The organism is Streptomyces sp. NPDC088923 (assembly GCF_044749745.1).
GTDB lineage: Bacteria > Actinomycetota > Actinomycetes > Streptomycetales > Streptomycetaceae > Streptomyces.
On record NZ_JBIVIO010000008.1, the window covers coordinates 171,204 to 227,420 of the forward strand.

Sequence of the window (56,217 nt, forward strand, 5' to 3'; positions counted from 1 at the left end):
GCGCGGGCAGTTGACCTTCCTGGCCGTGCCCCGGCTCAGCCGGACGCTGCACCACGTACCGGCGAAAGCCACCGTGGTCGTCGAACTGGACGGCTCGTTCATGGACCACGCCGCCTTCGAGACACTCCAGGACTGGCGGACCTCGCACACCGCGCAAGGGGGCGCGGTCAGCATGACGGGCCCCGTGGGCACCCATATCACCGAACCGGCAGGGGGATCGCACGGCCACTGCCGTCCCTGGGCGCCGTGGCGCAACCACAGCAGGCCCGCGACGATCGGTCCCGTGGCCGGGTCGACCGGCTCCGGCAGCGGGGCGCAGCGCCTCGTCTCCGGGATCAGCGCCTTCCAGCGCGACACGGCGCCCCACATGCGCGAGGAACTCGCCCGCCTCGCACGGGAGGGGCAGCGGCCCTCGCAGCTCTTCCTCACCTGCGCGGACTCCCGCCTCGTCACGAGCATGATCACGGCAAGCGGCCCGGGCGACCTCTTCACCGTCCGCAACGTGGGAAATCTCGTCCCCCCGCCCGGCGCGGACGACCACACGGAGAGGGGCGCGGACGACCGTGCGGAGAGCGGCACCGGCTCGGTGACCGGTGTCGGCGGGATGAGCGGGGACGACTCGGTGGGAGCCGCGATCGAGTACGCGGTCGACGTGCTGCGCGTCGAGTCGATCACCGTCTGCGGTCACTCCGGCTGCGGCGCGATGCAGGCGTTGTTGAGCGAGGACGAGCGGCGCACTGGGGCGGCGGGCGAGGAGAGGGCCGAGACGCCTTTGTCGCCGCTGTGGCGGTGGCTGCGGTACGGGGCGCCCAGCCTCGCGCGGCTGCGGGGGGACGCGAGCGCGCTTCCCGGTTTCGCGCGGCGCGCTCCCGCCGATGTCGCCGAGCAGCTCTGCCTGGTCAACATCGTGCAGCAGCTGGACCACTTGCGGGGGCATCCGGCGGTGGCCCGCAGGCTCGCGGAGGGCAGCCTGGCGCTGCACGGCATGTACTTCCATGTGGGCGAGGCCCAGGCGTACCTGCTGCGTGAGGACGTCGCCGGGGCCGTGCCGGTCTTCGAGGAGGTGAGCGCCGCCCAGGAGCCGGAGCGACCCGTGCCCGCCTGAGCCGGAAAGCCGCGGGAAACCGGCAGCCAGGAGGAGAGCTCCCCCGCGCGGAGGACACGGCCAGGCCCGACCGCTGGCCGAACCTCCGCCCGGGGACGTCCGACTTGAGGCGTCCGGCTTGAGGCGTCCGACCAGGGACGCCCGACTTAAGGCGTCCAACTTGAGGCGCCCGACTTGAGGCGTCCGCCCTCGTCCGTACGGCCGCAACCTCGCCGTACGGACGAGGGCGAAGCCGCGCGGCCACGCCGGACCGCGCCCCAAGCCTCTCAGCACCCCACCGTCCCGCCCTCACACCGCCCCGCCACCCTCACAGCCCCCCACCCTCACCACCCCGCCGCCCGGCGGAGACGTGCCGCCGAGCGGCGGGGAGTGGGGGGCGGAGCGGGTGGGCAGGAGCGGGGGAGGCAGAGCCGTTGGGGTGTCGTCGGCGGGCCGCCTCGCTGAAGCTCGCGGGGCGTTCGCGCACTTCGCGGGCGGGGCGGATGAACCTCCGACCTGGGACGTACGTGCCAGAGGCAGCGGGGCCGCGTGGATCACGCGTGCTCCGGCGGGTCCGCTTTGCGGGGGTTGACCTCGTGTCTCCGCAAGCGTTGAATCCCCATGGCAGGACAGAATTGGTCTACACCACGGGACGGTGGGTCAGTGAGCGAGCGTTCGTCAATCGCCAACATGCTCAAGGAAGAGCGCAAGTTCGCGCCGCCGGCGGAGCTGGCGGCGCACGCCAACGTGAAGGCGGACGCCTATGAGCGGGCGCGCGCGGACCGCCTCGGCTTCTGGGCCGAGCAGGCGCGTCGGCTGAGCTGGGAGACAGAGCCCACCGAAACCCTGGACTGGTCGAATCCGCCGTTCGCCAAGTGGTTCGCGGACGGCAAGCTGAACGTCGCGTACAACTGCGTGGACCGCCACGTCGAGGCGGGCAACGGCGACCGGGTCGCGATCCACTTCGAGGGCGAGCCGGGCGACAGCCGCAGCATCACGTACGCGCAGCTCAAGGACGAGGTCTCGCGCGCGGCGAACGGCCTGATCGAGCTCGGCGTCGGCAAGGGCGACCGGGTCGCGGTCTATCTGCCGATGATCCCCGAGGCCGTCATCGCGATGCTCGCCTGCGCGCGCATCGGCGCGATGCACTCCGTCGTCTTCGGCGGTTTCTCGGCCGACGCGATCGCCGCGCGGATCGCCGACGCGGACGCGAAGGTCGTCATCACGGCCGACGGCGGCTACCGGCGCGGCAAGCCGAGCGCGCTCAAGCCCGCCGTGGACGCGGCCGTCTCGCGCTTCGACACGGTCGAGCACGTCGTCGTCGTCCGCCGTACGGGCGAGGACACGGCGTGGACCGAGGGCCGCGACGTGTGGTGGCACGAGCTGACCGAGCGCCAGTCGGCCGAGCACACGCCCGAGGCCTTCGAGGCCGAGCAGCCGCTCTTCATCCTCTACACCTCGGGCACCACGGGTAAGCCGAAGGGCATCCTGCACACCTCGGGCGGCTACCTCACGCAGGCGAGCTTCACGCACCACGCGGTCTTCGATCTCAAGCCGGAGACGGACGTCTACTGGTGCACGGCCGACATCGGCTGGGTCACCGGGCACTCGTACATCGTCTACGGTCCGCTCTCCAACGGCGCGACGCAGGTGATGTACGAGGGCACGCCGGACACTCCGCACCAGGGACGATTCTGGGAAATCATCCAGAAGTACGGGGTGACGATCCTGTACGCGGCGCCGACGGCGATTCGCACGTTCATGAAGTGGGGCGACGACATCCCCGCGAAGTTCGACCTCTCCTCGCTGCGGGTGCTCGGTTCGGTCGGTGAGCCGATCAACCCCGAGGCATGGATGTGGTACCGCAAGAACATCGGCCACGACAAGGCCCCCATCGTCGACACGTGGTGGCAGACCGAGACCGGTTCGATGATGATCTCGCCGCTTCCGGGCGTCACCGCGACGAAGCCGGGTTCGGCGCAGACACCGCTGCCGGGTATCTCGGCGACGGTCGTGGACGACGAGGGCAACGAGGTCGGGAACGGGGGCGGCGGCTACCTCGTGCTCACCGAGCCGTGGCCCTCGATGCTCCGCACCATCTGGGGCGACGACCAGCGCTTCATCGACACGTACTGGTCGCGCTTCGAGGGCAAGTACTTCGCCGGTGACGGGGCGAAGAAGGACGAGGACGGCGACATCTGGCTGCTCGGCCGGGTCGACGACGTCATGCTCGTGTCGGGGCACAACATCTCCACGACCGAGGTCGAGTCGGCGCTCGTCTCGCATCCGGCGGTCGCGGAGGCGGCGGTCGTCGGTGCGGCGGACCAGACCACGGGTCAGGCCATCGTGGCCTTCGTGATCCTGCGGGGCACGGCGACGGAGTCGGAGGACCTGGTCGCGGACCTGCGCAACCACGTGGGCGCGACGCTGGGGCCGATCGCCAAGCCGAAGCGCATCATGGCGGTCGCCGAGCTGCCGAAGACGCGGTCCGGGAAGATCATGCGGAGGCTGCTGCGCGATGTGGCGGAGAACCGCGAGCTGGGGGACGTCACGACGTTGACGGACTCCTCGGTGATGGATCTCATCCAGTCGAAGCTGCCTGCCTCCGGCGGGAGCGACGACTGACGATCTGCGTCGGATGAGGGAGGGGCGGGTCCTTCGGGGCTCGCCCCTTCGTCGTACGGAGGCATCGGGTGTACACCCGTACTCCGGTGTACGGGTGTCCGTCAGTGTACGGATGTACTCCAGTGCACGACTGTCCTCCGGTGTACAGCTGTCCTCCGGTGTACGGGTGTACTCCAGCGCACGGAACGCACCCCGAGTACGGGTGTACACCGAACCTGCGCGGCACCGGCCCGCAACGCGAGCCCACAGCGCAGGCCCGCAACGCGAGCCCACAGCGCAGGCCCACAACGCGAGCCCACAGCGCAGGCCCACAACGCGAGCCCACGGCGCGAACCCGCGCACCGCGTCCCTATCGCGGACCAGCGCCCGGCGCGGAACTCGTGAGTAAGGTGGGTCCGTACGCCCTGCGTACCGACAAACGAAGAGGGGTGCCGGGAAGTCTGGTCGGCGTGTGATCACCCGACGCCGAACCGCGCCCCCACGGGCGCCGGACCTGGAGACCCCCGTGCCCAGCACCCGCCTGCCCACTCCCGGCCGCCGTTTCCTCGGCCGCCTCCCCCTGCCGGAGTACCGCTACCTCGCCGATGCCCTGCGCGCCGAGACGCTCGGCGGGGTGCTGCTCCTCGTCGCCGCCGTCCTCGCCCTCGTCTGGGCGAACACGCCCCTGTCGCACAGCTACGAGATCGTCCGCGACTTCCACTTCGGGCCCGCCTCGCTCGGGCTGCGCCTCTCCGTGGAGCACTGGGCGGCGGACGGGCTGCTCGCGGTGTTCTTCTTCGTCGCGGGCGCCGAGCTGAAGCGTGAGCTGGTCGCGGGAGATCTGCGCGATCCCAAGGCCGCGCTGCTTCCCGTGGTCGCCGCGGCGTGCGGGATGATCGCGCCCGCGCTCGTGTACACGCTCGTCAACACGGTCGGCGGCGGCGATATGGGCGGCTGGGCGGTGCCGACCGCGACGGACATCGCCTTCGCGCTCGCGGTGCTCGCCGTGCTCGGTACCGCACTGCCCTCGCCCCTGCGCGCCTTCCTCCTGACTCTCGCGGTCGTCGACGACCTCTTCGCGATCCTGATCATCGCGGTCTTCTTCACGAGCGACCTGAACTTTCTCGCGCTCGGCGGGGCCGTCGCCGGGCTCGCCGTCTTCTGGTTCCTGCTGCGCCGCCTGCGGGTGCGGGGCTGGTACGTGTACGTACCGCTCGCGCTGGTGATCTGGGGGCTCATGTACAACAGCGGCGTGCACGCGACGATCGCGGGCGTCGCGATGGGCCTCATGCTGCGCTGTCACCGTGAGGAGGGCGAGGAGGCGTCTCCCGGGGAGCGGGTCGAGCACCTGGTGCGCCCCTACTCGGCCGGGCTCGCGGTGCCGCTCTTCGCGCTTTTCTCCGCCGGGGTCGCGGTGGGCGGCGACGCGCTCGCCGACATCTTCACGCGCCCGGAGACGCTGGGAGTGGTCCTCGGGCTCGTCGTCGGCAAGGCGGTGGGGGTCTTCGGCGGTACGTGGCTGACGGCGCGTTTCACGCGGGCCTCGCTCAGCGACGAACTGGCCTGGTCCGATCTCTTCGCGGTCTCCGTGCTCGCCGGCATCGGCTTCACCGTGTCCCTCCTCATCGGCGAACTCGCCTTCACGGGCGATCCGCACCTCACCGACGAGGTCAAGGCGGCGGTACTCGTCGGCTCGCTTCTGGCGGTCCTGCTCGCCACCGTCCTGCTGCGGCTGCGCAACCGGGTGTACGTGCGGCTGCTCGCCGAGGAGGAACGCGACGAGGACCGCGACGGCGTCCCGGACGTCTACCAGCAGGACGACCCGGCACACCATCAGCGCCTCGCCGGCTCCTACGAGGAAAAGGCGGCCGAACACCGCGCCCGCGCCCGGGAGCGGGAGGGCCCCGGTGCGAGCGACGCCTGACCCGGAGTCGGATCGCCGCGATCTCCGCGTACGCCGCCGGACGCACCCCCACCACCCCACGGCACCCCCCCGCCGCCAGACGCACCCCCACCGCCCCACGACAAACCCCCACCACCGCACGACGCCCCCCACGCCGCGAGAGACCCGGCCTCTACCGCACCCAACAGGAGTCAGGCGGGCGGGGCGGGGGAAGCGGCAAGGGCAAGGGTCCGGCATGATCTGAACCCTGACCGTGTTTCGGGCGGGTGCGCCGCCGCCCGGACGAGGCGGGGGCCGCGAGCCGGGTCCCCGCGCAGACCGGCGAAAGAGAAGAGGGAGTACGCGATGAGCGCACCCGACAGCGCGAGCCACCGTCCCGGCGAGCCCGAGAAGGCGGCCGCGGCGTTGAGCGCGGACCGCAGCCTCGGCCAGCTCGTGTCCAACGCGGTCTCCGAACTGTCCGCGCTGGTGCACGACGAGATCGCGCTCGCCAAGGTGCAGATCATGAAGGACGTGAAGAAGGGGCTGGTCGGCAGCGCGGCGTTCATCGTCGCGCTGGTCCTGGCCCTCTTCTCGCTCCCGATGCTGAGCTTCGCGCTCGCCTACGGCATCCGGGCCTGGAGCGGCTGGCACATCTCCGTCTGCTTCCTGCTCTCCTTCGCCGCGAGCCTCGTCGTGGCCGGGCTCTTCGCCCTCATCGGCCTGGTCTTCTTCAAGAAGGCTCAGAAGGGCAGGGGCCCGCAGAAGGCCGCCGAGGCCGCGAAGACCGATGCCGCGGTCCTCTCCAACGCCAAGCCGCACCCGCGTCCCGAGACGCCGGAGCTGGAGCAGTTCCCGCCGCTTCAGCAGAAGGGCGGCGAGGAGGCGGAGGGAGCCTCCGCTGTGGCACGCTCCTCCTCATGACGGCTACCGACCCCCGTTCGGCGCAATCCGCCCCCACGATCCGGATCGACGGTCCCTGGACCCACCGGGACGTGGCGGCGAACGGCGCGCGCTTCCACATCGCGGAGGTGGGCGAGGGGCCGCTCGTCATGCTCGTGCACGGCTTCCCGCAGTTCTGGTGGACGTGGCGCGAGCAGCTCACCGCGCTCGCCGCCGCCGGGTACCGGGCGGTCGCGATGGACCTGCGCGGGGTCGGCGGCAGCGACCGCACGCCGCGCGGTTACGACCCGGCGAACCTCGCGCTCGACATCACCGGCGTGATCCGCTCGCTCGGCGAGCCGGACGCGGCGCTCGTCGGGCACGACCTCGGCGGCTATCTCGCCTGGACGGCGGCGGTGATGCGGCCCAAGCTGGTGCGCCGGCTCGTCGTCTCCTCCATGCCGCACCCGCGCCGCTGGCGCTCGGCGATGCTCAGGGACCCGAGGCAGTCCGCCGCCGGCTCGTACGTGTGGGGCTTCCAGCGCCCCTGGGTCCCGGAGCGGCAGCTCGTCGCCGGCGAGGGCGCGCTCGTCGGGGAGCTGCTGCGGGACTGGTCCGGGCCGAGCATCCCGGACGACAAGACGGTCGATGTCTACCGCAGGGCGATGTGCGTCCCCTCGACGGCGCACTGCGCGGTGGAGCCGTACCGCTGGCTCGTGCGCTCGCTCGCGCGGCCCGACGGTGTGCAGTTCTACCGGCGGATGAAGCGGCCCGTACGGGTCCCGACGCTGCACCTGCACGGGGCGCTCGACCCGGTGCTGCGCACCCGCTCGGCGGCCGGTTCGGGCGAGTACGTCGAGGCCCCGTACCGCTGGCGGCTCTACGACGGGCTCGGGCACTTCCCGCACGAGGAGGACCCGCTCGGCTTCAACCGCGAGCTGATCGACTGGCTGCGGGACCCGGAACCGGACCGCTGAGGCGAGTCCGGAAGCCGATCACCGGACGCGGGTCCGGGACCGGATCGCCGTCACAGGCCCGGAACGCGACCGCTGACGCGCGTCCCGGGGCGTGCGCCCCCCGCGCCGCCGTGTGCTCCCCTTCTCCGGTCCGTCGGGCCCCACCCGTACCGCTCAGCGGACGGGGCCGCCTGACGATCGAACAGGTGTTGCCAACCGCATAGGCCAATGAGGTGCCGGGAGTGCGATTAGCGACCATGGGAGCAGGGCAGGGACGGGGTATGGGCTGGACGCACGACTACAGTGACGCAGCACGCGACCGCCGCTCAGTCTCCGCGCTGAGCAGCCACGAGGGGGCGGGGCCGCTGGGTTCCGGCGCACCGCATCCCTCCCCGGACGGGGTCAACATCCCCCTCATCCTCCGCCGCCGGGCCCGCTGGGTCTCGGCCCGTCTGAGGCACACGCGCGACTGAACCGCCCCGGCGCCCACGCCAGGGCCCGGCCGGGGAGCACGGAGGCGCGGGGGCGCACACCCCGCGTACGGCAGCCGCAGGACGGTGCCGGTCTCCGCGTACGGTCGGCAGGACGCGCCGCCACCGCGAGCGCGCCTGCCCCGCTTCCCGGGCCGCATCTCCCGTACGTACGAGCGCACACGGCCCCGCCCCACGTGATCCGTGACGGCGGGGCCTGCGCCCGCCGTCAGAGCGCGCAGCTCTCCGTGTCGACGCGCTGGGTCGCCGTGCGGCCCTGGGTGATGTCGTCGCGTACCTCGTCGGCGGTGAGGGCGTAGCCGGTGTCGGGGTCGTCGAGCGATTTGGCGAAGACGACCCCGTAGACGCGGCCTTCCGTCGTGAGGAGCGGGCCGCCGGAGTTGCCCTGGCGGACGGTGGCGTAGAGCGAGTAGACGTCGCGGCTCACCGTGCCCCGGTGGTAGATGTCGGGGCCTGTCGGGGTGATGCGGCTGCGGACGCGGGCGGGGCGGACGTCGTAGTCGCCGTTCTCGGGGAACCCGGCGACGATCGCACCGTCGCCCGCTTTCGCGTCACCGTCCGTGAAGCGCAGCGAGGGCGCGGGCAGCCCGGGGACGTCGAGGACCGCGATATCGCGCTTCCAGTCGTAGAGCACGACCGTCGCGTCGTAGCGCCTGCCCTGGCCGCCGATCTGGACGGTCGGTTCGCCGACTCCGCCGACGACGTGCGCGTTGGTCATCACGCGGTCCTTGGCGAAGACGAAACCGGAGCCCTCCAGGACCTTGCCGCAGCCGGAGGCGGTGCCGACGACCTTGACGATCGACTGCTTCGCCGTCCGCGCGACCTGACTGTTCGCCAGGGCCGCGTCCGGTGGGTCGACGGGCTTGATCGGCTCGTTCGAGAAGGGGCTGAAGACCTGCGGGAAGCCGTTCTGCGCGAGGACCGAGCGGAAGTCGGAGAACCAGTTGTCCGCCTCCTGGGGCATGGCCTGCGAGACGCCGAGGAGGACCTTGGAGTTGCGGACCTGCTTGCCGAGCGTGGGCAGCGTCGTCTGCGCGAGGAGCGAGCCGAGGAGCCAGGCGACGAGGAGCATCGCGAGGACGTTGACGACGGCGCCGCCGGTCGCGTCGAGCGCGCGCGCGGGACTCCACGTGATGTGGGTGCGCAGTTTGTTGCCGAGGTGGGTGGTGAACGCCTGGCCCGTGGAGGCGCACACGATGACGACGATCACCCCGACCACGACGGCGGTCGTGCTCGCCTCCGAGTTGTCCGTCAGCGCGTCCCAGAGCACGGGCAGTACCCACACGGCGAGGAGCCCGCCACCGAGGAAGCCGATCACCGACAGGATGCCGACGACGAAACCCTGGCGGTAGCCCACGATCGCGAACCACACGGCGGCGGCCAGCAAGAAGAAGTCCAGCGCGTTCACCGGGACACCCTGTCATGCGTGCCGGTCGAGTGAGACCCGCTTCCCCCTGTCCCATGGTCGCTCCCAGCCCGCGAAGTGCAGCAGGCGGTCGATGACTCCGGCGGTGAAACCCCAGACCAGAGCGTTACGGACGAGGAAAGCGGGGCCTTCGTGGCCGCGTGGATGGACCGCGACGGCACGGTGCGCGGGGTCCGTGAGTTCGCTCACCGGCACCGAGAAGACGCGTGCGGTCTCCCCCGGGTCGACGGCCCGGACGGGGCTGGGCTCGCGCCACCAGCCGAGCACGGGGGCCACGACGAAGCGGGTCAGCGGGATGTAGAGGCGTGGCAGGACGCCGAAGAGCTGGACGCCCGCGGGGTCGAGCCCGGTCTCCTCCTCGGCCTCGCGGAGCGCGGCGCGCAACGGCCCGGTGGTGAGCGGGTCGCCGTCGGCCGGGTCGAGGGAGCCGCCGGGGAAGGAGGGCTGGCCCGCGTGGGCGCGCAGAGAGGAGGCTCGCTCGGTGAGCAGCAGCTCGGGGCCGTCCTCGCCCTCGCCGAGCAGGATGAGCACCGCCGACTGCCGGCCCCCGCCGTCCGCCGGTGGCAGGAAGGCGCTGAGCTGCTCGCCCCGTACCGTCCGCACCGCCGCCACGACCGGGTCGAGCCAACGGGGCAGGCCCTCGGTGGTCAGGACGGGGGCGGGGGACGCGGGTGGGCCGTGGAGGGGGGCGGGGGCCGGAGGTCGCTCGGGGAGGGGGCCCGGGCGGAGGGCCTCCGGTGCGAGGGGGCCGGGCGGGAGGGCGGCTTCGGAGTGCGCGGCTTCCGAGTGCGGGGCTTCGGCGTGCGGGGCGGGGGTCGCGTACGTACCGGTGCTGCCGTGGCCGTTCTCGTACGTGCCATTGGCCTGTCCGCCTTGGTGCCTGGGCTGCCCGCCTTCGTACGGCCCGCGCGCGTGCTCGTGCGTGCTCTTTCCCTCCTTTCGCGTGCCGCCGTTGTCGCCGGGGGCCGCCGGCTTGTCGGTGCGGAACTCGCTCTCGGTGCTCAGGGTCGATTCACCACCAGTTCTCCTTCCGGCGGGGCCGGTCGTCGTTTCGTCGTCTTCACCTGCTCCAACGTCTGTGCGAGCTCGCGGTGTTCCGGGGACAGGGGAGACGCGGGTGCACGGGGAGCGCGGGGGCGCGTACGAGCCCCTAGGGGGCGCCCCTGAGACGTATCAGGGCCGCCCCGGGGTCCGTCAGCCGCCCAGGGGTGGCGCGGGGGGACCCGGGAAGTCGGCGGGGGGCTTCAGGCGCTGGCCCGGCATGCCGCCCTTCTCGTACTTGAGGAGCTTCTCCGCCTTCTCCGGGTCGGTCTCGCCCTCGCCGTACGAGGGACAGAGCGGCGCCACCGGGCAGGCCCCGCAGGCGGGGCGGCGGGAGTGGCAGATGCGGCGGCCGTGGAAGATGACGCGGTGCGAGAGCATCGTCCACTCGCTCGGGTCGAAGATCGCGGCGACGTCGGACTCGACCTTCACCGGGTCCTCGGACGTCGTCCACTTCCAGCGGCGTGCGAGGCGGCCGAAGTGGGTGTCGACAGTGATCCCAGGTACCCCAAAAGCATTGCCAAGTACGACAAAAGCTGTCTTCCTGCCCACTCCGGGCAGCTTCACGAGCGCGTCGACGGTGGCCGGGACCTCGCCGTCGAAGTCGTCGCGGAGCGCGGCCGAGAGACCGAGCAGCGAGCGGGCCTTGGCCCGGAAGAAGCCGGTGGGCCGGATCAGCTCCTCCAGTTCCTCGGGGACCGCCGCCGCCATGTCCTCGGGGGTCGGGTACTTCGCGAAGAGCGCCGGAGTCGTCTGGTTGACCCGCAGGTCGGTGGTCTGCGCGGAGAGGACGGTGGCGACGAGGAGCTGGAAGGGGTCCTCGAAGTCCAGCTCGGGGTGCGCGTAGGGGTAGGTCTCGGCGAGCACCTCATTGATGGCGTGCGCGCGCTCGACCATGGCGGCACGGGACTCGCGCTTGGCGAAGCCGGGGGGCTTGGGGGCGGCCTTCTTGGCGGGGGCCTTCTTGGCGGGGGCCTTCTTGGCGGGGGTCTTCTTCGCCGCCGTCTTCTTGGCGGTCGCCTTCTTCGCGGGCGCCTTCTTGGCCGCCGTCTTCTTCGCGGTCGCCTTCTTGGCCGCCGTCTTCCTGACAGGGGCCGTCTCCCCCGCCGCCTTCTCCCCCGCCGCCTTCTCCGCTGCCGTCTTCTTCGTCGTCACCCGGCTGACCTCCGTGCCCTCCACCGACGTCGCGCGCCTGCTCGCGGCGATCGCCCGTCCCGTTCCGTACCGGCCCGATCCTGCTCGTACGACCACTGACGGCCCTATCCCCGTCGCGTTCGCTCTCAGCGGAACGTGCTGGTCGGAGCCGTATCGCGGGTGCCTCGGCCTGCCGCGTACAGCCAGGCCTCGCGGACACCCGCTCAGCCTACGGCCGGGTACTGACATCTGCCGCCGAGCACGGGGTACGCCACTCCCACGGCCCCCCTGACGCACAGGACCGAGCATCTGTGCGGCACACTTGTGACTGATCACACTGTTTGGCACGTCCGGCACAATGGGAGATGACCAGTCCCCCTGAGCAGCCGACAAGGAGAGAACTCGTGGATGACGTTCTGCGGCGCGCACCGCTGTTCGCGGCGCTCGATGACGAACAGGCGGCGGAGCTCCGCGCCTCCATGAGTGAGGTGACGCTGGCCCGCGGGGAGTCCCTCTTCCACGAGGGCGAGCCGGGCGACCGCCTCTATGTCGTGACGGAGGGCAAGGTCAAGCTGCACCGCACCTCGCCCGACGGCCGCGAGAACATGCTCGCGGTGCTCGGTCCCGGCGAGCTGATCGGCGAGCTGTCGCTCTTCGACCCCGGCCCGCGCACGGCGACGGCGTCCGCGCTGACCGAGGTGAAGCTGCTCGGCCTGGGGCACAACGACCTCCAGCCCTGGCTCAGCGGGCGTCCCGAGGTCGCCGCCGCCCTGCTGCGCGCGGTGGCGCGCCGGCTGCGCAAGACCAACGACCAGATGTCCGACCTGGTCTTCTCCGATGTGCCGGGCCGCGTCGCCCGCGCGCTCCTCGACCTGTCGCGCCGCTTCGGTGTGCAGTCGGAGGAGGGCATCCACGTCGTGCACGACCTGACGCAGGAGGAGCTGGCGCAGCTCGTCGGCGCCTCGCGCGAGACGGTCAACAAGGCGCTCGCGGACTTCGCCGGGCGCGGCTGGCTGCGGCTGGAGGCGCGCGCGGTGATCCTGCTGGACGTGGAACGGCTGGCGAAGCGGTCGCGCTGAGGCGGTGAGGTCTGTACGGGGCTTGATTTCGTACGTACGAGAGGCGGCCGTCCCCGGGTGGGGGCGGCCGCCTCTCGTGTGCGCGGGGCCTGTCTCCCGATGCCGGACGTATGTGCGGATGATCGGGGCGGTCGTTGTGATCATCGGCCCGGTTCCATGGCGCTTTTCGGCGTTCGTACGACTTCGGCTGTGGACAACTTGGCCCAAGTCGCGAAGGCGCTCACTCGCACGAGTGAGGCCGTGTGCGGGTTTCCCGGAGTTATCCACAGATGGGGGGAAGTGGCGGGGGTGGGGGTGCGGGGTGCGGAAGAATTGATGTCGGGGAGCCCCCCCTTTGGGTGGGTGGGGGCTGTCTTTTTACGGGGCCCCGCACACCCCCCTCACCCCACCCCCCGCCCCCGCAGGTACTCCAACTGCGCCCCCACCGACCACTCCGCCGCCGGCCACAGCGACCGGTCCACATCCGCGTACACCCGGGCCACCACCTGCGGCGCCGTCGTCAGCCCCGCCCGGACCGCTTCCTCGACCTGCGCCAGGCGGGCCGCGCGGTGCGCGAGGTAGTACTCGATCACCCCGCGCGCGTCGTCCAGGACCGGGCCGTGGCCCGGCAGGACGGTGTCCACGCCGTCGTCCGTCGCGAGCGTCCGCAGCCGCCGCAGCGAGTCGAGGTAGTCCCCGAGCCGCCCGTCCGGGTGCGCCACCACCGTCGTACCGCGCCCGAGCACCGTGTCCCCCGTGAGGACGGCACGGTCCGCCGGGAGGTGGAAGCAGAGCGAGTCGCCCGTATGGCCCGGGGTCGGGACGACGCGCAGTTCCAGGCCGCCCGTCGTGACGACGTCGCCCGCCGCGAGCCCCTCCTCGCCGAGCCGCAGCGCCGGGTCGAGCGCGCGCACCGGGCTCCCGGTGAGTTCCGCGAAGCGCGCCGCGCCCTCCGCGTGGTCGGGATGGCCGTGCGTGAGCAGCGTCAGCGCGACGCGCTGCCCGGCGCGTTCGGCCGTGGCCATGACGTTCGCCAGGTGGCCCTCGTCGAGCGGCCCCGGGTCGATGACGACCGCGAGGCCGGACCCGGGCTCGGCGACGATCCACGTGTTCGTGCCGTCGAGTGTCATCGCCGAGGGGTTCGGCGCGAGGACGTTGACCGCGCGCGCCGTCGCCGGTCCGCTCGTCACGGCCCCGCGCGGGCTCCCCGGCAGCGCGGGTACGGCGCTCACGCCTCCCCGCCCTCGCCGGCCGAACCCCCCTCGGCCGGTCCCCCGCCCGACGCCCTCGCGTCCGGCACCCGCCGCGTGAACTCCTCGTGCCCCGGCCACGTCAGGACCACCTCGTCCCCGTCGAGCCGCGCCTGTGCCAGTACGGGCTTGAGCGCGCGTCCCTCCAGGTCGGCCATGACCCCGGGCAGGGAGCCGTAGGGGACGAGGTCGCGCAGGGTCGCGACGGTGGGCGGCATCATCTGGAGCACGCCCTCCTCGTACCGGTGCAGGGCGTCCACCGGGCGCACCCACTCGGTGCGGTCGGCCTCCGTGGAGACCTCGCGGGTGCGCTGGCCCTCGGGGAGCGCGGCGACGAAGAACCACGTGTCGTAGCGCCGCGCCTCGAACTCGGGCGTGACCCAGCGCGCCCAGCCGCCGAGCAGATCGCTGCGCAGCACGAGCGCGTGCCGGTTGAGGAAGTCGGCGAACGAGGTCTCGTGCGCGACGAGCGCCGCGCGCTCCGCCTCCCACCCGGGCCCCGAGACGTCCGCGACGACCGTCTCCGCGTCCGGGCCCGCGAGCAGCACCCCGCACTCCTCGAAGGTCTCGCGCACCGCCGCGCACACCACGGCCCGCGCCGCGCCCTCCTCGTCGAGCCCGAGGCGCTCCGCCCAAGCGGCGGGCGAGGGACCCGCCCAGCCCACGGCCGTCTCGCTGTCGCGCGGGTCCACACCGCCGCCCGGGTACGCGTACGCACCGGCCGCGAACGCCATCGACGCGCGCCGCCGCAGCATGTGCACGAGGAGCCCGCCGGGGCCCTCGGGCGCCTCGCGCAGCAGCAGTACGGTGGCGGCGCGGCGCGGGGTCACGGGGACGAGGTCACCGCGCGCGTGGGCGCGGATACGGTCCGGCCAGTCGGCGGGGAACCACTGTGTGCCGGTGCTCTTGCCTGCACGTTCGCTCATGCTCGGAGGCTAACGCCTCTCGCGCGGGAGTTCGAAGGGCCGGCCGTCGCGCGGACACCCGCCCCGCCCCCGGCCGTCGCGCGGACACCCGCCCCGCCCCGGGAAGGCGCGCCGTACCGGGAGGCGCGCCGTACCGCCGGCCGGAAGCGCTACCCCTCCAGCTCCACGATCAGCTCGACCTCCACGGGCGCGTCCAGCGGCAGGACCGCGACGCCCACCGCGCTGCGCGCGTGCACGCCCTTCTCGCCGAAGACCTCGCCGAGCAGCTCGCTCGCCCCGTTGAGGACCCCCGGCTGTCCCGTGAAGTCCGGGGCCGAGGCCACGAAGCCGGTGACCTTCACCACGCGCGCGACGCGGTCGAGGTCCCCCGCCACCGAGCGCACCGCGGCGAGCGCGTTGAGCGCGCTGATCCGTGCGAGTGCCTTCGCCTCCTCGGCGGTGACCTCCGCACCGACCTTCCCGGTCGTCGGGAGCGTGCCCTCCACCATCGGCAGTTGCCCGGCGGTGTACACGTACACGCCGCTGCGCACGGCCGGCTGGTACGCGGCGAGCGGCGCCGCGACCTCCGGCAGCGTCAGGCCCAGCTCCGCGAGGCGTGCCTCGGCCGCGCTCACGCCTGCTTCTCGCGCTTCATGTAGGCCACGGGGTTCTCCCAGCCGTTGGGGCCGGGGATCACGGTGACCAGCTCCCAGCCGTCCAGGCCGAAGTTGTCGAGGATGGCCTTGGTGTTGTGCGAGAGGAGCGGCGCGGTGAGGTATTCCCAAGTCTTCATGCGGCGACTTTAACGGCCCGCACGTGAGCGGCGGAAACCCACGCGGCAGGCGACGCCCCCACCCCCGCGCGCCCCCTCCCCCGACCGCCCGCGCTCCCCCTTCGCGCCCCCCAGTTCGCGCCCGCCCGCCCGCCGCGCGCCGCGACGTTCTAGGCTCGCGCTGTGAGCAGGCTCCAGGTCGTCAGCGGGAAGGGCGGGACCGGCAAGACGACGGTCGCCGCCGCGCTCGCGCTCGCCCTCGCCACCGAGGGCAGGCGCACTCTCCTCGTCGAGGTCGAGGGCAGGCAGGGCATCGCGCAGGTCTTCGACACCGAGCCGCTGCCGTACGGGGAGCACAAGATCGCCGTCGCGCCCGGGGGCGGCGAGGTCTTCGCGCTCGCGATCGACCCCGAGCTGGCGCTCCTCGACTACCTCCAGATGTTCTACCGGCTCGGCAGCGCGGGCCGCGCCCTGAGGAAGATGGGCGCGATCGACTTCGCGACCACCGTCGCGCCCGGCGTCCGCGACGTCCTCCTCACCGGCAAGGCCGCCGAGGCCGTCCGCCGCAAGGACAAGCAGGGGCGGCACGTGTACGACCACGTCGTGATGGACGCCCCGCCCACCGGGCGGATCACGCGCTTCCTCGGCGTCAACGACGAGGTCGCCGGGCTCGCCAGGATCGGCCCCGTCCACCACCAGGCCCAGTCCGTCATGCACCTGCTCAAGTCCCCGAGCACCGCCGTGCACCTCGTGACGCTCCTGGAGGAGATGCCGGTGCAGGAGACGGCGGACGGGATCGCCGAGCTGCGCGGCGCGGGGCTCCCGGTGGGCCGGGTCCTCGTCAACATGGTCCGCCCGGCCCCGCTGTCCCCCGAGACCCTGGCCCGGGACGTCCCGCGCGCCGCGCTCGAAGCGGCCCTCACGGCCGCCGGGCTGCCGCGTGCCGAGACGCTCGCCGGGCCGCTGCTCGCGCTCGGTGCGGAGTACGGGGAGCGCCACGCCCTGGAGAGCGCCCAGCGCGCGCGCCTCACCGCGCTCGGCCGCCCCGTCCACGAACTGCCCCTCGCCCCGGACGGCATGGACCTCGCCGCCGTCTACCGGATGGCGAAGGACCTGCGCGGACAGGGCGTGACGGAGGAGATCCCGAGGAGGACCCCATGAGCCTCGACGCCGCCCCCGCTCTGGAGGTCGATCCGCTCATCGACGACCCCGCGACCCGCATCCTCGTGTGCTGCGGCTCCGGCGGCGTCGGCAAGACGACGACCGCGGCGGCGCTCGGGCTGCGCGCCGCCGAGCGGGGCCGCAAGGCCGTCGTCCTCACGATCGACCCGGCGCGCCGCCTCGCCCAGTCCATGGGCATCGACGCGCTCGACAACACCCCGCGCCGCGTCCCCGGCACGAAGGGCGACGGCGAACTCCACGCCATGATGCTCGACATGAAGCGCACCTTCGACGAGATCGTCGAGGCGCACGCCGAGCCCGCCCGCGCTCGCGCGATCCTGGAGAACCCCTTCTACCAGTCGCTCTCGGCCGGATTCGCCGGTACGCAGGAGTACATGGCGATGGAGAAGCTCGGCCAGCTCCGGGCCGGAGAGCAGTGGGACCTCATCGTCGTCGACACGCCGCCCTCGCGCTCCGCGCTCGACTTCCTCGACGCCCCGAAGAACCTCGGCTCCTTCCTCGACGGAAAGTTCCTCCGCGTCCTCATGGCCCCGGCGAAGGCGGGCGGGCGCGCGGGCATGAAGTTCCTCAACGCCGGGATGTCGCTCATGACGGGCACGCTCGGCAAGCTCCTCGGCGGCCAGTTCCTCGCCGACGTACAGACCTTCGTCGCCGCGATGGACACGATGTTCGGCGGTTTCCGCGCCCGCGCCGACGCCACCTACCAGCTCCTCCAAGCCCCCGGCACCGCCTTCCTCGTCGTCGCCGCGCCCGAGCGCGACGCGCTGCGCGAGGCCGCCTACTTCGTACGCAGGCTCGCCGACGACGGGATGCCGCTCGCCGGTCTCGTCCTCAACCGCGTCCACGGCGGCGGCCCCGCCGGGCTCACCGCGGAGCGCGCGCTGAGCGCCGCGGAAAATCTTGAAGAAGGCGGCATTGTGGATCAGTTGGGCGGGAAAGCTGGTCTGCGTAACACCCGGGACACCACCGGTGACGCCCTCAACTCCCCCGAGGGCCAAGCCGGTTCACCGGTCACAACCGAAGACTTGAGCCACGCGTCCGAAGCCGCTCAGCCCCCCGGCACCCCTGAGGCCGCCGCCCTCGCGGCCGGTCTGCTGCGCCTGCACGCCGAGCGCGCCCGCCGACGCGCGCGCGAGGCCCGCACCCGCGACCGCTTCACCGCGCTCCACCCCGAGGTCCCGGTCGCCGAGGTCCCCGCGCTCGCGGGCGACGTCCACGACCTCACGGGATTGCGCACGGTCGCAAAACGGCTGGCCGGAGAGGGCTGAACCCCTCGCGTCAGGCGGGAAACGCGCCCACGGACCGCGCCCTCCACGCCGCTCGCGCGAAGGCCGGTCCGCAGGTACGGGCCGGAAAGCGGCGGTACGAGGCGAAGGACCGTACCGGAAACACGCCCGGCGCCACCCGCACGCGACCACCGGGCGGCACCCGCACGCGTCCTTCCGGTTGTCCGGACGTACGTACAGCCCCCGCGACCTGTACGCGCGCTCGTCCCGCCCGCGCCACCGACGTCCCGGCGCTCGCGCCACCGGCGTCCTGGCGTCGCTTGCGCCACCGGTGCCGTGGCGCCCCGTCAGCCGACCGCCGCGTACCGCCGGTCCCCGGGGCCCGCCACGTAGCGCCGGTTCCCCGGGCTCGCCACGGCGGCTCCGGCGTCCTCGGCCTCCATCTCCTCGAAGTCCAGCTCGTCGGCGCCCGCGCCGAGCGGCCCGCAGGACCGCTCGTACTCGCTGCGCGCCGTCTCCAGCAAGCGGCGCCAGGAGGTGACCAGGGGGCGCCTGCGCAGCAGCGCACGCCTCTCCCGTTCGGTCATTCCTCCCCAGACGCCGAACTCGACGCGGTTGTCAAGCGCGTCGGCCAGGCACTCGGTGCGCACCGGGCATCCCGTGCACACCGCCTTGGCCCTGTTCTGCGCTGCCCCTTGTACGAACAGTTCATCCGGATCGGTAGTGCGGCAGGCTGCCTGCGCACTCCAGTCGGTAACCCAGCCCATGCCGGCGCCGTCCTCTCCCGAATCGAGGCTCCCCCACGGCGGCAGCGGCATATTCACCGCCGCCAGTGCAGGACGTTACGGAAGGTGGGCACAGCGCAACACCCCCTTCGGGCCCAATCTTGGATGGCCCGAACGGACTATGCGCATGCGGCAGATCACCCAACGGAGTGAGCGAACGACATACGTCCCTTTCAGTACCTACGGGACAGTTCGCTCCCCTCGGAAGGGGCAGAAGTGGACGTACGGGTCGAAATCCGGCAGGGCGTACGGCGGTACGGCGCGCGCACCCCGTCCACTCGGCCAGGAGAAGGGGCCGTCGTGACAGTCAGGAAGAGCTTAGGCCAAGGGATGTGCCGTTGTCCGGGGAATCAGAACGTAGGGTGCCCCCATGGCAAAGAAGCGCGCGGGCGGTGGGCTCTCCCCGGTTCAGCTGGCCGCCAGGTTCCTCGGAGTCAGTGTTCTCGCGGGCGGAGTGCTCGCGGGCATCGCCCTGCCGGGCGTGGGGGCGCTCGGACTCGCCACCAAGGGGACGGTGAAGGAGTTCGACGAGATCCCCGCCGATCTCAAGCGGCCGCCGCTCACCCAGCGCAGCAAGATCCTCGACGCCAAGGGCGGTGAGATCGCCACCGTCTTCTACCGCGACCGCACCGTCGTGGACCGCAAGGACATGTCGCCGTACGTGCAGAAGGCGCTCGTCGCGATCGAGGACTCGCGGTTCTACGAGCACGGCGCGATCGACCTCAAGGGTGTGCTGCGCGCCGTCAACCAGAACGCGCAGAGCGGCGGCGTCGCGCAGGGCGCCTCGACGCTGACCCAGCAGTACGTCAAGAACGTCTTCATCGAGGAGGCCGGCGACGACCCCGACAAGGTCGCCCAGGCCACCCAGCAGACGATGGGCCGCAAGATCCAGGAACTGAAGTACGCGATCCAGATCGAGAAGGAACTGGGCAAGAAGAAGATCCTGGAGAACTACCTCAACATCACGTTCTTCGGCCAGGGCGCGTACGGGGTCGAGGCCGCGTCCCAGCGCTACTTCTCCAAGCACGCCAAGGACCTCACCCTCGACCAGGGCGCGCTCCTCGCGGGCATCGTGCAGTCCCCGACCCGCTACGACCCGATCAACGACCCGCAGGAAGCGACCAAGCGCCGCAACACCGTGCTGCGCCGCATGGCGGAGACGCACGCCGTCACCGCCGCCGAGTCCAAGGCCGCCCAGGCCAAGCCGCTCGGCCTCAAGGTCACCCCGCAGCGCTCCGGCTGCATCACCGCCTCGCGCGGCGCGGGCTTCTTCTGCGACTACGTCGAGCACGTCTTCCTCACGGACCCGGCCTTCGGCAAGACGAAGGACGACCGGCTCGCGCTCTGGAAGCGCGGCGGCCTCACGATCAAGACCACGCTGGACCCGCAGGCGCAGAACTCGCTCCAGCAGTCCCTGAGCAAGCACGTCTACAAGACGGACAAGGTCACCGCCGCGGGCACCCTCATCGAGCCCGGTACGGGCAAGATCCTCGCGATGGGCCAGGCGACCCCGTACGGCACCGGCAAGAACCAGACGCTCATCAACTACAGCGTCGACCACTCCATGGGCGGCTCGAACTACGGCTTCCAGACCGGTTCGACCTTCAAGCCCTTCGTCGCCGCGGCCGCCATCGACAAGGGGATGCCGCCGACGAAGGAGTACCCGTCGCCGTACGAGATGCCTTACCCGAGCCCGGTGACGACGTGCCAGGGCACCTACACCAACCAGAAGGGCGAGCGAGTCCACAACGAGAACGAGTCCGAGAAGGGCCCGTACGTGATGAAGGAGGCGATGGCGAAGTCCATCAACACCTACTTCGTCTCGCTCATCTCCGAGGTCGGCATCTGCCCCGTCACGCAGATGACGGACAAGCTGCACGTCGTCATGGGCAACGGCCAGAAGCTGCCGCAGCAGCCCTCCATCTCGCTCGGCTCGGCGACGCTCTCCCCGCTCACGCTCTCCTCCGCGTACGCGGCCTTCGCCTCGCGCGGCACCTACTGCACCCCGGTCTCGATCAACTCCGTGACCGGCATGGACGGCAAGCCGGTGCCGGTGCCGAAGTCGCAGTGCCAGCGGGCGATGTCCGAGAAGACCGCCGACTCGATCTCCACGCTCCTCAACGGCGTGATCGACTCCGGTACGGGTAAGGAAGCCGGCCTCGGCGACCGCCCGAGCGCCGGTAAGACCGGTACGACGGACAAGCGGAAGAACGCCTGGTTCGCCGGCTACACGCCGAACCTCGCCGCGGCCGTCTGGGTCGGCAGCGCCTCGCAGGAGGTCGAGATGCACGACCTCACGATCGGCGGCGTCTACCAGGAGTACGTGTACGGCGGCCAGGTCCCCGGACCGATCTGGCGCGACGCGATGACCGGCGCCCTCGCGGGCAAGCCGACGCAGAACTTCCACCTCATCGACATTCCCGACGCGAAGAAGAAGGACAAGAAGAAGCCCGGGGACGGCGACAAGCACGACGGCGGCGACCAGGGCGACCAGGGCGACCAGGGCGACGACAAGCCGGACAACGGCGGCTTCATCTTCGGCAACCAGGACGGCGGACAGCCCGCGAACCCGGGGCAGGGCCAGGGCGGCCGGGGCAACGGCAACGGCAACGGGCAAGGGGGCGGCTGGGGCCACTGAGCGGTGACGCCGGGGCGCCCTGAGCGGTGACGCCGGGGCGCCCTGAGCGGTGACGCCGGGGCGCACGGGGCGGTGACGCCGGGGCGCACGGGGCGGCTGCTCCGATACGTACCCGAGCCGCCTTCCCGCGGCACGACGAAGGCCCCGCCCGGAACAACCGGGCGGGGCCTTTCCGCGTGCGTGGCACTCGGCGGGGCGGGGGGTGCGTGGCACCCTGCGGAGCGGGGCGTGCGTGGCACTCGGCGGGCGGCGCGTGCGTGGCACTCGGCCGGCGGCGCCCCGTACCGCTCTCCCCGTCTCTCAGCCCGCGGCGAGCGCCTTCTTGACCGCGGCGGCCACGCGACCGCCCTCGGCGAGGCCCTTCACCTTCGGGCCCACGAGCTTCATGACCTGACCCATCGCCTTGGGCCCCTCGGCCCCGGCGGCGCGCGCCTCGGCGACGGCCCCGGCGACGATCTCGTCCAGCTCGGCGTCGTCGAGCTGACGGGGCAGGTAGTGCGCGAGCACCTCGCCCTCGGCCTGCTCGCGCTCGGCCTGCTCGGTGCGGCCCGCCTGGGCGAAGGCGTCGGCGGCCTCGCGCCGCTTCTTCGCCTCCTTGGCGAGCACCTGGAGCACCTCCTCGTCGGAGAGCTCGCGGGCCTTCGTACCGGAGACCTCTTCCTTGCTGATCGCGGTGAGCGTCAGCCGGAGCGTCGCGGAACGCAGCTCGTCACGCGCCTTGATGGCGCTCTGGAGGTCGTCGCGCAGGGTGGACTTGAGGGTGGTCATGCGGCCAGTGTCTCAGGTGGCTACGGGGAAGCCCGCCGGATTTTTCACCGGCCCCGCGTCTGACACGATGAGGCCATGCGCGCGCGAGTGAAGGTACCCCTGGGCATCACGGCGGGAATCGGGGCGACGGCGGCGGCCGGCCTCGTCTACGCGGCGGGTTTCGAGGTGAGGTCGTTCCGGCTGCGCCGGGTCACGATCCCCTGCCTGCCCGAAGGGATGCGCCCGCTGCGCGTCCTCCAGGTCTCGGACATCCACATGGTCTGCGGCCAGAAGAAGAAGCGCCGCTGGCTCCAGTCGCTCGCCGGGCTCCGCCCCGATTTCGTGATCAACACGGGCGACAACCTGTCGGACCCGCAGGGCGTCCCGGAGGTCCTGGACGCGCTCGGGCCGCTCATGGAGTTCCCCGGGGCGTACGTGTTCGGCTCGAACGACTACTACGGGCCCCGGCTGCGCAACCCGGGCCGCTACCTCCTGGAGAAGGCGCGCGGCGCGCACGGCCTCAACGGCAACGCGCCCGCCGAGAACGTCGTGCACAACCCGTGGGAGGAGCTGCGGGACGGCTTCGACACGGCGGGCTGGCTCAACCTGACCAACACCCGCGACACCCTGAAGATCGACGGCTACCGCATCGGCCTGACGGGCATCGACGACCCGCACATCAAGCGGGACCGCTACGCGGAGGTCGCGGGCGGCCCCGACCCGGACGCGGACGTCTCCCTCGGCATCGTGCACGCCCCGTACCTGCGCGCCCTGGACGCCTTCACGGCGGACGGCTACCCCCTGATCCTGGCCGGTCACACCCACGGCGGCCAGCTCTGCATCCCCTTCTACGGAGCCCTGGTCACCAACTGCGACCTGGACACGGACCGCGTCAAGGGCCTCTCCACCCACACGACGGCCGGCCACACCGCCCACCTGCACGTCTCGGCCGGCTGCGGCACCAACCGCTACACCCCCGTCCGCTTCGCCTGCCCCCCGGAGGCCACCCTCCTCACCCTGACCCCGGCGGCCCGCTGACCGGATTTCGCACTGAGCCCCGAGTCCGCTAAAGTATCGGTTGTCGCCACGACAAAATCACCACCGAGTGACCAGTCAGTGCCGACACCGGGGTGTGGCGCAGCTTGGCAGCGCGCTTCGTTCGGGACGAAGAGGTCGTGGGTTCAAATCCCGCCACCCCGACAGCCGAAGTAGCAGGTCAGAGGGCCGGTACCGATTCTGGTACCGGCCCTTTGGCGTGGATGCGGGGCTGCCGTTAGGAAGGCGGTGGTGTCCGGGAGCTCTTCTCTGTCGCGTCGGCCATGACCGGCGATGTCGGGCAGGTCTGTACGCGGCGGGGGTTCTCCGAGCCGCCCCCGGACAGACCGGGGATGCAACCATTCCTTGCGGAGCTGGAACCCCCGGAAGCCGGCCGCGCGCAGACGATCCTGAGGACCGGCACTGACGACGGCCCAATGACTCCGCGCCGTCCCTGAGGGACAGGACGGCAATGGGCGCGCCCGGAGCGGAAGCGCGAGACGGGCGACCAGGGCATGGGGGGCGCGGGGCGCTCCCGTAGCCTCCCCGCATGACTTTTCCGCCGCCCCGTGCCCTCACCGCCGCCGAGAAGACCGTCGGGTCCCGGATTGCTCCGGCGGGGGGTGCCGCCGTGCGGGGGTCCTATGACACCGTCGCCGAGAGTTATGCGGAGTTGGTCGGGCAGGGGATGGAGACCGAAGCCCTCTGGGAGCGGGGGGTGTTGAGGGTCTTCGCGGAGTCGTTGGCGCCGGGCGCGGTCGTCGGGGATCTCGGGTGTGGGGCCGGGCGGGTCGCGGGGTACGTGCGGGGGCTCGGGGTGCGTGTGGTGGGAGTGGATCTTTCGCCGGGGATGCTGCGGGTCGCGGCGCGGGATCATCGGGGCGTCGCGTTCGTCGCGGGGGACATGACGCGGTTGCCGATCGCCACCGGTGTGCTCGGTGGGGCGCTTGCCTGGTACTCGACCGTTCACTCCTCCGATGAGCAAGTCGACTCCATGGCCGCCGAGTTCGCTCGTGTGCTGGCGCCCGGTGGGGTGCTGTGCGTCGCGTTCAAGGTGGGGCCGGACGGCTCGGAGCCCGCCAGTTGGCTGGTGCACGCGTACGGGCACTCCGTGCGGCTGCCCGTGTACCGGCGGCCGGTCGACGAGCTGTCCGCGCTCCTCGGCCGGTACGGGCTCACCGAGACGGCGCGCGTCGTGCGGCAGCCGGAGGACCGGGAGCCGACGCCGCAGGGGTTTCTTCTGCTCCGTCGCGCGGGCTAAGTGGCAGGATCGGGGGCATGAGCGATACGGAGCGGAAGCGGCCGGAACTGACCGTGGTGCGCGGGGACCTCACCCGCCAGGACGTGGACGCGCTGGTGAACGCCGCGAACTCCTCGTTGCAGGGCGGCGGGGGCGTGGACGGTGCCCTCCACCGGGCGGCGGGGCCCGAACTCGCCCGTGCCGGGCGGGACCTCGCGCCGTGCCGGCCCGGGGATGCCAAGGCGACGCCCGCCTTCCGTCTCTCGCCGCCGGTCCGCCACGTGATCCACACCGTGGGGCCCGTCTGGCACGGCGGCGGCGACGGCGAACGCGAGACGCTCGCCTCCTGCTACCGCCGCTGCCTGGAGGTCGCCGACGAACTGGGCGACGTCAGGAGCCTCGCCTTCCCCTCCATCTCGACGGGCATCTACGGCTTTCCGGCGGACGAGGCCGCCGCGATCGCGGTCCGTACGCTGCGCACGACACCGACGCGGGTCGCCGAGATCCGGCTCGTGGGGTTCGACGAGCGGGGGTTCGAGGTGCTGCGGGCGGCCGTGGCGGAGGGGTGAGGGCGGCCGCTTCGGCGGTCTGTCACCGCGTCGCCACGGGCGACGGACCCTCGTGCAGGACGTGGAGGCTCGTGACCGCGCGGGTCAGGGCGACGTAGAGGAGTTGGTCGCCGCGTGGGGTGCTCGCGCGGATCGCGGCGGGGTCGAGGAGGACGACGTGGTCGAACTCCAGGCCCTTGGCGAGGTGGGCGGGGACGACGGTCAGGCGGTCGGTCGGCGGCAGGTCGTGGGCGTCCAGCACCGTACGTACCGGAGCCTCGTTCGCGCACAACACCGCGACCGTTCCCGGGCGTTCGAGGGCGGTGCGGACCGCTGCGGCCAGTGCGGCCGCGTCCGTGGCGGGCGTCGTGGTGAGCGCGGCGGGGTCGGCGCGCAGCGAGCGGGGCGGGCGCAGGGTGGGGGCGATGCGCGCAAGGAGGCGGCTCGCGAGGTCGAGGACGGGGGCGGGGACGCGGTAGCCCGTGGCGAGTTCGGTGTACTCGGTGGCGGGGCGGCCGAGGTGGGCGAGGTGCGTGGGCCAGTCGCGGGCGGCCCAGGGCGTGGTGCCCTGGGCGAGGTCGCCGAGGACGGTGAGGGAGCCCGCCGCGCCGAGGCGGCGCGCGATCGCGCGGCACTCCATCGGGGAGAGGTCCTGCGCCTCGTCCACGACGATGTGCCCGAAAGCGGGCGGGTGCGCGAGCAGTCCGGCCGCCTCGTCGAGGAGCACGAGGTCGGCGGCCGTACGGGCCCTGCTCGTGGCCGGGCGGCGCAGCGCCTCGCACTCGTCGGCGTCGAGCAGCCCGCGCGCGTACGGGGCGGGGTCGGTGAGGACCGCGCGCAGGACGTCCTCGGGGCGGGCCTGCGGCCACAGCGTGTCGAGGAGCGTGCGGACGGGGCGGCCGTGCGCGACACGGCGCTCCCACGCGGCGGTACGGGGACCGGAGCGGCGTTCGGCGCGGGCGCGCACGAGCGCGAGGAGGCGCGCGCGGAAGCGCTCGCGGCCCGCGCGGTAGGGGAGGGTGCCGTCGCTGACGGCGGTACGGACGGGGGCGAGCGCCTCGCGGACGGACGCGGCGTCCACGCGCCACAGGGCGGAGCCGTCGGGCACGGTGAGGGAGGCGTCGGCGTCCTCGGGTGCGGCGGTGAGGGCGTGGAGGGCGCGGTGCACGAGGGTGGCGAGGCGGGGGTCGTGCTTGAGGCGGGCGGCGGCCTCGGGGTCCGTGGTGCGGGCGGGGCCGTGGTCGAGGAGCGCGGTGAGGGTGGACTGGCGGACGCCGGACTCGCCGAGGGCGGGCAGGACTTCGGAGATGTGGCGGAGGAAGGAGGGGTTCGGGCCGAGGACGAGGACGCCCGCGCGGCTCAGGCGGCGGGGGTGGGCGTAGAGGAGGTACGCGACGCGGTGCAGGCCCACCGCCGTCTTGCCCGTGCCCGGCGCGCCCTGCACGCAGACCGAGACGTCGAGCGGGGCCCGTACCAGCGTGTCCTGCTCGGGCTGGAGCGTCGCGGCGATATCGCGGAGCGGGCCGCTGCGGGGACGCTCGATCTCGGCGAGGAGGAGGGGGCTCGGGGGGCTGCCGACGGCTCCGGCGGCGTCCGGCACCTCGGTGGGGGCGGGAGCCTCGGTGGAAGCGGGAGCCTCGGTGGGGGCGGGAGCCTCCGTGGAGGCCGGGGCTTCAGCGGAGGCTTCGGCAGGGGTGGCGGCCGCGGTGGGCTCCGGGAACTCGTCCTCGAACGCGGTGAGTTCATCATCCGTACCGTCCGCTCCCTGGGCCCAGCCGAAGCGGCGGCGGCGGGCGAGGCCGTAGGGCTCGGTGGGGCTCGCGCGGTAGAAGGCGCGGGCGACGGGGGCGCGCCAGTCGACGACGAGCGGGGGGACGGTGGGGTCCTCAAAGACGCGGCGGCGGCCGAGGTGGTAGCGCTGCCCGGCGTGGTCGCCCGCCCGGGTGGGCTCCGGGGCGAAGTCGATGCGGGCGAAGAAGAGGGGGCCGGGCGGGAGTTGGTCCAGGTCACGCGCGTGACCGCGCAGGGCGCGGCCGAGGACCTCGGCGTCGGCACCCGAGGCGGAGACAGTGGCGCCGGTCAGCACGTGGTGGTGCGCGGCCTCGCGTTCGGCCGCGACGGCGGCACGGCAGCGGGCGTGGTGGGCGCGGGCGGCGCGGAGGGGGGCGGGGGGTTCGGGGGGAGCGGGCCGCGTGGGGTCAGCGGCGGCGGGCGTGGGCGAGATCGGCGAGGCGGGCGGGGTGGGCGAGGCGGGCGGGGTGGGCGAGGCGGGCGGGGTGGGCGAGGCGGGCGGGGTGGGCGAGGCGGGCGGGGTGGGCGTGGGTGAGGCGTCGGCGGAGGGCGGCTTCGGCGTCATGACTCCGGAGCCTAGGGCAACCTGGTTAAATTTGTAACTCGGTTACATTCTTGAGTGCGGCGGCTCAGCGTTCGCCCAGTGCCGCCGCGAGTGCCGCGAAGCCCTCCTCCGCCTCGTGGGCGGCGGTCGGGTGGAGGGCGTCGGCGGTGGCCCCGTCCGCGATGCGGCGCCAGTTCTCCATGGCGAGGACGCGGTGGACGGCGACGAGCTGGGCGGCGGCGAGGCGGTGCGGGAGGGGCGGGTGGTCCGCGTCGGGGGCGAGAGGGCCGCCGGGAGTGGAAGGCCCGGCCAGGGCGCGGGCGAGGGCGGTTTCGGAGCGGTGGGTGTGGGCGTGGAGGCGGGCCAGGAGGGCGGGGGTGCCGTAGAGGAGGCGGTGGTAGGCGAGGACGGCCGGGGCGTCGTTGAGGCCGGTGACCGGGTCGCGGCGGTCGAGCCCCGTACGGAAGTGCGCGGCCAGGGCGGCGACCGGGGCGCGGTGCTCGGCGCGCGCCTCGGTCACGACGCGGGCGGCCTCGTCCTCGTGGTCGGCGAAACGGTGGAGGGCGAGGTCCTCCTTGGTGGGGAAGTACCGGAAGAGGGTCGGCTTCGAGACGCCCGCGACGGCGGCGATCTCGGCGACGGGCACGGCGTCGAAGCCGCGTGCGAGGAAGAGGGCGATGGCCGTCTCGGAGACGTGCCGGTAGGTCTGGAGGCGCTTGCGCTCCCGCAGGCCGGGCAGCCGGCCCTCGCTCCCCGTACCGCCGCCACCCGCACCCCGGTCCGCCCCGCTCCTCGCTCGCACCTGGCCATCCTAGGCAGCGACCCGGGTGCGGCGTCGCCGTGCGGGGTGGGCCCGCGCGACCCCGCGCGGAGGGGACGGCGGCCCGGGCGCCGGAGGGGGACCCCTCGCCGGGGCGGGAGCCCGGCGGCCCGGGGCTGGTAGCCTCCCCTCTTCGCCGGGGCACCGGCCGGAGTCCGCGGGCAGGTCGCCATGACCCCTTACCGGCAGGCTCTCCTGAGCGCTCTCGACGCGCTCGACGCCGCCTTCGCCAAGGAACCCGCTTTCACCGTCGAGGGCTGCACGTACTGCTGGGGCGAGGAGGACTTCGCCCAGCTGTCCGGGCCGCTCGACGCGATCTCCGAGGCCACGATCCAGGGCGCCGCCATGGAGGTCCCCGACCACTGGAGGGACTTCCCGCGCCTGTACCGGCGGCTGACACCGCTCCTCGTGCGGCGCGCCGTACTGGGCGGCGGCGACGGCGTGCCGGCCGACGTCGTGGCGACCCGCTTGCGGGAGGCCGGGTGCCTGCAATGGGCGCCGGAGCCGGCGGGCGCGCTGCGCGCGGTGGGGAAGGCCTGGTGGCGGGCGGTGCTCCACGGCGAGGGCGGGGACCTGAGCGCGGATGAGGTGCTCAACGTGCTGACGGTCACGAGCGGGACGGTGCGCCCCTGGCTCGGCATATGGGCGGCGACCCGCACCCCGTACGCGGACGCCCTCCTCCGGGCCTACGTCGAGGAGTTCCCCTTCGTCATCGGCCAACTGGCCGACGGCTGGAGGGAAGAGCCACGTGACGACCCGCGTCGCGAGGTCGCTGCCTGGCTGTTGGGGGACGTACGGGACCGCCTGGGCGACCTCCCGCGCGACAGCCTCATGGCGCTCAACGAGGTGCGCTGCGCGTACTGAGGAGGTGGGCTCCGCGCGGGACCCCTCGGCGCTCAGAGCGCCGCGATACCGGTTCCGGGAGCCGTACTCCCCGCCCCGAGCGCCCCGCGCGCCCCGAGCGCCGCGAGGGAGGCGTGCGCCGAGGCCAGCGTGCGACCGTAACGACGCACCGCACGGCGGACGTTGGGGGCATCGAGGGCGGAGCCCGTGACGATGCGGTCCAGGTCCAGGTACGCGCTGCGGAGCCGTTCGAGGTGGGCGTAGACGGGGGCGTCGCGTTCCCAGCCCGCCGTGCGGTCCGGGGGGAGCACGCGGCTCCAGCGGTGCAGCATGCGGGCACGCAGCGAGGGGCGGGCCGGGGCGAGGTGGAGGTGGCGGACCAGCTCGTACAGAGGGTCACCCGTGAGTGCCAACTCCCAGTCGATCAGGGCGAGATCGTCGCCGGGGAGGCGAACGATGTTCCAGGGGTTGAGGTCGCCGTGGAGGAGGCCGGGGGTGCGGGGTGTGACGGTGAGCGGGGCGAGCAGCTCTTCGAGCGCCCCCGGGCCCGGCAGGCCGCTCGCGGTGGCGCGGGCGAGGACCGGGGCGGGCAGCGAGGCCACGAGGCGGACGAGTTCGGCGCGCAGCCAGGCGAAGAACTCCGGGCGCCCGGCGGCCGGTTCGAGGTGGGCGCAGTCCACGCGGGTGAGCGCGGCGAGCTGGTCGACGAGGGCATCGGCCTCGCGGACCCGCAGGCCGTTGATTGGGTGGCGGGGGGTGAGCCGGTCGTGCGTGACACGCGAAGGCGCGGGCAGCGGGCCCTCGTACGTGTGGAGGGAGAAGGAGCCGTCCGCGTCGCGGCCGAGCGCGAGAACGCGGGGAACACGGGGAGCGCGGGAAACACGCGGGTCGTCGGGCTCCTCGCCCTCGTACGTGGCGTGGATCGCCTCCAGGACGCTGTGCTCGCTGTAGAAGCCGCGCTCCCTGCGGGCGGCGACAGCGAGAGCGAACCTCCGCACGACGACGGCTCGTTGCCAGGCGGCCAGCCAGACCACGGCGTTGCGGTGCGCCGTGCCGCTCAGGACGCGGACACGCGCCGGGTCGGCGGTACGAGCCGCCGCGAGCGCCTCGGTGACGGCGGCGGCCGGGAACTCCGGGGCCAGGGGCACGCGTTCGTCCGGCGTCCAGCCGAACCGGCTTGTGGGGGACGGCGGTACGGCGTGGGAGCGACCGGGGCCGGAGGCATGGGCGCCCACCGTCTGCGCCCCGGCGGCGTGGGCGACTCCGCAGGCGATGGCGTGCAGGCGGGGAGCGGACGTGTGGTGCGCGGCGCGGTGACCGCGCGACTCGTAACTCCCGTGTGACGCACCGTGCGTGACGCCGTGCGCGGAATCGTGCCCGCCGCCTTCGCCGCCCCCTGGCTCCTTGCCCTGCCAACCGGACCTCACGGTGCGCACGTGCCACTCCCGAACCGGCCCCGCCCGCCGGGGCTCCGCTCGCTCACCGTAACGGAGCGGAAGAGGTGCCTCCGCTCGCGGGACCGAGAAGAAACGATTCAGCGGACGACAGTACGAGCCCCCGCACGGCGCGCCTCGTCTCGCCACCCGTCCGCCACCCCCGCACGCCAGCCCGCGCCACCCATCGCGCCAGGTCAGGGGTGGAGATGGAGGGCGTCCGGACGGGGGCGGGCGGACGGGACGAATCGGGTGCGGAGCGGGGGCGACGCGCGGTCGCCCAGGGGCTGCCGGGCGGGACCGTTCTTCGTACGGGACGTTGTGCGTCGGCGACGGGATGTGACCGGGGGCGGGTCCGGGGAAGAGGCCGCGGGGGCGCGGAGACGGGAGCGCGCGGGGCGGGCGGGCAGGAAGGCGGGCGAGGGTCGGGGAGGCCGGGTGGCGGCGGGCTCGTTCGTCACAGCGGGCGACGGGCGCGCCCGGAAGGTTCCGCCTGCACCGAGCACGTACCGCCGCCGCACCGAGCACGTACCGCCGTCGCGCCGAGCACGAACCACCACCCCGAGCGCGAACCGCCGCCGCACCGAGCACGTACCGCCGTCGCGCCGAGCACGAACCACCACCACCCCGAGCGCGAACCGCCGCCGCGCCGAGCACGTACCGTCGGCCTTCGACGGCGCCCCGCCGCACCCCCGGCCGCGCCCCACGCCGTACGACCGGCAGGAGGGGGCCGAGCGGGGCCCGTCCCACCATCCCGCCGCCCCGACCCCGGGCCCGCCCCCTACAACACCTCCGCGTAAGAAGCCACCACGTGCCTCGCACCCGCCGCGTGCAACGCCGCCCGGCGGGCCGGGCGTTCGGCGTAGCCCAGGAAGGGGATGCCGGCGGCTCGGGCGGCCTTCGCGTCGCCCGGCTCGTCGCCGATCATCAGCGTCGCGCGCGGGTCGGCGTCGAGGGACTTGACCGCCTCGGTCAGGCAGTACGGGTCGGGCTTGAGGCGGAGCGGGAGTCCGCGGCCGTGGTAGTGGTCGGCGAAGTAGCTGTCCAGCCGCTGGAGTTCGAGGTAACGGCGGGCGGCGAGCGGGGAGTTGTTGGTCGTCACGGCGAAGCGGCGGCCCGCCGCGTACCACGTGTGCAGGAGTTCGGTGAGGTGCGGGGTCGGGCGGGCGCTCTCGACCGCCCGCAACTCCTCCTGGGTCAGCAGGGATTCGAGGGCCCGGACGGTGCCGCCCTCCGTGTCCCGCGTGCCCACGGCCCGCAGGAGGGCCTGCGGGTTCTTGCTGAGCGCCGCGCCCGCCGCGAGCGCCCGGCCGCCGGGGCGGGCGTCGAGCCAGCTCGCCATGCGGCGGGCTATGCCGCGCGCGGGGTGCCCGGCGAAGAGGCGGCACACGGGTCCGTCGAAGTCGAAGAGCACCCAGCGGGTGCGGTCGATCAGTGCGGCGAGTGGTTCGGCGGGGGTCTCGGCGCGGAGGGCGGGCCCGGTCGGCCCGGGCTCCGGTTCGGTACCGCGTCGGGGTTGGGGTCCCGACTCCCTTGCGAAGCAGGCGTGTTCCGGTTCCGAGTGCGTCCTGGTTGTCGTCACCCGTCGAGTTTCAGCTCCTCGCTGATGGTCTGCCAGAGGCCCTCGAACCAGCGGGCGGACTGCGCGACGAACACCTCGTCGCGCGGGCCGTGCGTGACGTCGTACGGAAAGAGCTGGGCGCGCGGTCCCCAGGTGTCGATCATCTCGGGGACGTCCTCGCCGTTCTCGTCGGTCCGTCTCACGAGGTAGTACGCGAAGAGGGCTTCGCTCCCGTTGAGGACGTACAGCTTCACCGGCGGGGTGAAGGGGACCGTGCGGAAGGCGACGGACACCTTGGTCCCGTGGGACTGCCGCAGCCCGGTGAGCGTCCGGTTCAGGACTCTCACCTGCGAATCGCGCATCTCCAGCCAGCGGCGGTGCACGGCCGCCGCCTCGACCGGCTCGCCCGAGGCCGCGACGGGGAAGGCGAGGTCGATGCTGCGGCTGGGCAGCAGGATGCGCACGTCGACCGAGTCGGGCCGCAGGCTCCCGCTGTGCACCCCGATGACGGCCTCGCTGACGGCGGGGATGAGCGATTCGGCGGTGAGGCAGAGGGCGTCGATCCGCACCTCGGACGCGGCGAAGGCCCGTACGAGGCGGGGGCCGAGCGCGACGAGCGTGGGGCGCGGCGCCGGCGTGCCGCCCGCGCGCTCGCCGTCGTGGCCCGGCTGGGCGACGCGCGGCGGGACGCCCTTCGTGGAGTGGCTGAGCAGGCCCTCGGCGCGCAGCGCCTGGAGCGCCTGCCGCACCCGGCCGCGCTCGACGCCGAACTCCTGGGACAACTCCGCCTGGGTGGGGATGCGGTCGCCCGCCTTGAGGACGCCGCGCGCGATGCGGTCGCGGAGCGCCGCGGCGATGGCGGCGGGCGTGGGCGGGAGAGGGTCCGGCGGGGACGGGACGCCGGGGGGCGGGGCGGGGGCGGGGGCGGGCGCGGGGTCCTCCGGGGCGGAGGCGGGCGCCGGTACGGGTACGGGTGCGGGCCCGGTCGCCGGTGCGGGGGCCGGTAACGGGGTGGGTGCGGGCGCGTCGGAGGGGCCCGCGGCGGTCCGGCCGGGGCTCGGGGCCGGCCCCGGGGACTCGACGGGGTTTTCCTCGCTCACGTCATCACCGTACAACTTCATGCCACCTCAGGGGAGTTGTCGGCAGATGAGCGGAAAGTGCGGGCCAACAGCACGCAACCGGCCCGCAACCAGGACCTTCTCTCCGCCAACTCCGCCCCGCGCACGCGCTCCCCGCGATCCGCACCCCGCAACCCGCTCCCGCGCTCCCCGCGCCCGTGTCCCCGCGCCCTCTCCCGGCCGCCCCGCCCCCCCCGCCGCTCACGTGAGCCGCAAGGGCGCGCTGATCGTGTTCCACAGCCCGTCGAACCAGGCGGCGGACTGGCCGACGAAGGCGGCGTCGCGCGGCCCCGCGTCCTGGTCGAAGGCGAAGAGCACCGCCTCCGTCCCCTCGGCGTCGTAGGTCTCGACGTGGGCGGGACCGTAGTCGGCGCCGCGTCGCACGAGCGTGTAGTAAGCGAAAAGTGCCTCCTCCTCGTTGAGGAGGTAGAGCTTCACGGGCGGGGTGAAGGGGATGGCGCGGTACTCGACGTGGACGTCCATGCCGTGCGAGGAGCGCAGGGCGAGGAGGTTGTGCGCGAGGACCTTGCCCTGGGCGTTGCGCTGGGCGAGCCAGTGACGGTGCACGACGTCGCGGTCCCCCGCGGCGGTCCCCGCCGGTCCGCCGCCGCCCGGGTCCACCGCGGCCGGGAAGGCGAGACCTATGTCGCGGTCGGGCAGGAGGACGCGCAGGTCGATGCGGTCCGGTTTCAGTTCGCCCGCGTGTATCTGGCGCAGCGGCTCGCCCATGGCGAGGGTGAGCGAGACGGAGGTGAGGCACAGCGCGCGGATCTCGACGTGCGGCTGTTCGAAGGCGGCGGCGATACGGGGACCGAGCGCCGCGGTCGTGGAGCGCGGCAGCTCGCCGGGGCCGCCGCGCCCGCGCGCGGTGTGCTCGGCCACGGCCGGGGGCGCGCCCTTGGTGGCGTGGGTCAGGAGGCGCTCGGCGCGCAGGATGCGCAGGGCCTCGCGCACGGTGCCGCGCTCGACGCCGAACTCCGCGGCGAGCCGGGCCTGCGTGGGCATCCGGTCGCCAGGGCGCAGCGCCCCGGACCTGATCCGGGCGCGCAGTTCGTCGGCCACCTGGCGGTGACTCGGCCTCGGCCGGGCGCTCCGGTGCGGAGCGCTCGCGCCGAGGGCACGGTCCGTACTCACAAGCTCACCCTACAACTTCACGCCAAGTTGAGGGAGTTGCCGGTTCGCTGGCAGCGCAAGCGACCAAGCGGGGGCAAGTGGGCGGGCTTGGTCGCCAAGTGGCGGGTTGGTCCGGGGGCGGCGCGGGACGCGGGGGCGGGCGGGACGCGAGCACGGGCGGGACGCGAGCACGGGCGGGACGCGAGCACGGGGGCCGCCGGACGCGGGGGCGCGACGACGCAGGGGGCTGCCGGACGCAGGAGCGCCACCGGAGCACAGCGACAGCCACCCGACGACAACGACAGCCGCCCGGACACAGCGACCGCCGCCGCGCACGCCGCGGGGGGTGGCGGCGGCCCCGGGCCGCCCCGTACTCGTACGCTCCCAGCATGAGCAGCGAAGCGAACACCCCCACCGGGCCCGCCGCCCCCGTACCAGCGCGCCGGATCGACGTCTTCGACGCCCTCGACGAGGCCCAGGCCGCCGCCGTCGGCGAGCTGATCGCCGCGGGCGCGCGCGAGGACGGGCAGTACGCCGTCTCCGAGCAGGGCCGGCTGCACCTGCGCGGGGGCGAGCGTCCCGGCGTACGGCACGTGCTGCTGCGCCTGCCGGACGGCGCCCTCGCCGGGTACGCGCAGCTCGACGGCTCCGACCCCGTCGAGTCGCCGGCCGCCGAACTCCTCGTCGCGCCCGGGCTGCGCGCGCGGGGCCACGGCCGGGCGCTGGGCCAGGAGCTGCTGCGGCTCACGGGGCGACGGCTGCGGATCTGGGCGCACGGCGGGCACCCGGCGGCGCGGCACCTCGCGAAGGTGCTCGGGCTGCGCCTCTTCCGCGAACTGCGCCAGCTGCGCCGTCCGCTCACCGGCCTCGACCTGCCGGAGCCCGTGTGGCCCGAGGGGATCACGGTGCGCGCGTTCGTGCCGGGGCAGGACGAGGAGGCGTGGCTGGAGCTGAACGCCGCCGCGTTCGCGCACCACCCCGAACAGGGCGGCATGACGCTGCGCGACCTCGCCGACCGCGAGGCCGAGCCGTGGTTCGACCCGGAGGGCTTCTTCCTCGCGGTGCGCGAGGACGGCGGCGAGCTGGTCGGCTTCCACTGGACGAAGGTGCACGCGGCGGAGGAACTCGGCGAGGTCTACGTGGTCGGCGTCCGTCCCGGCGCCCAGGGCGGCGGCCTCGGTCGCGCCCTCACCACGACGGGCCTGCGCCACCTCGCCAGCCGTGGCCTGCCGACGGGAATGCTCTACGTGGACGCGGACAACGTCGCCGCGGTGACGGTCTACGAGCGCCTCGGCTTCACGACGTACGAGACGGACTTGATGTACCGGACGGAGAACTGAGGCGAAGGGCCGCGGGAATCCGTCCCGCGGCCCCCTGCCGCGGCCTCACCCTTCCCGCGTTGCCCCGCCCCGGTGCGCCGTCAGCGCCCAGATGACCCAGGCGTCGATCGCGATGGCGACGAGGGCCCAGACCGGGAAGTAGGGGAGCCACAGGAAGTGGGCGATGATGCTCAGCGAGGCGACGAAGACGCCGACCACCCGGGCCCACAGGGCGTCGCGGAAGAGGCCGAGGCCGACGAGGACCGCGACGATGCCGATGATCAGGAGCGCCCAGCCCCAGCCTGTCGCCGACCAGCGGAAGACGTAGTCGTTGACGCGGGTGTAGACGTCGTCCTTGGCGATGCCGCTGATGCCTCTGAGGATGTCGAGCACACCGTTGACGAGCAGCAGCACCGCGGCGAAGACCGTGCCGCCCACCGCCCAGCCGCTCTCGGCGGGCCGGCGGTGCGCGGCGTCGTCACCCGGCACGCCGCGGCCCGGCCCGTTGCCGCCGGGCACGTCGGCCCCCGGCCCCGGGGGCTGACCGGTGGCCGGGCCGGTGGTCCGGCCGGAGTCCCGGCCAGGTGTTTGATCGGGGTGCGACATGGCGGCCTCCTCCGTCCCCCGGTGCGTGAGTACCTCTGGAACCCACCATCCGCCCGCCTCCCGCGGCACGCCACTCGACGCCGTACAGGCGGGGCGGGCACCGGTGACGGCGGCGGCCGTACGGGACAGCGGCAGCCGTACGAGTAAGGGGCGCCGACCGCCCCCGCGCCCGCCCGCGCGGGTTACGGCCGCAGCACCAGCTTCCCCACGTGCCCCCGCCGCTCCAGCTCCTCCTGCGCCCGCGCCGCGTCCTCCAGCCCGTACGAGGCCGCGATCACGGGCCGCATCGCGCCCTCGCGCGCCAGGTCCATCAGCCGCGCGAAGTGCGTGCGCGTGTGCATCGCGGAGCCGATGACCTGCGCGTTGTGCAAGTACAGGCGGCGTACGTCGAGCGTGACGGCCCAGCCCGCGAGGGCGCCGGCGACGACCCAGCGACCGCCCTCGCGCAGCAGCGGCAGGCTGTCGCGGAGCTGTTCGCCCGCGACCACGTCGAGCGCCACGTCGATGCCCTCGGGCGCCGCTTCGCGCAGCAGCGCGGCCACGTCACCCGCGCGGTCCACGACCACGTCGGCCCCCGCCTCCCGTACCGCCGCGAGCTTCGACCCGCTGCTCAGCGCGATGACCTTCGCGCCCCGCCCCCGGGCGAGTTGCACCGCCGCGAGGCCGACGCCGCCCGAGGCGCCCGTGACGAGGACCGTCTCGCCCCCGGCGAGCCGTCCGCGCTCGATCATCCCGAGCGCCGTGCCGTACGCGGTCGGCAGGCTCGCGAGCTGTTCGTCGTCGAGCGGCGAATCCGTCACGTCGTGGACCTGGTCGGCCGGTGCCGTCACGTACTGGGCGTAGCCGCCGTCCCGCTCGCTCCCCATGAGCCCCACGGGGTGCGCGTCGGGCCCGTCCCCGTCGTAGAGCGCCGGGTCGACGACCACGCGCCGCCCGAGCAGCGCTTCGTCCACGCCCGCGCCGACCGCCGCGACCCGTCCCGCGACATCGGCGCCCTGGATACGGGGGAAGTCGAGCGGCCCGCGCCACCCCGAGAGCGCCTCGGGGTCCTCGGGCGTGCCGTAGGCGCCCTGCCGCGTCCACAGGTCGGTGTTGTTGAGCGCCACCGCGCTCACCTCCACGAGCACCTCGCCCGCGCCGGGCGCGGGGACGGGCACCTCAGCGAGCCGCATGACCTCCGGCCCGCCGTGCCCGGTGATCCGTACCGCGCGCATGGTCTTCGCCGCAGCCATTCGTGTCGCCCTCCTCGCGGGTATACTGATCTGTGTACCCGCCTCACCGTACACCGATCAGTGAAGGAGTGCGCGTGCCGGAGCACCCGCGACCCGCGTCACCCTCGGATACCCCCGCACCCCCGGCGGAAGCGGAACACCCTTCCGCGGAACGCCACGCCGCGGGTCGCCCTGCCGCGGAACGCCCCCTCTCCCCCGCGGGGCGCCGCATCATCGCGGCGGCCGAGGAGCTGTTCTACGCGCAGGGCATCACGGCCGTCGGCGTGGACCTCATAGCCGAGCACTCCGGTGTCACCAAGCGCACGCTGTACAACCAGTTCGGCTCGAAGGACCGGCTCGTCACCGCGTACCTCGCCGCCCGCGACGAGCGCTGGCGCACACTTGTGCACTCAAAAATCGAGGCGGCCGGGGACCCCGTGGACGCCGTTCTCGCGCCCTTCACGGCGCTGCCCGAGTGGGGCCCGTGGAACGCCGCTCGTGGCTGCGCCTTCATCAACGCGCTCGCCGAACTCCCCGACCCCGACCACCCCGCGCACCGCGTCGCCGCCGAGCAGAAGCTCTGGCTGCGCACGCTCTTCGAGGAACTCGCCACGACAGCCGGCTGCCGCACGCCCGCCGCCCTCGCGACCCGCCTCCTCGTCCTCCACGAAGGCGCCCTCGCGACCCAGCCCCTCCCCCTCGCCACCCTCCCGGAGACGACGGAACTGGCGAGGGAACTGGTGCGCAGGGCGGTGCGGGAGTCGGTGCGGGAGTCGGTGGCGGACTGAGAACGGTGATCGAGCCGCCCGGCCCACGCGTCGTCCCGAGGTCGAGCGAACTCCGACCGCGCCCGGGACCCCGGCCGCACGGCCCCCGTGCCCCCTTCCTCTCGCGCCCCGGCGGCCCCGTCACACCCCGCCCGTACGGTGCTCCCCATGCGCGAAGAGCACAGCGAACGACTGGACCGTTTCCGCACCATGGCCGCCGAGGAGGGCTTCAGCGCCGAGGAGGCGGAGGCGTGGATCGCCCTCACGCTCCCCGCCGCCCACCTCGCCGAAGGCATCCCGAAGGCCGCCCGCCCCGCCGAGGCCGCCCCACCCGCCGAGGGCGGGGCCGACTCCGTCCCCGCCCCGGTCGTCGCCCGCGTCGGCGGCGCGCCGCTCGCCCCGGCGGGCGCGGAGGTCCCGCGCGAGGCGTTCGTCGCCGCCGTGGACCTCTCGCTCCTTCCGCCGGACGCGACGAACCTCCCGCTCCCCGCGGACGGGCACCTCCTCCTCTTCGGCACAGCGGGGGAGGGGGCCGACGGCACGTACGACAGCCTCGTGCGCCACGTACCGGCCGAGACCCCGCTCGTGCGGCACCCGCGGCCGGTGGGCGGGGGACGGGAGGCGCCGAGCCCGTACAAGGAGGAGGAGTTGCGCAGCCCGTACCTTCTGCTGTCCGCGGACGAGGCGGGCTTCACCGACAAGCACCTCGCGCACCTCGGCCAGGACGCCTGGTTCCGCGCCAGCGAACTGGACGGCGTGTGGCAGGCGACGGGCGAGCCGCAGCCGCGCTTCCCGGTCCTGTGGCTCGGCGGCTACGCGGCGATACGCAACGTGGACCCCCTGGAGTCGCTGCGGCGCGACGAGCCGGACGCGGACTGGGTCCACCTCGCGACGTACCACTGCGGCGAGGAGGTCGAGTGGACCGAACACGCCGTCCTGCACTGGTCGATCCGGCGCACGGACCTCGCCGCACTGCGCTTCGACCACGTCGATCTGTGCGTGGACGGCGGCTGAGGACGCGGGAAGCGGACGGCGGACCGGGCGGGGTGGGCCGGGGCGGGGCCCCCACCGCCCGCCACCCCCACCCCCCGCCGCCCGTGCCGCCCGCCCCCCGCAAACTCCGCGCCACGTGCACGTAACCCCGCATTCAGCAAGCCTTGCGACGCTCGCCGAATGCAGCCGCCCGCCCCGGAGCCCGGCTCCTCCGGCACGCCCCCCACACCGCCCGCGCCCGCCGCCCCGGCCGAGAGCACCGAGGCCCGCGCGGCCGCCGACGGCTCCCACGGCGTCCCCGGCACCCACCGCGCGAACGGTCGCGACCCGCGCGCCACCGGTCGCGACGCGCGCCCCCTCCGCCCCGCGCCCGCGCCCGGCGCACCCTCTTCCCCCGGAACATCCCCGCTCAACGCGCCACAACCGCCTTTCAGGCGGAAGAATGACCCCATGACGCAGCCGAGCAGCAGCAGCCCCAGCGCCCCGGTCCCCGGCCGGCCCGGTTCCGCTCCTTCCTCCCCCGCCTCCGGCCGCGCCGAGACCGACCGCGGTGACACCCCCCGCGCCGACACCCGCCGCCCCACCGTCGCCTCGCTGCCCGGCCACCGCCCCGCCCCCTCCGACCAGCCGCCGAACGGCAGCACGCACGGCACCACGCACAGCAGCACGCACAGCGCCGCGCACAGCGCCGCCCACAGCGTCCCGGCCGACACCGGTTCCGCCCTCGAACCCGACCTCGACGCCGACTTGGACGCCTACGAGGACCCCGAGGGTGCCGAGCTTCCGGCGGGCCGCTTCCTGGATCGCGAGCGCTCCTGGCTCGCCTTCAACGAGCGCGTGCTCGAACTCGCCGAGGACCCGCGCACCCCGCTGCTCGAACGTGCCAACTTCCTGGCGATCTTCGCGAGCAATCTGGACGAGTTCTTCATGGTCCGGGTCGCGGGCCTCAAGCGACGTATCGCGACGGGGGTCGCGACCCGTTCGGCGTCCGGGCTGCTGCCGCGCGAGGTCCTGGAGCTGATCTGGACGCGCTCACGCGAACTGATGGCCCGCCACGCCGCCTGCTTCCAGCAGGACGTGCTGCCCGCGCTCGCCGACGAGGGCGTGCAGTTGGTGCGCTGGGCGGAGCTGAGCGAGACCGAGCAGGCGCGGCTCTTCACGCTCTTCCGGCAGCAGATCTTCCCCGTCCTCACCCCCCTCGCGGTGGACCCCGCGCACCCCTTCCCGTACATCTCCGGGCTGAGTCTCAACCTCGCGGTGGTGGTACGGAATCCGGTGAGCGGGCACCGCCACTTCGCGCGCGTCAAGGTCCCGCCGCTGCTCAGCCGCTTCCTGGAGGCCGCGCCCGACCGGTACGTCCCCATCGAGGACGTCATCGCGGCGCACCTGGAGGAGCTGTTCCCGGGCATGGAGGTGCTCGCGCACCACAGCTTCCGCCTGACCCGCAACGAGGACCTGGAGGTCGAGGAGGACGACGCGGAGAACCTGCTCCAGGCGTTGGAGAAGGAGCTGATGCGCCGCAGGTTCGGGCCGCCCGTCCGCCTTGAGGTGGAGGAGTCGATCGACCCGTACATCCTCGATCTGCTCGTGCGCGAGCTGAAGATCTCGGACGTCGAGGTGTATCCGCTCCCCGGCCCGCTCGACCTGACGGGCCTCTTCGGAATCGCCTCGCTCGACCGTCCCGAGCTGAAGTACCCGAAGTTCATCGCGGGCACGCACCGCGATCTCGCCGAGGTCGAGTCGGCGTCCGCGCCGGACATCTTCGCGGCGGTACGGGAGCGGGACGTGCTGCTGCACCACCCCTACGACTCCTTCTCGACCTCCGTGCAGGCCTTCCTCGAACAGGCCGCGGCCGACCCGGACGTGCTCGCCATCAAGCAGACGCTGTACCGGACTTCGGGCGACTCCCCGATAGTGGACGCGCTCATCGACGCGGCCGAGTCGGGCAAGCAGGTGCTCGTCCTCGTCGAGATCAAGGCGCGCTTCGACGAGCAGGCGAACATCAAGTGGGCGCGGAAGCTGGAGGAGGCCGGCTGCCACGTGGTCTATGGGCTCGTCGGCCTCAAGACCCACTGCAAGCTCTCGCTCGTCGTCCGTCAGGAGGGCGAGACACTGCGCCGCTACTCCCATGTGGGGACGGGAAACTACCACCCGAAGACGGCACGGCTCTACGAGGACCTCGGCCTCCTCACCGCCGACCCGCAGGTCGGCGCGGACCTCTCCGACCTCTTCAACCGGCTCTCGGGGTACTCGCGGCGCGAGACGTACCGCCGTCTCCTCGTCGCCCCGCGCTCGCTGCGCGACGGCCTGATCGAGCGCATCGAGAACGAGGTGCGCCACCACCGCGCGGGCCGCCCCGCGCACGTGCACTTCAAGGTCAACTCGATGGTGGACGAGGCGATCATCGACGCCTGCTACCGCGCCTCGATGGCGGGCGTCCCGGTCGATGTGTGGGTGCGGGGCATCTGCGCGATCCGCCCCGGGGTCCCCGGGCTCTCCGAGAACATCCGCGTCCGCTCGGTCCTCGGCCGCTTCCTGGAGCACTCGCGGGTCTTCGCCTTCGGCAACGGCGGTGAGCCCGAAGTGTGGTTCGGCAGCGCGGACATGATGCACCGCAACCTCGACCGCCGGATAGAGGCGCTGGTACGGGTCTCGGACCCCGCCCACCGCGCGGCGCTCGCCCGGGTCCTGGAGACCGGCATGTCGGACTCGACCGCCTCGTGGCACCTCGGCCCCGACGGCGAGTGGAACCGGCACTCGACCGATCCGGACGGACAGCAACTTCCCAACGTGCAGGAACTGTTGATCGACGCACGGAGGCGGAGGCGTGGCACCTCGACCCCCTGAGCAGGCCCGGACGCAGGGCACGCGGGTCCGCGCCCCGCTGCACTCCGGCCCCCCTGCCACCGGAGCCCCCGGCTCGCCAGGCGACCCCGTGACCGCCTACCTCCAGGAGCAGGCCGCCGCCTTCCTCCGCGCCCTGCGCGCCCGCCGCGAGTCGGGCACCTCGGCACCGGCGACGGAGGCGGCGGTCCACGCCCTGCGCGGCGCCGCGCACCGCGTGGAGGCGACGCTGCACACCTTCCGCCCGCTCCTGGAGGCGGACTGGGCGGAGCAGCTGCAAGCCGAACTCAGCTGGTTGTCGGTGGTGTTGGGCAACGAGTACGCGTGCGCGCACCGGCTGGGGCGGTTGCTCGGCGCGCTGCGGAGACTGCGGGACGAGGAGGGGGTACGGGCCGCCCCCGTGCCCGCGCAGGGGCACCCGGAGGGGCCGCTCCCCATGGGTGCGGCCCGCGCGGGAGCGCTCCTCGACCGGCAGTTGACGCTCGCCCGCAACCGCGCGCACTCGGCGGCGCTGGACGCGCTCGGCTCGGCGCGCTTCCACGCGGTCGCGGACGCGGTCGCGGTGCTGGCGAGCGAGGTCCCCTACCGTCGTGGCGCCTCCCCGCTCGACCCCGAAGTCGTCGGCGCCCTGGCCTCGTTGACCTCGCACCGGCTCGCCGAGGCGGTCGCCGCGCTGCCGCTCGACCGCGCGGGTGCCCCGTACAACGCGGACGCTTCGGCACTCGGCAGCGCGGCCCCCGGCGGGGAGCCGCAGGACGCGCCGTGGCACCGGGTGCGGGGCCTGCTGCGGGTGCGGGTGTACGCGGCGGAGGCCCTCGGCGCCGTGCCGGAGGCCCGTACGGCCCCGGGCGCGCGCGCCCTGGACCGGCACCGGGAGGCGGCGGACGCGGCGACGGCGGCAGCGGCGGCGGCGCGCACTCCGCGCATCGCCCCGCCGACCGCGTACGCGCTCGGCGTCCTGCACGCGGTCCAGCGCCAGGAGGTGGAGGCGGCACGCCACACCTTCCAGCGCGTGTGGCGGGAGGCGGTACGCGTATGAGCACCCCGGTCCGCGCGGCGGGCTGCGTCCTGTGGCGCCGCTCGCCCGCGCACGGCGTCGAGTTCTGCCTCGTACACCGCCCGAAGTGGCGGGACTGGTCCTGGCCGAAGGGGAAACTCAAGCACAGGGAAACGGAGTTGGCGGCCGCCCTGCGCGAGGTCGAGGAGGAGACCGGCCGCACGTGCCGCCCCACGACCCGCCTCCCGCGCGTCCACTACCGGACCCAGGACGGACGCCGGAAAACGGTCGACTACTGGCTCGCGGAGGAGACGGGCGGCACGTTCGCGCCGAACGCGGAGATCGACGAGATCCGCTGGCTGCCGACCGAGGCGGCGGCGGAGTTGCTCACGGAGGCGCGGGACCGGGCGCTCCTGGCCCAGGGGGTGCGGGAGTTGGCGCTGAGCGGGGGCTGAGCGGGCCCCCGTACGCTCGCCGGAGCGGCACCGCCTCAGGCGTCCAATCACCGAGGGAGTCCCCTCGACCACCCCGAGACCCCTGGACACAGGCGCCCGGGGCCTGAGGAGCCCGGAGGGCGTGCGCCGGGTGGTACCGGCACGGCAGACTGGCCGTGTACCACCCCGTGCTCCGTCCGTTCCCCAGGAGACCCATGCCCCCGCTGACGTACGACGAGATCAAGACGGCGCGCGACAGGATCGCGGGCCATGTACGCCCCGCCGTCGTGGCCCCCTTCGCGCCGGGGGTGTGGAACGCGCTGGAGTTCACGCAGCACACGGGGAGCTTCAAGGCGCGCGGGGCGTGGAACTTCGTGGCGGCGCACCGCGAGGCGGGCACGCTCCCGACAACCGGGGTGACGATCGCGTCGGGCGGGAACGCGGGGCTCGCGTGCGCGTGGGCGGCGCGCGAGGCGGGCGTACCGGCGACGGTGTTCCTGCCGCAGAACGCGCCGCGCGTGAAGGTGGACCGGCTCGCGGAGTACGGGGCGCGGGTGCGCCTGGTGGGCAGGGAGTACGCGGAGGCGGCGGCGTCCTGCGCGGAGTTCGCCGCCGACTCGGGCGCGCTGCTCTCGCACGCGTACGACGACGCGCTGATCGCGGCGGGCGCGGGCACGTTGCTCGACGAGGTCCTGGAGCGGGTTCCCGGCCTGGACACGGTCGTGGTGGCGGTCGGCGGGGGCGGCCTCTTCGCGGGTGTGGCGACGGCGGCCCACCAGCACGGTATCCGCGCGGTGGGAGTGGAACCGACGCACTGCGCGGCGCTGTCGGAGGCGGTGCGGGCGGGCGAAGTGGTGGACGTGGTCCCGGACTCGGTGGCGGCGGACTCCCTGGGCGCGCGCAGGGCGACGGAGTTGGCGTTGACAGCCGCCCAACACCCGCTGTCCACCCTCCTGACCGTCCCCGACGAAGCGATCATCCGCGCCCGCCGCGACCTCTGGGATCACCACCGCCTGGCAGTGGAGCACGCGGCGGCGACCGCCCTGTCCGCCCTGACGACCGCCGCCTACGCCCCCGCCCCGGACGAACGCGTAGCGGTCATCCTCTGCGGAGCCAACACCGACCCGGCCACCCTCTCGGACAACAGGTGACGCCGAACCTGCCCCCGAGGGGCCCCAGCCCCGTCACCCCACCGGCAACCGCGCGGGCACCTCGCACTCGGCGTCCTCGTGGGCCTGCCGGGCGAAGTCGACGGCGAGTTCCTCCAGCACCGAAGTAGCCTTGGTGTCACTGGCGTCGAGCGGCGTGTGCGCGGTCACCGACACCACCAAGCGGTTCATCTCCGGCTTCCTCGTGGTCTTCTTCCGACAGGTCATTCCGACGACGGCCATCCGCGGCCCTGCCCACGCCTGATGCCCAGCCTAGAACGGCGCCCGCCCTACGCCCCTCAGCGAGCGCCCCCTGTCACGCGACAACCCCGAAGCCGGCCCCCACGAGCGCGACCAAAACCCCGCCCCAAACCATCACCACGACCGACCGCCGCCGCCCTCTCACCAAATCATGCACAATGCCCGCCTCTCCCTCACGCCGCCGGCAACTGCGAAGGCACCTCACACCGCGCGTCGGCATGCATTTTTCGACCAAGGTTCACAGCAAGTTGGATGAGATCCTGCCGCGCCTTATCATCAGCCGCATCAAGCGGTTTGCGCGCTTTCACCACCGTGCTCATGTAGTACCGCGTTTTGTCCATTCGATCGGTGTAGTAGAAACAGGGATCTGCGACAGCGGCCACCCTGGAGTTGGCGACCGCGTACTTACCCGCCGGGAAAGGCGAAAGACTCTTCATGTACAGCGGGTCCACGGCATCAATCGCAGCGTATTCCCACTCCTTCCAGTCATTATCGACGCTCAGGGGAACAACATCCAGGGTCATCAGAAATTGCCCACCCTCCCCCTTCACGAAGCAGAAGTAATGGAACCTGGGATCAGCCCTCGGCCCCCCGGATTCTTCGAATGTATAGACGGATCCCTCAGGCAAAATCTCACGGAGCGTCTTCACCGCCTTATTGCGTTCCGGGACCTGCCTGCACACATCCTCGGCGGTTATCTCCCCACGCGAGGAAAAGACGCCCTGTGCCTGCGCCACCAACACCCCTGCCGCGACAACGACCACGCACACGACAAGGATGGCCACCGCTCGCCTCTTCCCCGTAAACCGCCCCATCTTCTCCCCATTCAATCCGTGCGACGACGGCATCAGAAGCTGCTGCCCACCAGGTCTCCAGCGTCTCTGATCCCTAGCACCGCCTGCGGCCCGACCTCAGCCGTGAGTGCCCCGTCCCCCGTCACTTCTTCCACCGAGTTCTGCACGGTGAGCGCCGCTGATCTCTCCGCGTCAGTCTCCGACAGCACGTTTTTGTAGACCTGCTCGGTTCTTTTTTTCTCGGAATCGCCGAAGCCATTGACGATCCCGTCGAATGTCTTGCCGGCCGCCGCACCAACGAGTCCACCCGCGACCACACCTCCCGGGCCGCTGAAGGACGCAGTGGCGATACCGGCGGCGCTGCCCACCACGGAGCCGCCCCAGGTGCTGGCATGCCCCTTCCATGCTTCCCCCTTCGCTTTGGCGTCCATGGCATCTGCATCCGCCTGAAAGCGTTGCGCGTCAGCGAGGACGCCCTGAAACAAACCTGTTTCGTAGGCAAGGGTCTTTATCGTGTTCGTGGCGTTCGGCTTGTACCTTCCCGGATGTGCCTGATGCTGCTCCATCAACGCGGTGGCATAGACGTGCTGGGAGATATTGAGTTTGTCGTACCCCTCGGGATTCCTGGCCACCAAGTGCAGGAACCGCACGGCGACTGCCTTCTGCTGGAGTTCGGCCGACGCTCCCACCGTTGGATAGAGAGAATCCCGGCCCTTTGGATCGCCGGTCAGAGACTGCTGGAGATCCGGAAGGTAGTCGACCGCCATATTCGCCATACTGTCCGAGAGGAATCCTCGCTTCAGCAGCGTATCGTTCTCGTGCGAGACGGATTCGACGATTTCCTTGAACAGCCCCGCCTGCGCCTTCGAGTGCTTCAGGTTCTCCGCCGTCGCCAGTTCTCCCGGCCGGTGTCCCGTCGTGGCGGCCTCCAGGGCGTGGCCCATGGAGTTGAGGCCGGTGACACTTTTCTTGCCGGGGGCGCTGTCGTCCGGCCACTTGCGCTTTTCGAAGAGGTACGTGAAGTTGGACTGCGTCTTGCCGTTCTCGTCCTTCCCCTTCGTCGTGAAGAACGTCGTGGCCGTGTCCGGGCTGTTCGCCACCGCCTTCATGTAGCCGGTGAAGGGGTCGTTGCCGAGGTCGTTGCCGAGGTGATTGACGAGATCGCCGGTGGCCCACACCGTCTGGTAAGGCTTGCCCTGGTTCTCCATGTGCCGTCTGTCGGCCTTCATCAGCGCGGTGCCGTAATCGGTGAGGAACTTGTCGTCGAAGTCCCCGCACCGCATCAGGTTGCTCATGACGATGAATCCGGCGGGCCCGGACGTGGTGGAAGGTTCGTGGCCGCGCACCTCGATCGGCTTGTCACCCAGCGCGATCATTTCCTTCTTCCACGCTCGCATGGCCGCGGTATCGGAGTTGGTGGCGGCCGCGAGCGTGAGACTCAGACTCTTCTGGAACTCGCCGAGCTTGTCACCCCGGGGAAACGCGCTCTTCTCCCCGTACCCCGCCGGGACATCCGCGTTCGCCATCGCGTCCCAGAACAACAGCGTCCCCTTCGCCCCCAGTGCCGCCGCGAACGTCTCGGCGAAGGGGTAGCGGTCGGAGTTGTCGGTGAGGAGGGTGTTCAGTTCGTCGAATTCGCTCGCGCTCAGGTCCTTCGGGTTCTTCTTCGCGAGTTCGGCGGCGCGCCGGCCGTCCTTCCGGGCCGTCTTGATTTCCGCGCGGCTCACGAGGGCTTCGTTGATCCGCACCATGCCCTCGTGCCCCGCGAATCCGGGCGCGCCCTCCGCGCGGGAGAGCTGACAGCGCCGCCTCAGCAGGGGGATCTCATCGCGCGCCCACGCGGCGCTCTTCGCGATCCCCGCCATTTCCTGCTGCCCGAGCCCGAAGGGGGCGAGTTCGCCCTTGAAGTGGTCGGCCCGGCTGCGGAGCTTCTCGTGCTCCTTCTCCAGCGAGCCGATCACCTTCTTGAGCCGGTCCGGGTCGATCCCGGAGAACACCTGGCCGCTTTCCACGCGGGCATCCGGGTCCATGAGTTTTCCCTCCCTCTCAGCGTCGGTTCACGGCCGCGTCACGGCATGCGCCGGTTGCGGGACATGGCCATCGCTTGTTCTGGAGTCACCTTGTCGGGCATGGAATTGATGCGACGGCCGACTTCTTCGAGTACGGCGTCGTAGCGCTCCCGCACCTTCGAGCGGTGCGACGCCATGTGGTCGTGCCACTGCTCGGCCTTGTGCCCGATCCAGGCCAGTTCGGCCGTCGCGCTCCCCCTGTCGATCTCCTTCTCGGCCAGCTGGAAGGTGGTGACGAAGTCGGTACGCTCGTTCACCAACTTCGTCTGCAACTCGACCAGTCGGGCCCGGTCCGGGTTGTCGACCTTCGGCCCCGCGTCTTCCTCGCCCAACTCTCCCCCTGAAACCCCGGTTCTCCACTACGCCTCCGAAGGCACGAAGGCGAAACTACTGCGAACCTCAATTCCCCACCAGTGGCCGTGGGCTGCGGGGACCACCGCAACAACAGCGTCGGGACAGCCAGTTGGAGCCCGAGCGAGCGCCCCACCGTGTCTCCTCTCGCGCGGACACACCGCCACCACCCCACCCGCACGGTCCCCTCCGTGATCAACTGTCCCCCCTCCCTCACCCCGTTCCCCACCACCCTCGGAGCCCCCCATGAGCAATCCGGCCGAGGACGCCACCCTCCTCGCCCGCCTGCACGGCGTGCTGACCCCTGGCTCGACGGGGTGAGCGAGCAACAGGGCCTCGACGAGGACGCGTTCAGCCTCATCGTCCATCGCGTCACCGCCTACGGCTGGAGCTCGACGGTGCTGACCGACGCGCCCAGCCCGTGCACGTACACCCGCCCGTACCGGCCGCTCGGCCCCCGGTATCCCGACCCACCGGATGCGATCCCCGGCAGCGGTCACCTGAACTGCGCGCGGGGCCCCTCACTCGCCGCCTCGAACCGGGCAGCCGCGCCGCGTCACGCCACGTCCTGGCCCTCACCGAGGCAGGCCGCGCCGTACTCCGCCACCGCAAGACGTCCGCCGGCCCTCAAATGCGCTCGCCTCCCGCCCCACCTCCCGTTATCGTTCGCCGGTGCCTGCCATCCGTGAGATCCAGATAACCGTCGACTGCTCCGACACCATCCGCCTCGCCGCCTTCTGGTGCGAGGTCCTGGGGTACGAACTCCCCCCGGTGCCTGACGGCTTCGCGAGCTGGGAGGAGTACGCCCGCTCCCTGCCCGTCGAGGAGCGGCCCGGCTACTTCGCGTGCTCCGACCCGACGGGGGCGGGTCCGCGCCTGCTCTTCCAGCGCGTGCCCGAGGGCAAGGTGGTCAAGAACCGCGTCCACATCGACGTACGGGCGGGGAAGGGCCTCGTCGGGGACGAGCGTCTCGCGACGCTCCAGGCGGAGCAGGCCCGGCTGGAGGCCCTCGGCGCGGTACACCTGTACACCCAACTCGCGGACGACGAGAACGAGTCGTGCGTCACGATGCAGGACATCGAGGGCAACGAGTTCTGCCTCGACTGAGCCCCGGCACCCGCCCGCTCACCACCTGTCGGCGGCAAAACCCCGCTCCGCCCGGCAGTCCCGGCACCGCCCGGGCCCGTCCCGCAAGGCCCGCTCGCAGACGTCGCAGCTGTGCCACCACTGGGAGGGCCGCACGTCGGGGAGGTTCGAGGGCTCGACGGGCGCGGAAGCGGCCCTGAAGGTGGACGGCAGCTTCGCGGGCCGCGCGGGGAGGTCGCTGACGAGCCGATGCGCGAGGAAGGCGGCGGGCCGGTGGATGTGCTGCGGCAGTTGCGCGAGCAGCGCGGCGCGCAGAGCGTCCCGGTCCACGTCCCGCTCCAGCCACGCGGCGGCGAGCGGCGTGAGCCGCGCGAGGTCCCTCTCGGGGAGGACGAGCCGGGGGTCCTCCCGGTGGAGGGTGGAGAGGACGTAGGCGGCGACGGCGTGCGTACGGGGCGGCGGGGCCGGAGCGGGAGCGGCGGGCGCGGAGTCGCCTACGGGCGCGGAGTCGCCTACGAGCGCGGGCGCGGCCTCCGGCGCGTCGAGCGCCTCCTCGCGTACGGGCCCGGGAGCCGCCTCCGGTACGGACGCGGAAGGCTCATCCGGTTCGGGTGCGCGGGCCTCCTCCCGTACCGGTACGGCGGGTTCCTCCGCGAGGGGCTCGACCCACACCGCCTCCGGCGCGTCGTCCCGCACCGGGACGGTGTGGATGAAGGTGCGCGTGACGATTCTGCCGGTGGGAAGCCGGGAGGTCTCGCGGCGCAGGAACCCGACCGCTTCGAGCCGCCGGAGGGCGCCGGAGATGGCGTGCTCGCCGTGGCGCGGGTCGCGTTCCGTCAACGCCTTGATCGAGACCTTCGTCCCTTCGGGGACGGAAAGCATGTACGTGGCGATGCCGATCGCGAGGTAGTCCAGGTTCTTGTGCTGGGCCAAGGCGTTGGAGACGACGCAGAACTCGCGGTGGAGGCGGGTCCGGACGTGCGTAACGCCCCGCAGAGCACGCCGACGGGGGATAAGCTTCGAGGCATCCATGGGGAAGGTCTCTTCTTCCTTGTGGTCATCCACGGGGAAGGTCTTCAGGCTTCCTTCGTGGTCGGCCCCCGCCTCGGGATCGTGACTCCCGACGGGGGCCATTTACATGGCCGTTGGCCGGAGCATATGCCCGCCAAACCCCAGTTCCCCCCGATATCCCGATCTATCACCCAACAGAGTGAAGCCCTCGCGCCCGCGCGACTCCTCGCGCCCACGCGCGCACGCGTACGCGGGTCCCGCACCCACAAGACGGCGGGCCGGAAGGCAGGTTGGTTCTTTCTGCCAGTCCTTTAAAAGAAGGCACGAGCCGACCGAGGTCTCGGTTTTCCCGGCCCCCCGGCCGCCCGAGGTCTCGGCATTCCCGGCCCGCCCGACCGTACGGGGTCCCGACTTTCACGGCTGGCCCCACCTGCGAAAACACCGAAGAGCCCGGTCCGTGAACATCCAGCGCGCAGGGGCGGGCGCGCTGCCGGAAGCCCCAGTGGCCCGCGTACCGCCGTCTACCGCGAACCCGCCCCAGGCCGCGAGGCGTAGAAGAACTCCTCCAAGTACGCGGCTTCGTGCGGCTGGTAGGGCTCCTGCACGTACGCGGCCTCGTCGTCGTCGAGTTCCACGTCCACCGCGGCGAGCGCGTCCGTCAGTTGGGCCGGCTTGGTGACCCCCACGACGGGCGAGGTCACCACCGGGTTGCGCATGACCCAGGCCAGGGCGACCTGGGCCGGGGACAGACCGCGCCTGCCCGCGATCTCGTGGACGCGATCGGCCACCGCCTGGTCCTCGTCGCGGTAGAGGATCTTGTCGCCCGCGTCGGTCCGGGCACGCGCCGTGGCGGTGCCCCGGGCCCGCGTCAGCCGGCCCCGCGCCAGCGGGCTCCACGGGATCACCCCGATGCCCTGGTCGGCGCAGAGCGGGAACATCTCCCGCTCCGCCTCCCGGTGGATGAGGTTGTAGTGGTCCTGCATCGACACGAACCGGGTCCAGCCGTTCAGGTCGGCCAGGTACAGGGCCTTGGCGAACTGCCAGGCGTACATGGAAGAGGCCCCGAGGTAGCGGACCTTCCCGGACCTGACCACGTCGTGCAGCGCTTCGAGGGTCTCCTCGATCGGGGTGTCGTAGTCCCAGCGGTGGATCTGGTACAGGTCGACGTAATCGGTCCCCAGCCGCTTCAGCGAGGCGTCGAGCTCCGCGAAGATCGCCTTGCGGGACAGCCCCGCGCCGTTCGGTCCGGGCCGCATCCGCATCCATACCTTCGTGGAGAGCACGACCTCTTCACGCCGCGCGAAGTCCTTGACCGCCTGGCCGACGATCTCCTCACTGCTTCCGGCGCTGTACCCGTTGGCCGTGTCGAGGAAGTTGACGCCGCTCTCAAGGGCTTGCTTGATGATGCCCCGGCTCGCGTCCACACCCAACGACCACGGCTCACCGCCCCGGCCCGGCTCGCCGAAGCTCATGCAGCCGAGGGCGATGGCGGAGACGTCCAGTCCGGTCTTCCCGAGCTTGATGTATCGCATGGGCCCGAAGCTAGGAGCTGGAGCGCGCTCCAACGCGACCGCCGAGGCGGTTCCCTCCGGGCGGCGCCCGCCCCGTCCCCTGAGACCGGACCCCGGCCACCCGCCGAGTCCTTCTCTCCTCCCACGGTACGGACCGAAGCCACGCCCACCGCAACTCTGCCCCGCCCGCAGCCCGGTCCAGCCGGCCGGTGGGGCGCGGGGGCCGAATGCAAAGCGAGGCGAGTGAACCGCGCGCATGCGGGTCGGCTGGTCAGAGCGCGTCGGCGGCGAGGGCGGCGCAGAAGTCGGCCCACTGCGGGGCGGAGTAGCGGAGCGGGGTGAGCGCGGTGTCTTTCGAGTCGCGGATGGCGATGGCATCGGGCAGTGGCGCCGCTTCGACGCAGTCACATACAAAGAAGTTTGCAAAAATAAATTCCGTCAATACGAATAACCGCGCCTGCGTTTGTTTTCTCCGGCGGAGGGAATCCATCGGATTCCCATCACCAACAAGAGAGGTGAGGCGCATGAACCGCCTCCTCAGGAACTCCCTTACCTCGCTCGCCGCCGGAGTTCTCGCCGTTGGCCTAGCAGCAAGCCCGGCCAGCGCCAAGACCCAAAAGCAGACGTGCAACACGGGAAACATGTGCCACCTCGTCAACTCGAAGTTTCCCGGCGGCACACTGCACTACACCTTCGACTGGCCGGGAGGGAAAAAGGGAGACGCTAAGGTCGGTTGGAACATTCAGATCAACGACAAGGTTGTCAAAAAAGGGATGACCCTGTATTCGGACCCGCCCGTGCGTGGGACCTTGAGGCACCTCAAGAAGGGAAAGCTACGGATGATCGGCATGCACTTCTGGGGCCACGAAACGAGGATCACCGCAAAATGGTGACTCAATGAATGACAGCGAATCTCCAGGATTGCCAACAACAAGCTTCCTAGAGGTTCGCTGCCCCATTTTGAAACCAGCTAGCAGCATTCTGCCACAGCCCAAAAATGAGCAGAATACCAGTCACGACAAGCAGCGCTCCGCCGAACCTCTTAATCTGACGTGAGTGCTTTTGCGTTTTCTTGAAGAATTTGATCGCGCCCTGAAATGCAACGCTCGCCACCATGAACGGAAATCCGATGCCGGCGCAGTATGCAGCAGAGAGGACCGCACCGCGCCCCGCGCTTCCCTCATTTAGTGCCAGCGAATTTACGGCCGCCAGGACTGGACCCGTGCATGGAATCCAGCCGAGCCCGAAAGTCAAGCCAAGCAGCGGAGCGCCAACGAAACCAAGCCGGGGACTGAGAGCGATCCGATATTCACGCTGCCGGATCGGAAGTAGTTCCGCATAGAAAACACCTGCTACGATCACAAAGAAGCCCATCAGGCGCGAAATTACGCCCTGATAGGCAAGCACTTCATTTCCCACATAGCCAAACGCCGCGCCCGTGGAAATAAAAACGGAGGAAAATCCGAGAATAAAAAGCGAAACACCTGCAACCGAATCAACTCTCTTAGGTGACGTTTGATGACTTCCGGCAACATAGCCCACGTACGCGGGAACGAGCGGAAGGATGCAGGGCGAGAAGAAAGAAACAAGCCCCCCCAGCAGAGAAACCAGAATAGCCATGGCAAGATTCCCATTAACTACATCTTGAGTCGCGGCTGAAAATGTTGCAGCGGCACTTGGATCAACGCTCATTTGAACCTCCTGAAACGGGCCCCCTCGGCGCATGGCGGTCGCTATGGAGTGCAACGAACAACTGCCCGTTTAGCAACTACCGCCGGGCTCTCACCTTCCGGGCCTCATGAAGCGGCCTGCCCGTGGCCCGGCCAGGAACTTACCCAGCCCGCCGCACCCCAACAGCGCACTTCTAGTTGCTAGTCGGGCGTCCCGGCTCGGCAGAGGCAGTGAGTGTTTTCAGAGGGGCGGCCGATCGGCTGGCGGTGGTGAGGCCGCGACGCACGAGGCACCCGTGTCGTTGAGGGAGATGTTCCAAGTCTCAGCTCATCCTGGCCCGGATCGCCTGGGCCTTCGGCATATCGGTTGGCACCGCCCACGCCTGCGCCGGCGCGGTCATCGACCTCCTGGCCGACCGGTCACCGGGTCGCTGAGAGTCCCGCGGGAGAGCCACCCGCAGTACGTGCTGCTCGACGGAACGCTCGCCGAGTGCGAACGCGTGGGCGACGGCCAAGCCGGCTGCCCGCACAAGCACCGCCGCCACGGCGTGAACGTCCAAGTCGTCACCGACCTCTTCGGCCGCATCCTGTGGATCTCTCCCACCTTGCCCGGCCGGTGCCACGACCTGACCTCGGCCCGCACCCACCGCATCATCCGGATCCGCGAACGCCACAGCGTCCTTGCCGACATGGCCTGCGTGGGCGCCGGCGACTGGGCCACCACAGCCAAGCGCCGCCCACCGCGCGGCACACTCACACCCACCGAACGAACCGAAACCGCACCCTGTTCGCTGCCCGAGCAGCCGTCGAACGCGGCATGGCGCGGCCGAAGTCCTGGCAGATCTCCCGCGGATCCCGCATCAGCCCCCACCGCATGACGTCAATCGCCAGCCATCCTCACCGTGGAGAGAGGCAACGCTGAGAACGCTCAATGGTTGGCGGCGTTGCTGTGCGAGGACCTGGACCAGGTGAGGCGCGAGTTGGTCATGCTGTTCACCTCGACATGAACGGGGCGTCCGCGCGGCGCCGTTGGGGCCACCCGTATCGCCATGACAGCCCCCGCATGGGCAATCGGCACCGGGTCCCGCATACGGGGGGCGGGAGTGGGGGAATGACATGACGGTGGGCCCTCCTCGCTTGATCCGAGGAGGGCCCACCGTCATGTGGTGCGGTGATCAGAGGGCGCCGGAGACGACCCCGTCGCAGAACGCGGTCCACTGGGCGGAGGTGTAGCGGAGGGGGGTGAGGGAGGTGTCCTTCGAGTCGCGGAGGGCGATCCCGTCGGTCAACACGGCAGCCTCGACGCAGTTCTCGGCCCCAGTGCTGTAGGAGGACTTGAACCAGTCAGTGTGCGAGAGATCGATCGAGCTCAGGCCAGTCAGGGGAGTTGTCACGTGTCCAGTCCGTTCATGATGTTTCTGATCTTCATGCGTGAAGCGTCCACAGACAGGGCTGCGGCGACCACGCGAGCGAAGGCGTCCTCGAACACCCTCACGTCCTCGGTTCCCTCGACGAAGTGGCTACCTCGCAGGTTCTCCAGGTTGACCACGGTCGGCCATGGAGCAGGGAAGTGCACGATCTCCATGAGGCCGATCATGCCCGGATGGGCCGTACCCCGGAGATCCAGCACCTGAATGGTGACATTCGGCAGGTCGGAGATATCGAGCAGGTGACGAAGCTGCTCGCGCATCATGTGCGGCTGCTCAACCGACGTCATGTGGAGAGCGGCTTCGTGGACGATCGCCCAGAGTTTGAGTGGCGCAAGTCCGCCAGGTCGCGTGGTCAGTATGGCTTGCCTGGCTCGGCGCAGCTCAGCGAGCGCGTGTACCTCCTCCGGCGTGCGAGTAAGGCCGGTGGCTCCAATGATTTCCCGCGCGTAGGCGCTGGTCTGGAGCAGGCCAGGGATAGCGGGCCCGGCAAACTGCTCAGCCTCCGCGTCGGCTTCGAGATCCAAGAGATCCCGATACGAGTCCGCCAGAACATCCCCGTACGGCCGCCACCACCCTCGCTTACCCGCGTCCTTGGCCAGGTTCGTCAGGGCGGTCACGACCTGCGGGTCCTCCGCGCCGAAGAGCTTGAGCAGTGACTCCACCTCCTGCGGAGTCACCCTCCCCTTCGCGTTCTCGACGCGCGAGTACTTGCTCTCGGCCCAGCCCATCGCCTCGGCGGCCGCGCGGCTCTCCAGGCCGGCAGCGGTGCGGCGCCTTCGCAGCTCATTGCCCAGTCGCCTGCGGCGCAGGGTGGGGACGGCCCTCTGGTTCGGCATGTGGTGCTGACACCTCCGGTGGGTGAGCGGGCACGGGTGAAGTCTGGCAGCTGCGGGGTGCGTTGACGAACCGATAGGTGGCTCCACATCCCCGCTGGTGCTGAATGTACCGCGCTGGGTGCCGCAATCGAGCAACCGAATATGTCATCGATTTTGAATTTAGGTGACTCACTTGCCGGTTACGGGTGCGGCACGTCACACTCTTCTTGCGGATTCCGTGACGGAGCGAGCGCGCTCAGTGAGGGATTTCCGTGCGTCTCGGCCTTCTCACCTGCAAGTCGAGGTCCTCACATGCATCTGAACCCCACCCCGAGCCCTCCGGCCGCCGGAGGCGGGCCCCCCGCCCGCCCACGCCCCTTCGTCCCGCTACCTCACCCGAACGGCGTACACCTCACCACCCGGGAGCGGAACGACGTGAACGAGTACGACGACCTCGCGCCCTGCGCGGACCGCGCGTCCGGCGCCTTCGCCTCGGGGGTCGGCGTGCCCGCGTACAACGAAGTGCTGCCCCGTATCGGCGAGTCGGCGGCTCCGGCGCGGCGGCTGGTCCGCCTGGCGCTTGCCGTGTGGGGGCTCGACGCGCTCGCGGACTCCGCCACGCTCGTCGTGTCGGAGCTCGTCGCGAACGCGGTCACGCACGCGCGGGGCGAGACGATCCGGGTCGTGGTGGCGCGACTTGACGGGAGAGGTGCGGAGATCGCGGTCTCGGACTCGTCGCGGGCGCGCCCCGTGCCGCACCGGGCGGGGCTCGAAGCCCTCGACGGACGCGG

51 protein-coding genes, 1 tRNA gene and 1 pseudogene (2 of these 53 running past the window's edge) are annotated in these 56,217 nt (G+C 72.1%); 26 read left to right on the forward strand and 27 right to left on the reverse strand.

The window, feature by feature from the left end; all coding sequences use genetic code 11:
• The 6 genes from ACIP4O_RS25965 to ACIP4O_RS25990 form a co-directional block, all read left to right on the forward strand.
• Window positions 1–1,105, forward strand: the 3' end of a protein-coding gene (locus tag ACIP4O_RS25965) for a SulP family inorganic anion transporter (RefSeq protein WP_401577987.1). It extends 1,517 nt beyond the left edge of the window; 1,105 of the gene's 2,622 nt are visible here — the last part of the coding sequence; its start codon lies beyond the left edge, outside the window; it ends in the stop codon at window positions 1,103–1,105.
• Window positions 1,106–1,774: 669 nt separating this feature from the next.
• Complete coding sequence (acs, locus tag ACIP4O_RS25970) at window positions 1,775–3,709, forward strand: acetate--CoA ligase (protein ID WP_401578172.1); 1,935 nt, start codon at window positions 1,775–1,777, stop codon at window positions 3,707–3,709.
• A 520-nt stretch (window positions 3,710–4,229) separates the two neighbouring features.
• Window positions 4,230–5,612 carry a Na+/H+ antiporter NhaA gene (nhaA, locus tag ACIP4O_RS25975; protein ID WP_401578173.1) on the forward strand — a complete coding sequence of 461 codons (1,383 nt, stop codon included), beginning with the start codon at window positions 4,230–4,232 and terminating at the stop codon, window positions 5,610–5,612.
• 324 nt (window positions 5,613–5,936) lie between these two features.
• The gene (locus ACIP4O_RS25980) at window positions 5,937–6,494 is read left to right on the forward strand and encodes a phage holin family protein (protein ID WP_361323787.1); all 558 of its coding nucleotides are present in this window, start codon (window positions 5,937–5,939) and stop codon (window positions 6,492–6,494) included.
• Window positions 6,491–7,429, forward strand: a complete 939-nt coding sequence (locus ACIP4O_RS25985) for an alpha/beta fold hydrolase (protein ID WP_401577990.1) — start codon at window positions 6,491–6,493, stop codon at window positions 7,427–7,429. Before ACIP4O_RS25980 ends, ACIP4O_RS25985 begins: the two co-directional genes overlap by 4 nt.
• Window positions 7,430–7,689: 260 nt before the next feature.
• Window positions 7,690–7,881, forward strand: a complete 192-nt coding sequence (locus ACIP4O_RS25990) for a hypothetical protein (RefSeq protein WP_093815638.1) — start codon at window positions 7,690–7,692, stop codon at window positions 7,879–7,881.
• Window positions 7,882–8,107: 226 nt separating this feature from the next.
• Here ACIP4O_RS25990 and ACIP4O_RS25995 read toward each other — a convergent pair whose 3' ends face one another.
• From ACIP4O_RS25995 to nth, 3 genes are all read right to left on the reverse strand, one after another.
• Entirely contained in the window at window positions 8,108–9,307 is a 1,200-nt protein-coding gene (locus ACIP4O_RS25995; protein ID WP_361323793.1) for a MarP family serine protease, read from the reverse strand.
• A gap of 12 nt (window positions 9,308–9,319) precedes the next feature.
• Window positions 9,320–9,976 (reverse strand): NUDIX hydrolase, encoded by a 657-nt coding sequence (locus tag ACIP4O_RS26000; protein ID WP_401578175.1) that lies wholly within the window; start codon window positions 9,974–9,976, stop codon window positions 9,320–9,322.
• A gap of 543 nt (window positions 9,977–10,519) precedes the next feature.
• Window positions 10,520–11,521 carry an endonuclease III gene (gene nth / locus ACIP4O_RS26005; protein WP_401577993.1) on the reverse strand — a complete coding sequence of 334 codons (1,002 nt, stop codon included), beginning with the start codon at window positions 11,519–11,521 and terminating at the stop codon, window positions 10,520–10,522.
• Window positions 11,522–11,904: 383 nt separating this feature from the next.
• Between nth and ACIP4O_RS26010 the strand changes: the two genes are divergently transcribed.
• Entirely contained in the window at window positions 11,905–12,579 is a 675-nt protein-coding gene (locus ACIP4O_RS26010; protein WP_007823925.1) for a Crp/Fnr family transcriptional regulator, read from the forward strand.
• Between the two features lie 380 nt (window positions 12,580–12,959).
• On the opposite strand, the gene ACIP4O_RS26015 is transcribed toward ACIP4O_RS26010, so the two are convergent.
• From ACIP4O_RS26015 to ACIP4O_RS26030, 4 genes are all read right to left on the reverse strand, one after another.
• Window positions 12,960–13,790: an MBL fold metallo-hydrolase gene (locus tag ACIP4O_RS26015; protein ID WP_401577995.1), complete on the reverse strand. Its 831-nt coding sequence runs from the start codon at window positions 13,788–13,790 to the stop codon at window positions 12,960–12,962.
• Window positions 13,787–14,734, reverse strand: a complete 948-nt coding sequence (locus ACIP4O_RS26020; RefSeq protein ID WP_401577997.1) for an NUDIX hydrolase — start codon at window positions 14,732–14,734, stop codon at window positions 13,787–13,789. The genes ACIP4O_RS26015 and ACIP4O_RS26020 overlap by 4 nt, the downstream gene beginning before the upstream one ends.
• Before the next feature lie 149 nt (window positions 14,735–14,883).
• Window positions 14,884–15,348: a RidA family protein gene (locus ACIP4O_RS26025; protein ID WP_401577999.1), complete on the reverse strand. Its 465-nt coding sequence runs from the start codon at window positions 15,346–15,348 to the stop codon at window positions 14,884–14,886.
• Window positions 15,345–15,506 (reverse strand): hypothetical protein, encoded by a 162-nt coding sequence (locus ACIP4O_RS26030; RefSeq protein WP_007823934.1) that lies wholly within the window; start codon window positions 15,504–15,506, stop codon window positions 15,345–15,347. Before ACIP4O_RS26030 ends, ACIP4O_RS26025 begins: the two co-directional genes overlap by 4 nt.
• Window positions 15,507–15,668: 162 nt before the next feature.
• Between ACIP4O_RS26030 and ACIP4O_RS26035 the strand changes: the two genes are divergently transcribed.
• A complete protein-coding gene (locus tag ACIP4O_RS26035; RefSeq protein WP_401578001.1) occupies window positions 15,669–16,646 on the forward strand; it encodes an ArsA family ATPase in 978 nt (325 codons plus the stop codon).
• Complete coding sequence (locus tag ACIP4O_RS26040; RefSeq protein ID WP_401578003.1) at window positions 16,643–17,935, forward strand: ArsA family ATPase; 1,293 nt, start codon at window positions 16,643–16,645, stop codon at window positions 17,933–17,935. The genes ACIP4O_RS26035 and ACIP4O_RS26040 overlap by 4 nt, the downstream gene beginning before the upstream one ends.
• 305 nt (window positions 17,936–18,240) lie before the next feature.
• Here ACIP4O_RS26040 and ACIP4O_RS26045 read toward each other — a convergent pair whose 3' ends face one another.
• Window positions 18,241–18,660, reverse strand: coding sequence for a WhiB family transcriptional regulator (locus ACIP4O_RS26045; RefSeq protein WP_401578005.1), 420 nt, complete (start codon window positions 18,658–18,660; stop codon window positions 18,241–18,243).
• Window positions 18,661–19,048: 388 nt separating this feature from the next.
• Here ACIP4O_RS26045 and ACIP4O_RS26050 point away from each other — a divergent pair, with 388 nt between their 5' ends.
• Window positions 19,049–21,316, forward strand: coding sequence for a transglycosylase domain-containing protein (locus ACIP4O_RS26050; RefSeq protein ID WP_401578007.1), 2,268 nt, complete (start codon window positions 19,049–19,051; stop codon window positions 21,314–21,316).
• 300 nt (window positions 21,317–21,616) lie between these two features.
• Here the strand turns inward: ACIP4O_RS26050 and ACIP4O_RS26055 are convergent, their stop codons facing one another.
• Window positions 21,617–22,084 carry a GatB/YqeY domain-containing protein gene (locus tag ACIP4O_RS26055; protein ID WP_401578009.1) on the reverse strand — a complete coding sequence of 156 codons (468 nt, stop codon included), beginning with the start codon at window positions 22,082–22,084 and terminating at the stop codon, window positions 21,617–21,619.
• 75 nt (window positions 22,085–22,159) lie between these two features.
• Between ACIP4O_RS26055 and ACIP4O_RS26060 the strand changes: the two genes are divergently transcribed.
• The 4 genes from ACIP4O_RS26060 (at window position 22,160) to ACIP4O_RS26075 (ending at window position 24,907) form a co-directional block, all read left to right on the forward strand.
• Window positions 22,160–23,101, forward strand: coding sequence for a metallophosphoesterase (locus ACIP4O_RS26060; protein ID WP_401578011.1), 942 nt, complete (start codon window positions 22,160–22,162; stop codon window positions 23,099–23,101).
• 88 nt (window positions 23,102–23,189) lie between these two features.
• Window positions 23,190–23,263, forward strand: a tRNA-Pro gene (locus ACIP4O_RS26065).
• A gap of 385 nt (window positions 23,264–23,648) precedes the next feature.
• Window positions 23,649–24,359 (forward strand): class I SAM-dependent methyltransferase, encoded by a 711-nt coding sequence (locus ACIP4O_RS26070; RefSeq protein WP_401578013.1) that lies wholly within the window; start codon window positions 23,649–23,651, stop codon window positions 24,357–24,359.
• Between the two features lie 17 nt (window positions 24,360–24,376).
• Window positions 24,377–24,907 (forward strand): O-acetyl-ADP-ribose deacetylase, encoded by a 531-nt coding sequence (locus tag ACIP4O_RS26075; protein ID WP_401578015.1) that lies wholly within the window; start codon window positions 24,377–24,379, stop codon window positions 24,905–24,907.
• 22 nt (window positions 24,908–24,929) lie between these two features.
• On the opposite strand, the gene ACIP4O_RS26080 is transcribed toward ACIP4O_RS26075, so the two are convergent.
• Together ACIP4O_RS26080 and ACIP4O_RS26085 are read right to left on the reverse strand one after the other, a co-directional pair.
• Window positions 24,930–27,242 (reverse strand): HelD family protein, encoded by a 2,313-nt coding sequence (locus ACIP4O_RS26080; RefSeq protein WP_401578017.1) that lies wholly within the window; start codon window positions 27,240–27,242, stop codon window positions 24,930–24,932.
• A 64-nt stretch (window positions 27,243–27,306) separates the two neighbouring features.
• The gene (locus ACIP4O_RS26085; RefSeq protein ID WP_401578019.1) at window positions 27,307–28,023 is read right to left on the reverse strand and encodes a TetR/AcrR family transcriptional regulator; all 717 of its coding nucleotides are present in this window, start codon (window positions 28,021–28,023) and stop codon (window positions 27,307–27,309) included.
• A gap of 189 nt (window positions 28,024–28,212) precedes the next feature.
• On the opposite strand from ACIP4O_RS26085, the gene ACIP4O_RS26090 reads away from it, so the two are divergent.
• The gene (locus ACIP4O_RS26090) at window positions 28,213–28,905 is read left to right on the forward strand and encodes a hypothetical protein (RefSeq protein WP_401578021.1); all 693 of its coding nucleotides are present in this window, start codon (window positions 28,213–28,215) and stop codon (window positions 28,903–28,905) included.
• Window positions 28,906–28,937: 32 nt separating this feature from the next.
• On the opposite strand, the gene ACIP4O_RS26095 is transcribed toward ACIP4O_RS26090, so the two are convergent.
• The 4 genes from ACIP4O_RS26095 to ACIP4O_RS26110 form a co-directional block, all read right to left on the reverse strand.
• A complete protein-coding gene (locus tag ACIP4O_RS26095) occupies window positions 28,938–30,320 on the reverse strand; it encodes a phosphotransferase family protein (protein WP_401578023.1) in 1,383 nt (460 codons plus the stop codon).
• 778 nt (window positions 30,321–31,098) lie between these two features.
• Window positions 31,099–31,899: an HAD family hydrolase gene (locus ACIP4O_RS26100; protein WP_401578025.1), complete on the reverse strand. Its 801-nt coding sequence runs from the start codon at window positions 31,897–31,899 to the stop codon at window positions 31,099–31,101.
• A complete protein-coding gene (locus ACIP4O_RS26105; protein WP_401578027.1) occupies window positions 31,896–32,978 on the reverse strand; it encodes a GntR family transcriptional regulator in 1,083 nt (360 codons plus the stop codon). The genes ACIP4O_RS26100 and ACIP4O_RS26105 overlap by 4 nt, the downstream gene beginning before the upstream one ends.
• 219 nt (window positions 32,979–33,197) lie before the next feature.
• Entirely contained in the window at window positions 33,198–34,058 is an 861-nt protein-coding gene (locus ACIP4O_RS26110) for a GntR family transcriptional regulator (RefSeq protein ID WP_361323859.1), read from the reverse strand.
• A 440-nt stretch (window positions 34,059–34,498) separates the two neighbouring features.
• Between ACIP4O_RS26110 and mshD the strand changes: the two genes are divergently transcribed.
• Window positions 34,499–35,449: a mycothiol synthase gene (gene mshD / locus ACIP4O_RS26115; RefSeq protein WP_401578029.1), complete on the forward strand. Its 951-nt coding sequence runs from the start codon at window positions 34,499–34,501 to the stop codon at window positions 35,447–35,449.
• A gap of 45 nt (window positions 35,450–35,494) precedes the next feature.
• Here mshD and ACIP4O_RS26120 read toward each other — a convergent pair whose 3' ends face one another.
• Window positions 35,495–36,034 carry a hypothetical protein gene (locus tag ACIP4O_RS26120; protein WP_401578031.1) on the reverse strand — a complete coding sequence of 180 codons (540 nt, stop codon included), beginning with the start codon at window positions 36,032–36,034 and terminating at the stop codon, window positions 35,495–35,497.
• Between the two features lie 182 nt (window positions 36,035–36,216).
• A complete protein-coding gene (locus tag ACIP4O_RS26125; protein ID WP_401578033.1) occupies window positions 36,217–37,266 on the reverse strand; it encodes a zinc-binding dehydrogenase in 1,050 nt (349 codons plus the stop codon).
• 209 nt (window positions 37,267–37,475) lie between these two features.
• Here ACIP4O_RS26125 and ACIP4O_RS26130 point away from each other — a divergent pair, with 209 nt between their 5' ends.
• The 6 genes from ACIP4O_RS26130 (at window position 37,476) to ACIP4O_RS26155 (ending at window position 44,431) form a co-directional block, all read left to right on the forward strand.
• Complete coding sequence (locus ACIP4O_RS26130) at window positions 37,476–38,033, forward strand: TetR/AcrR family transcriptional regulator (protein ID WP_401578178.1); 558 nt, start codon at window positions 37,476–37,478, stop codon at window positions 38,031–38,033.
• A 147-nt stretch (window positions 38,034–38,180) separates the two neighbouring features.
• Entirely contained in the window at window positions 38,181–39,026 is an 846-nt protein-coding gene (locus ACIP4O_RS26135) for a DUF1963 domain-containing protein (protein WP_401578035.1), read from the forward strand.
• A 429-nt stretch (window positions 39,027–39,455) separates the two neighbouring features.
• Window positions 39,456–41,852: an RNA degradosome polyphosphate kinase gene (locus ACIP4O_RS26140; RefSeq protein WP_401578037.1), complete on the forward strand. Its 2,397-nt coding sequence runs from the start codon at window positions 39,456–39,458 to the stop codon at window positions 41,850–41,852.
• Window positions 41,833–42,888 (forward strand): CHAD domain-containing protein, encoded by a 1,056-nt coding sequence (locus tag ACIP4O_RS26145; RefSeq protein WP_401578039.1) that lies wholly within the window; start codon window positions 41,833–41,835, stop codon window positions 42,886–42,888. Before ACIP4O_RS26140 ends, ACIP4O_RS26145 begins: the two co-directional genes overlap by 20 nt.
• Window positions 42,885–43,301: an NUDIX hydrolase gene (locus ACIP4O_RS26150; RefSeq protein WP_401578041.1), complete on the forward strand. Its 417-nt coding sequence runs from the start codon at window positions 42,885–42,887 to the stop codon at window positions 43,299–43,301. Before ACIP4O_RS26145 ends, ACIP4O_RS26150 begins: the two co-directional genes overlap by 4 nt.
• A gap of 194 nt (window positions 43,302–43,495) precedes the next feature.
• Window positions 43,496–44,431 carry a serine/threonine dehydratase gene (locus ACIP4O_RS26155; protein WP_401578043.1) on the forward strand — a complete coding sequence of 312 codons (936 nt, stop codon included), beginning with the start codon at window positions 43,496–43,498 and terminating at the stop codon, window positions 44,429–44,431.
• A 33-nt stretch (window positions 44,432–44,464) separates the two neighbouring features.
• Here the strand turns inward: ACIP4O_RS26155 and ACIP4O_RS26160 are convergent, their stop codons facing one another.
• The 4 genes from ACIP4O_RS26160 to ACIP4O_RS26175 form a co-directional block, all read right to left on the reverse strand.
• A complete protein-coding gene (locus ACIP4O_RS26160) occupies window positions 44,465–44,620 on the reverse strand; it encodes a hypothetical protein (RefSeq protein ID WP_401578045.1) in 156 nt (51 codons plus the stop codon).
• Window positions 44,621–44,862: 242 nt separating this feature from the next.
• Window positions 44,863–45,474 carry a hypothetical protein gene (locus ACIP4O_RS26165; protein ID WP_401578047.1) on the reverse strand — a complete coding sequence of 204 codons (612 nt, stop codon included), beginning with the start codon at window positions 45,472–45,474 and terminating at the stop codon, window positions 44,863–44,865.
• A 62-nt stretch (window positions 45,475–45,536) separates the two neighbouring features.
• Window positions 45,537–47,513: a hypothetical protein gene (locus tag ACIP4O_RS26170; protein WP_401578048.1), complete on the reverse strand. Its 1,977-nt coding sequence runs from the start codon at window positions 47,511–47,513 to the stop codon at window positions 45,537–45,539.
• Window positions 47,514–47,551: 38 nt separating this feature from the next.
• Window positions 47,552–47,809 carry a hypothetical protein gene (locus ACIP4O_RS26175; protein ID WP_401578050.1) on the reverse strand — a complete coding sequence of 86 codons (258 nt, stop codon included), beginning with the start codon at window positions 47,807–47,809 and terminating at the stop codon, window positions 47,552–47,554.
• A 766-nt stretch (window positions 47,810–48,575) separates the two neighbouring features.
• On the opposite strand from ACIP4O_RS26175, the gene ACIP4O_RS26180 reads away from it, so the two are divergent.
• Window positions 48,576–49,010 (forward strand): VOC family protein, encoded by a 435-nt coding sequence (locus tag ACIP4O_RS26180; protein ID WP_401578052.1) that lies wholly within the window; start codon window positions 48,576–48,578, stop codon window positions 49,008–49,010.
• 18 nt (window positions 49,011–49,028) lie between these two features.
• On the opposite strand, the gene ACIP4O_RS26185 is transcribed toward ACIP4O_RS26180, so the two are convergent.
• The 3 genes from ACIP4O_RS26185 to ACIP4O_RS26195 all read right to left on the reverse strand — a co-directional run bounded on the left by ACIP4O_RS26185 (window position 49,029) and on the right by ACIP4O_RS26195 (window position 52,037).
• Window positions 49,029–50,021 (reverse strand): hypothetical protein, encoded by a 993-nt coding sequence (locus ACIP4O_RS26185; RefSeq protein WP_401578054.1) that lies wholly within the window; start codon window positions 50,019–50,021, stop codon window positions 49,029–49,031.
• 500 nt (window positions 50,022–50,521) lie between these two features.
• A complete protein-coding gene (locus ACIP4O_RS26190; RefSeq protein ID WP_401578056.1) occupies window positions 50,522–51,532 on the reverse strand; it encodes an aldo/keto reductase in 1,011 nt (336 codons plus the stop codon).
• A 250-nt stretch (window positions 51,533–51,782) separates the two neighbouring features.
• Window positions 51,783–52,037, reverse strand: coding sequence for a DUF397 domain-containing protein (locus ACIP4O_RS26195; protein ID WP_401578058.1), 255 nt, complete (start codon window positions 52,035–52,037; stop codon window positions 51,783–51,785).
• Here ACIP4O_RS26195 and ACIP4O_RS26200 point away from each other — a divergent pair.
• On the forward strand, window positions 52,036–52,404 hold the full coding sequence (locus tag ACIP4O_RS26200) for a hypothetical protein (protein ID WP_401578060.1): 369 nt from the start codon (window positions 52,036–52,038) through the stop codon (window positions 52,402–52,404). The two genes, ACIP4O_RS26195 and ACIP4O_RS26200, sit on opposite strands and share 2 nt — an antisense overlap.
• A gap of 46 nt (window positions 52,405–52,450) precedes the next feature.
• On the opposite strand, the gene ACIP4O_RS26205 is transcribed toward ACIP4O_RS26200, so the two are convergent.
• Window positions 52,451–53,203, reverse strand: coding sequence for a cytochrome c biogenesis CcdA family protein (locus ACIP4O_RS26205; RefSeq protein ID WP_401578062.1), 753 nt, complete (start codon window positions 53,201–53,203; stop codon window positions 52,451–52,453).
• 311 nt (window positions 53,204–53,514) lie between these two features.
• Here ACIP4O_RS26205 and ACIP4O_RS26210 point away from each other — a divergent pair.
• Window positions 53,515–54,103 (forward strand): annotated as a pseudogene (locus ACIP4O_RS26210) (transposase family protein); the annotation flags it as partial.
• 253 nt (window positions 54,104–54,356) lie between these two features.
• Here the strand turns inward: ACIP4O_RS26210 and ACIP4O_RS26215 are convergent.
• A complete protein-coding gene (locus ACIP4O_RS26215) occupies window positions 54,357–54,575 on the reverse strand; it encodes a DUF397 domain-containing protein (protein ID WP_401578064.1) in 219 nt (72 codons plus the stop codon).
• Window positions 54,572–55,447, reverse strand: coding sequence for a helix-turn-helix domain-containing protein (locus ACIP4O_RS26220; RefSeq protein ID WP_401578066.1), 876 nt, complete (start codon window positions 55,445–55,447; stop codon window positions 54,572–54,574). Before ACIP4O_RS26220 ends, ACIP4O_RS26215 begins: the two co-directional genes overlap by 4 nt.
• A gap of 414 nt (window positions 55,448–55,861) precedes the next feature.
• Between ACIP4O_RS26220 and ACIP4O_RS26225 the strand changes: the two genes are divergently transcribed.
• Window positions 55,862–56,217: the 5' portion of an ATP-binding protein gene (locus ACIP4O_RS26225; protein WP_401578068.1), read on the forward strand. The gene runs 88 nt beyond the window's last position; the window shows 356 of its 444 coding nt (coding positions 1–356); its start codon is at window positions 55,862–55,864; its stop codon lies off the right edge, out of view.

Coding starts and splice junctions, on each gene's coding strand:
- ACIP4O_RS26140 (WP_401578037.1), top strand. CDS start 39,456: ATGACGCAGCCGAGCAGCAGCAGCCCCAGCGCCCCGGTCCCCGGCCGG.
- ACIP4O_RS26195 (WP_401578058.1), bottom strand. CDS start 52,037: ATGCGCCTCACCTCTCTTGTTGGTGATGGGAATCCGATGGATTCCCTC.
- ACIP4O_RS26205 (WP_401578062.1), bottom strand. CDS start 53,203: ATGAGCGTTGATCCAAGTGCCGCTGCAACATTTTCAGCCGCGACTCAA.
- ACIP4O_RS26090 (WP_401578021.1), top strand. CDS start 28,213: ATGACCCCTTACCGGCAGGCTCTCCTGAGCGCTCTCGACGCGCTCGAC.
- ACIP4O_RS26050 (WP_401578007.1), top strand. CDS start 19,049: ATGGCAAAGAAGCGCGCGGGCGGTGGGCTCTCCCCGGTTCAGCTGGCC.
- ACIP4O_RS26080 (WP_401578017.1), bottom strand. CDS start 27,242: ATGACGCCGAAGCCGCCCTCCGCCGACGCCTCACCCACGCCCACCCCG.
- ACIP4O_RS26055 (WP_401578009.1), bottom strand. CDS start 22,084: ATGACCACCCTCAAGTCCACCCTGCGCGACGACCTCCAGAGCGCCATC.
- ACIP4O_RS26220 (WP_401578066.1), bottom strand. CDS start 55,447: ATGCCGAACCAGAGGGCCGTCCCCACCCTGCGCCGCAGGCGACTGGGC.
- ACIP4O_RS26045 (WP_401578005.1), bottom strand. CDS start 18,660: ATGGGCTGGGTTACCGACTGGAGTGCGCAGGCAGCCTGCCGCACTACC.
- ACIP4O_RS26020 (WP_401577997.1), bottom strand. CDS start 14,734: ATGAGCGAACGTGCAGGCAAGAGCACCGGCACACAGTGGTTCCCCGCC.
- ACIP4O_RS25990 (WP_093815638.1), top strand. CDS start 7,690: ATGGGCTGGACGCACGACTACAGTGACGCAGCACGCGACCGCCGCTCA.
- ACIP4O_RS25980 (WP_361323787.1), top strand. CDS start 5,937: ATGAGCGCACCCGACAGCGCGAGCCACCGTCCCGGCGAGCCCGAGAAG.
- ACIP4O_RS26190 (WP_401578056.1), bottom strand. CDS start 51,532: ATGCGATACATCAAGCTCGGGAAGACCGGACTGGACGTCTCCGCCATC.
- ACIP4O_RS25985 (WP_401577990.1), top strand. CDS start 6,491: ATGACGGCTACCGACCCCCGTTCGGCGCAATCCGCCCCCACGATCCGG.
- ACIP4O_RS26120 (WP_401578031.1), bottom strand. CDS start 36,034: ATGTCGCACCCCGATCAAACACCTGGCCGGGACTCCGGCCGGACCACC.
- ACIP4O_RS26185 (WP_401578054.1), bottom strand. CDS start 50,021: ATGGATGCCTCGAAGCTTATCCCCCGTCGGCGTGCTCTGCGGGGCGTT.
- ACIP4O_RS26060 (WP_401578011.1), top strand. CDS start 22,160: ATGCGCGCGCGAGTGAAGGTACCCCTGGGCATCACGGCGGGAATCGGG.
- ACIP4O_RS26030 (WP_007823934.1), bottom strand. CDS start 15,506: ATGAAGACTTGGGAATACCTCACCGCGCCGCTCCTCTCGCACAACACC.
- ACIP4O_RS26075 (WP_401578015.1), top strand. CDS start 24,377: ATGAGCGATACGGAGCGGAAGCGGCCGGAACTGACCGTGGTGCGCGGG.
- ACIP4O_RS26150 (WP_401578041.1), top strand. CDS start 42,885: ATGAGCACCCCGGTCCGCGCGGCGGGCTGCGTCCTGTGGCGCCGCTCG.
- ACIP4O_RS26160 (WP_401578045.1), bottom strand. CDS start 44,620: ATGAACCGCTTGGTGGTGTCGGTGACCGCGCACACGCCGCTCGACGCC.
- ACIP4O_RS26135 (WP_401578035.1), top strand. CDS start 38,181: ATGCGCGAAGAGCACAGCGAACGACTGGACCGTTTCCGCACCATGGCC.
- acs (WP_401578172.1), top strand. CDS start 1,775: ATGCTCAAGGAAGAGCGCAAGTTCGCGCCGCCGGCGGAGCTGGCGGCG.
- ACIP4O_RS26200 (WP_401578060.1), top strand. CDS start 52,036: ATGAACCGCCTCCTCAGGAACTCCCTTACCTCGCTCGCCGCCGGAGTT.
- ACIP4O_RS26070 (WP_401578013.1), top strand. CDS start 23,649: ATGACTTTTCCGCCGCCCCGTGCCCTCACCGCCGCCGAGAAGACCGTC.
- ACIP4O_RS26170 (WP_401578048.1), bottom strand. CDS start 47,513: ATGGACCCGGATGCCCGCGTGGAAAGCGGCCAGGTGTTCTCCGGGATC.
- mshD (WP_401578029.1), top strand. CDS start 34,499: ATGAGCAGCGAAGCGAACACCCCCACCGGGCCCGCCGCCCCCGTACCA.
- ACIP4O_RS26125 (WP_401578033.1), bottom strand. CDS start 37,266: ATGGCTGCGGCGAAGACCATGCGCGCGGTACGGATCACCGGGCACGGC.
- ACIP4O_RS26155 (WP_401578043.1), top strand. CDS start 43,496: ATGCCCCCGCTGACGTACGACGAGATCAAGACGGCGCGCGACAGGATC.
- ACIP4O_RS26040 (WP_401578003.1), top strand. CDS start 16,643: ATGAGCCTCGACGCCGCCCCCGCTCTGGAGGTCGATCCGCTCATCGAC.